Origin of the sequence: Streptomyces sp. TBY4, from assembly GCF_024213195.1 — a bacterium.
Classification (GTDB): domain Bacteria; phylum Actinomycetota; class Actinomycetes; order Streptomycetales; family Streptomycetaceae; genus Streptomyces.
On sequence record NZ_JANAVF010000007.1, the window covers coordinates 57672 to 114199 of the forward strand.

General features: G+C 72.3%; 51 protein-coding genes, 2 tRNA genes and 1 riboswitch (2 of these 54 cut by a window edge). Of the genes, 31 read left to right on the top strand and 22 right to left on the bottom strand.

The window, feature by feature from the left end:
- From NLX94_RS18365 to nudC, 4 genes are all read left to right on the top strand, one after another.
- Positions 1-901, top strand: the 3' portion of a protein-coding gene (locus NLX94_RS18365) for an ATP-dependent DNA helicase (protein WP_254384038.1). 2552 nt of this gene lie to the left of the window's left edge; the window shows 901 of its 3453 coding nt (coding positions 2553-3453); the start codon falls outside the window, past its left edge; it ends in the stop codon at positions 899-901.
- A gap of 206 nt (positions 902-1107) precedes the next feature.
- On the top strand, positions 1108-5013 hold the full coding sequence (locus NLX94_RS18370) for a UvrD-helicase domain-containing protein (RefSeq protein ID WP_254384039.1): 3906 nt from the start codon (positions 1108-1110) through the stop codon (positions 5011-5013).
- A gap of 10 nt (positions 5014-5023) precedes the next feature.
- Positions 5024-6433 (top strand): dipeptidase, encoded by a 1410-nt coding sequence (locus tag NLX94_RS18375; protein WP_254384040.1) that lies wholly within the window; start codon positions 5024-5026, stop codon positions 6431-6433.
- Between the two features lie 90 nt (positions 6434-6523).
- Positions 6524-7477, top strand: coding sequence for an NAD(+) diphosphatase (gene nudC, locus NLX94_RS18380; RefSeq protein ID WP_254384041.1), 954 nt, complete (start codon positions 6524-6526; stop codon positions 7475-7477).
- A 56-nt stretch (positions 7478-7533) separates the two neighbouring features.
- Here nudC and NLX94_RS18385 read toward each other — a convergent pair whose 3' ends face one another.
- The 3 genes from NLX94_RS18385 to NLX94_RS18395 all read right to left on the bottom strand — a co-directional run bounded on the left by NLX94_RS18385 (position 7534) and on the right by NLX94_RS18395 (position 9385).
- Positions 7534-8133 (bottom strand): DUF4328 domain-containing protein, encoded by a 600-nt coding sequence (locus NLX94_RS18385; RefSeq protein ID WP_254384042.1) that lies wholly within the window; start codon positions 8131-8133, stop codon positions 7534-7536.
- Entirely contained in the window at positions 8130-8969 is an 840-nt protein-coding gene (locus NLX94_RS18390; protein WP_254384043.1) for an aldo/keto reductase, read from the bottom strand. The genes NLX94_RS18385 and NLX94_RS18390 overlap by 4 nt, the downstream gene beginning before the upstream one ends.
- Before the next feature lie 155 nt (positions 8970-9124).
- A complete protein-coding gene (locus NLX94_RS18395) occupies positions 9125-9385 on the bottom strand; it encodes a mycoredoxin (protein WP_250741801.1) in 261 nt (86 codons plus the stop codon).
- A gap of 179 nt (positions 9386-9564) precedes the next feature.
- On the opposite strand from NLX94_RS18395, the gene NLX94_RS18400 reads away from it, so the two are divergent.
- The 5 genes from NLX94_RS18400 to NLX94_RS18420 all read left to right on the top strand — a co-directional run bounded on the left by NLX94_RS18400 (position 9565) and on the right by NLX94_RS18420 (position 13433).
- A complete protein-coding gene (locus NLX94_RS18400; protein WP_254384044.1) occupies positions 9565-11730 on the top strand; it encodes an ATP-dependent DNA helicase UvrD2 in 2166 nt (721 codons plus the stop codon).
- A 169-nt stretch (positions 11731-11899) separates the two neighbouring features.
- Positions 11900-12247, top strand: coding sequence for a hypothetical protein (locus NLX94_RS18405; RefSeq protein WP_254384045.1), 348 nt, complete (start codon positions 11900-11902; stop codon positions 12245-12247).
- A 168-nt stretch (positions 12248-12415) separates the two neighbouring features.
- On the top strand, positions 12416-12787 hold the full coding sequence (locus NLX94_RS18410; protein WP_214949242.1) for a WhiB family transcriptional regulator: 372 nt from the start codon (positions 12416-12418) through the stop codon (positions 12785-12787).
- Positions 12784-13116: a hypothetical protein gene (locus tag NLX94_RS18415; RefSeq protein ID WP_254384046.1), complete on the top strand. Its 333-nt coding sequence runs from the start codon at positions 12784-12786 to the stop codon at positions 13114-13116. The genes NLX94_RS18410 and NLX94_RS18415 overlap by 4 nt, the downstream gene beginning before the upstream one ends.
- 110 nt (positions 13117-13226) lie before the next feature.
- Complete coding sequence (locus NLX94_RS18420; protein ID WP_254384047.1) at positions 13227-13433, top strand: hypothetical protein; 207 nt, start codon at positions 13227-13229, stop codon at positions 13431-13433.
- Positions 13434-13466: 33 nt separating this feature from the next.
- Here NLX94_RS18420 and NLX94_RS18425 read toward each other — a convergent pair whose 3' ends face one another.
- Both NLX94_RS18425 and NLX94_RS18430 read right to left on the bottom strand, forming a co-directional pair.
- Positions 13467-14798, bottom strand: a complete 1332-nt coding sequence (locus NLX94_RS18425) for an AarF/ABC1/UbiB kinase family protein (RefSeq protein WP_254384048.1) — start codon at positions 14796-14798, stop codon at positions 13467-13469.
- A 275-nt stretch (positions 14799-15073) separates the two neighbouring features.
- On the bottom strand, positions 15074-16180 hold the full coding sequence (locus NLX94_RS18430; protein WP_254384049.1) for a ThiF family adenylyltransferase: 1107 nt from the start codon (positions 16178-16180) through the stop codon (positions 15074-15076).
- Between the two features lie 134 nt (positions 16181-16314).
- On the opposite strand from NLX94_RS18430, the gene NLX94_RS18435 reads away from it, so the two are divergent.
- From NLX94_RS18435 to NLX94_RS18450, 4 genes are all read left to right on the top strand, one after another.
- Positions 16315-16944: a M48 family metallopeptidase gene (locus NLX94_RS18435; protein WP_374683981.1), complete on the top strand. Its 630-nt coding sequence runs from the start codon at positions 16315-16317 to the stop codon at positions 16942-16944.
- 139 nt (positions 16945-17083) lie between these two features.
- A complete protein-coding gene (locus tag NLX94_RS18440; RefSeq protein ID WP_254384051.1) occupies positions 17084-18724 on the top strand; it encodes a TerD family protein in 1641 nt (546 codons plus the stop codon).
- Positions 18725-18753: 29 nt separating this feature from the next.
- Positions 18754-19434, top strand: coding sequence for an AIM24 family protein (locus NLX94_RS18445; protein ID WP_254384365.1), 681 nt, complete (start codon positions 18754-18756; stop codon positions 19432-19434).
- 17 nt (positions 19435-19451) lie between these two features.
- Positions 19452-20207 carry an AIM24 family protein gene (locus tag NLX94_RS18450; protein ID WP_254384052.1) on the top strand — a complete coding sequence of 252 codons (756 nt, stop codon included), beginning with the start codon at positions 19452-19454 and terminating at the stop codon, positions 20205-20207.
- A 75-nt stretch (positions 20208-20282) separates the two neighbouring features.
- On the opposite strand, the gene NLX94_RS18455 is transcribed toward NLX94_RS18450, so the two are convergent.
- The gene (locus tag NLX94_RS18455) at positions 20283-20819 is read right to left on the bottom strand and encodes an NUDIX hydrolase (RefSeq protein ID WP_254384053.1); all 537 of its coding nucleotides are present in this window, start codon (positions 20817-20819) and stop codon (positions 20283-20285) included.
- Positions 20816-22219 carry a zinc-dependent metalloprotease gene (locus NLX94_RS18460; protein WP_254384054.1) on the bottom strand — a complete coding sequence of 468 codons (1404 nt, stop codon included), beginning with the start codon at positions 22217-22219 and terminating at the stop codon, positions 20816-20818. Before NLX94_RS18460 ends, NLX94_RS18455 begins: the two co-directional genes overlap by 4 nt.
- A gap of 193 nt (positions 22220-22412) precedes the next feature.
- Between NLX94_RS18460 and NLX94_RS18465 the strand changes: the two genes are divergently transcribed.
- From NLX94_RS18465 to NLX94_RS18480, 4 genes are all read left to right on the top strand, one after another.
- The gene (locus NLX94_RS18465; RefSeq protein ID WP_374683982.1) at positions 22413-23576 is read left to right on the top strand and encodes an SDR family oxidoreductase; all 1164 of its coding nucleotides are present in this window, start codon (positions 22413-22415) and stop codon (positions 23574-23576) included.
- A gap of 158 nt (positions 23577-23734) precedes the next feature.
- Positions 23735-24196, top strand: a complete 462-nt coding sequence (locus tag NLX94_RS18470; protein WP_254384055.1) for a molybdenum cofactor biosynthesis protein MoaE — start codon at positions 23735-23737, stop codon at positions 24194-24196.
- A 106-nt stretch (positions 24197-24302) separates the two neighbouring features.
- Positions 24303-24518 (top strand): hypothetical protein, encoded by a 216-nt coding sequence (locus tag NLX94_RS18475; RefSeq protein ID WP_254384056.1) that lies wholly within the window; start codon positions 24303-24305, stop codon positions 24516-24518.
- Between the two features lie 69 nt (positions 24519-24587).
- Positions 24588-25676: a PDZ domain-containing protein gene (locus NLX94_RS18480; RefSeq protein ID WP_254384057.1), complete on the top strand. Its 1089-nt coding sequence runs from the start codon at positions 24588-24590 to the stop codon at positions 25674-25676.
- 19 nt (positions 25677-25695) lie between these two features.
- On the opposite strand, the gene NLX94_RS18485 is transcribed toward NLX94_RS18480, so the two are convergent.
- On the bottom strand, positions 25696-26268 hold the full coding sequence (locus NLX94_RS18485) for a PPA1309 family protein (RefSeq protein ID WP_254384058.1): 573 nt from the start codon (positions 26266-26268) through the stop codon (positions 25696-25698).
- A gap of 147 nt (positions 26269-26415) precedes the next feature.
- On the opposite strand from NLX94_RS18485, the gene NLX94_RS18490 reads away from it, so the two are divergent.
- From NLX94_RS18490 to NLX94_RS18505, 4 genes are all read left to right on the top strand, one after another.
- Entirely contained in the window at positions 26416-29334 is a 2919-nt protein-coding gene (locus NLX94_RS18490) for a UPF0182 family protein (RefSeq protein ID WP_254384367.1), read from the top strand.
- A gap of 44 nt (positions 29335-29378) precedes the next feature.
- A tRNA-Met gene (locus NLX94_RS18495) sits at positions 29379-29452 on the top strand.
- Between the two features lie 202 nt (positions 29453-29654).
- The gene (locus tag NLX94_RS18500) at positions 29655-31583 is read left to right on the top strand and encodes a tetratricopeptide repeat protein (RefSeq protein WP_254384059.1); all 1929 of its coding nucleotides are present in this window, start codon (positions 29655-29657) and stop codon (positions 31581-31583) included.
- 57 nt (positions 31584-31640) lie between these two features.
- Positions 31641-31714, top strand: a tRNA-Met gene (locus tag NLX94_RS18505).
- Between the two features lie 124 nt (positions 31715-31838).
- Here NLX94_RS18505 and NLX94_RS18510 read toward each other — a convergent pair.
- A complete protein-coding gene (locus tag NLX94_RS18510) occupies positions 31839-32255 on the bottom strand; it encodes a Fur family transcriptional regulator (protein ID WP_254384060.1) in 417 nt (138 codons plus the stop codon).
- A gap of 149 nt (positions 32256-32404) precedes the next feature.
- On the opposite strand from NLX94_RS18510, the gene NLX94_RS18515 reads away from it, so the two are divergent.
- Positions 32405-33856, top strand: a complete 1452-nt coding sequence (locus NLX94_RS18515) for a catalase (protein ID WP_254384061.1) — start codon at positions 32405-32407, stop codon at positions 33854-33856.
- Between the two features lie 69 nt (positions 33857-33925).
- On the opposite strand, the gene NLX94_RS18520 is transcribed toward NLX94_RS18515, so the two are convergent.
- Together NLX94_RS18520 and hisN are read right to left on the bottom strand one after the other, a co-directional pair.
- Positions 33926-34333 (bottom strand): cyclic nucleotide-binding/CBS domain-containing protein, encoded by a 408-nt coding sequence (locus tag NLX94_RS18520; RefSeq protein WP_254384062.1) that lies wholly within the window; start codon positions 34331-34333, stop codon positions 33926-33928.
- A 209-nt stretch (positions 34334-34542) separates the two neighbouring features.
- Positions 34543-35346, bottom strand: a complete 804-nt coding sequence (hisN, locus tag NLX94_RS18525) for a histidinol-phosphatase (protein WP_254384063.1) — start codon at positions 35344-35346, stop codon at positions 34543-34545.
- Between the two features lie 133 nt (positions 35347-35479).
- On the opposite strand from hisN, the gene NLX94_RS18530 reads away from it, so the two are divergent.
- Positions 35480-36103 (top strand): TetR/AcrR family transcriptional regulator, encoded by a 624-nt coding sequence (locus NLX94_RS18530; RefSeq protein ID WP_254384064.1) that lies wholly within the window; start codon positions 35480-35482, stop codon positions 36101-36103.
- Here NLX94_RS18530 and NLX94_RS18535 read toward each other — a convergent pair.
- The 4 genes from NLX94_RS18535 to NLX94_RS18550 all read right to left on the bottom strand — a co-directional run bounded on the left by NLX94_RS18535 (position 36069) and on the right by NLX94_RS18550 (position 39764).
- The gene (locus tag NLX94_RS18535; protein ID WP_254384065.1) at positions 36069-36392 is read right to left on the bottom strand and encodes a multidrug efflux SMR transporter; all 324 of its coding nucleotides are present in this window, start codon (positions 36390-36392) and stop codon (positions 36069-36071) included. The two genes, NLX94_RS18530 and NLX94_RS18535, sit on opposite strands and share 35 nt — an antisense overlap.
- A 153-nt stretch (positions 36393-36545) precedes the next feature.
- Positions 36546-37556: a ribosome small subunit-dependent GTPase A gene (gene rsgA, locus NLX94_RS18540; protein ID WP_254384066.1), complete on the bottom strand. Its 1011-nt coding sequence runs from the start codon at positions 37554-37556 to the stop codon at positions 36546-36548.
- Between the two features lie 8 nt (positions 37557-37564).
- Complete coding sequence (gene aroA / locus NLX94_RS18545; RefSeq protein WP_254384067.1) at positions 37565-38929, bottom strand: 3-phosphoshikimate 1-carboxyvinyltransferase; 1365 nt, start codon at positions 38927-38929, stop codon at positions 37565-37567.
- Between the two features lie 121 nt (positions 38930-39050).
- On the bottom strand, positions 39051-39764 hold the full coding sequence (locus NLX94_RS18550; RefSeq protein ID WP_254384068.1) for a M50 family metallopeptidase: 714 nt from the start codon (positions 39762-39764) through the stop codon (positions 39051-39053).
- Between the two features lie 79 nt (positions 39765-39843).
- Between NLX94_RS18550 and NLX94_RS18555 the strand changes: the two genes are divergently transcribed.
- The 8 genes from NLX94_RS18555 to def all read left to right on the top strand — a co-directional run bounded on the left by NLX94_RS18555 (position 39844) and on the right by def (position 47680).
- The gene (locus NLX94_RS18555) at positions 39844-40659 is read left to right on the top strand and encodes an SOS response-associated peptidase (protein WP_254384069.1); all 816 of its coding nucleotides are present in this window, start codon (positions 39844-39846) and stop codon (positions 40657-40659) included.
- Between the two features lie 15 nt (positions 40660-40674).
- Complete coding sequence (locus NLX94_RS18560; RefSeq protein WP_254384070.1) at positions 40675-41346, top strand: alpha/beta family hydrolase; 672 nt, start codon at positions 40675-40677, stop codon at positions 41344-41346.
- Positions 41347-41636: 290 nt separating this feature from the next.
- Positions 41637-42281 (top strand): sigma-70 family RNA polymerase sigma factor, encoded by a 645-nt coding sequence (locus NLX94_RS18565; protein WP_008741505.1) that lies wholly within the window; start codon positions 41637-41639, stop codon positions 42279-42281.
- Complete coding sequence (gene rsrA, locus NLX94_RS18570; RefSeq protein WP_254384071.1) at positions 42278-42619, top strand: mycothiol system anti-sigma-R factor; 342 nt, start codon at positions 42278-42280, stop codon at positions 42617-42619. Before NLX94_RS18565 ends, rsrA begins: the two co-directional genes overlap by 4 nt.
- Positions 42620-42846: 227 nt before the next feature.
- Positions 42847-44592, top strand: a complete 1746-nt coding sequence (locus tag NLX94_RS18575; protein ID WP_254384072.1) for an HD-GYP domain-containing protein — start codon at positions 42847-42849, stop codon at positions 44590-44592.
- Positions 44589-45848, top strand: a complete 1260-nt coding sequence (locus tag NLX94_RS18580; RefSeq protein WP_374683983.1) for an HD-GYP domain-containing protein — start codon at positions 44589-44591, stop codon at positions 45846-45848. The genes NLX94_RS18575 and NLX94_RS18580 overlap by 4 nt, the downstream gene beginning before the upstream one ends.
- 117 nt (positions 45849-45965) lie before the next feature.
- Positions 45966-46973, top strand: a complete 1008-nt coding sequence (locus NLX94_RS18585) for a hypothetical protein (protein WP_254384073.1) — start codon at positions 45966-45968, stop codon at positions 46971-46973.
- 65 nt (positions 46974-47038) lie between these two features.
- On the top strand, positions 47039-47680 hold the full coding sequence (gene def, locus NLX94_RS18590; RefSeq protein ID WP_254384074.1) for a peptide deformylase: 642 nt from the start codon (positions 47039-47041) through the stop codon (positions 47678-47680).
- Positions 47681-47917: 237 nt separating this feature from the next.
- Here def and NLX94_RS18595 read toward each other — a convergent pair whose 3' ends face one another.
- The 7 genes from NLX94_RS18595 to NLX94_RS18625 form a co-directional block, all read right to left on the bottom strand.
- Positions 47918-48898 (bottom strand): helix-turn-helix domain-containing protein, encoded by a 981-nt coding sequence (locus tag NLX94_RS18595; RefSeq protein WP_254384075.1) that lies wholly within the window; start codon positions 48896-48898, stop codon positions 47918-47920.
- A gap of 206 nt (positions 48899-49104) precedes the next feature.
- The gene (locus tag NLX94_RS18600; RefSeq protein WP_254384076.1) at positions 49105-50553 is read right to left on the bottom strand and encodes a hypothetical protein; all 1449 of its coding nucleotides are present in this window, start codon (positions 50551-50553) and stop codon (positions 49105-49107) included.
- 31 nt (positions 50554-50584) lie between these two features.
- Positions 50585-51598, bottom strand: coding sequence for a ribonucleotide-diphosphate reductase subunit beta (locus NLX94_RS18605; protein ID WP_254384077.1), 1014 nt, complete (start codon positions 51596-51598; stop codon positions 50585-50587).
- Complete coding sequence (locus tag NLX94_RS18610; RefSeq protein WP_254384078.1) at positions 51598-53982, bottom strand: ribonucleoside-diphosphate reductase subunit alpha; 2385 nt, start codon at positions 53980-53982, stop codon at positions 51598-51600. The genes NLX94_RS18605 and NLX94_RS18610 overlap by 1 nt, the downstream gene beginning before the upstream one ends.
- Before the next feature lie 160 nt (positions 53983-54142).
- A riboswitch (cobalamin riboswitch) is annotated at positions 54143-54289 on the bottom strand.
- Positions 54290-54337: 48 nt separating this feature from the next.
- Positions 54338-54835, bottom strand: a complete 498-nt coding sequence (locus tag NLX94_RS18615; RefSeq protein ID WP_254384079.1) for a GNAT family N-acetyltransferase — start codon at positions 54833-54835, stop codon at positions 54338-54340.
- Positions 54836-54935: 100 nt separating this feature from the next.
- The gene (locus tag NLX94_RS18620; protein WP_254384080.1) at positions 54936-55133 is read right to left on the bottom strand and encodes a YbdD/YjiX family protein; all 198 of its coding nucleotides are present in this window, start codon (positions 55131-55133) and stop codon (positions 54936-54938) included.
- On the bottom strand, positions 55130-56528 hold the 3' portion of the coding sequence (locus NLX94_RS18625) for a carbon starvation CstA family protein (RefSeq protein ID WP_254384081.1). Its footprint extends 764 nt past the window's final position; 1399 of the gene's 2163 nt are visible here — the last part of the coding sequence; the start codon falls outside the window, past its right edge; its stop codon occupies positions 55130-55132. Before NLX94_RS18625 ends, NLX94_RS18620 begins: the two co-directional genes overlap by 4 nt.

A 56528-nucleotide genomic window follows, 5' to 3' on the forward strand; every position in this document is an offset into this window, starting at 1 on the left:
GCTGGTCCCCGCCGCGCACCCGCAGCGCTGGTGGGGGCTGTACGAGCCCACCCGCAGCAGCGTCCCGCTCCGCGACCGGGACCACCCCGTGGCCCTGTCGGGCTCCGCCCTGGAGCAGCTCGCGAACACCTGCTCCCTCCAGTGGTTCCTGGGCCGCGAGGTCAAGGCCGACGCTCCCTCCACCGCCGCCCAGGGCTTCGGCAACGTCGTCCACGTCCTCGCCGACGAGGTCGCCTCCGGCCGCACCCCCGCCGACCTCGCCGTCCTCATGGAACGCCTCGACTCCGTCTGGGACTCGCTCGCCTTCGACGCCCCCTGGAAGTCCCGCCAGGAGAAGGACAACGCCCGCGCCGCCCTGGAACGCTTCCTGCGCTGGCACACCACCGACCGCGGGGGCCGGGAGGCCGTGGCCACCGAGCACGGCTTCGACGTCACCCTGGAAGCGGGGGAGTACGCCGTCCGGATCCGCGGTTCCATGGACCGGGTCGAGGCGGATCCGCAGGGCCGCGCGTACGTCGTCGACTTCAAGACCGGCAAGTCCGCGCCGACCGCCAAGGAGGTCGAACGCCACCCGCAGCTCGCCGTGTACCAGCTCGCGGTGCGCGAGGGCGCCGTCGACGAGGTCTTCGACGGACTGCGCCCCGCACCGGGCGGCGCCGAACTCGTCCAGCTGCGCCAGGGCGCCGCCCAGCGCGAGGGCGGGGACGCCGTCCCCAAGATCCAGGCGCAGCAGGCCCTGGAGGGCGGCTCCTCCGGCGCATGGGTCGGCGACCTCCTCGCCACCGCCGCCGGCCGGGTCCTCGACGAGCGCTTCGCCCCCGTCCTGGGCCAGCACTGCGACCACTGCTCCTTCCGCGCCTCGTGCAGCGCCCGCCCGGAGGGCCGCCAGACGGTGGAGTAGGCCCTTCGGCATACATCGGACCGACCCCCTCCAGCCCGTCCGGCGTTTGAGGACCGGGGTCCGGGCGGAGCCCGGGGAACGGCGGAAGGGCGGGTAGGGGAATCCGCCTCGCAGGGACGGCCCGCCACGCGGGTTCCGTGCCAGGGGCCCGGTGGCCCGGGGCTCGCGCGGCGGGGAGTGTCGGTGCGGGCGGCTAGCCTTTTTACGTGTCCGCGCGTCCGTCCGTCCCACCGGCCCTCACCGATCCCGAGCAGCTCAAGGAGCTCCTGGGGATCCCCTTCACGCCCGAACAGATGGCCTGCGTCACCGCCCCGCCCGCCCCTCAGGTCATCGTGGCCGGCGCCGGCTCCGGCAAGACCACGGTCATGGCCGCCCGCGTGGTCTGGCTGGTCGGCACCGGCGCGGTCGCGCCCGAGCAGGTCCTCGGCCTGACCTTCACCAACAAGGCCGCCGGAGAGCTCGCCGAGCGGGTACGGACCGCCCTCGCCCGGGCCGGGATCAGCGATCCGGACCCCTCCCCGGCCGAGGCCGACTCCGCCGGCGGGGAGCCGCGGATCTCCACGTACCACGCCTTCGCCGGGCAGCTCCTCAAGGACCACGGCCTGCGCATCGGCCTGGAGCCCAGCGCCCGGCTGCTCGCCGACGCCACCCGCTTCCAGCTCGCCGCCCGGGTGCTCCGCGAGGCCCCCGGCCCCTACCCCTCCCTCACCAAGTCCGTTCCCGACCTGGTCAGCGACCTGCTCGCGCTCGACGGGGAGCTCTCCGAGCACCTCGTACCGCCGGAGCGGCTGCGCGCGTACGACACGGAGCTGCTCTCCGCCCTCGCGGACGTGAAGCTCAGCAACGAGGACCTCCGCAAGGTCCCGGAAACCGTCCGGGGCCGCCTCGAGCTCCTCGAGCTGGTCTCCCGCTACCGCGCCGCCAAACGCTCCCGCGACCTCCTCGACTTCGGCGACCAGATAGCCCTCTCCGCGCAGCTCGCCACCACCCGGCCCGAGGTCGGCGCCCTGCTGCGGGAGGAGTTCCGCGTCGTCCTGCTCGACGAGTACCAGGACACCTCGGTCGCCCAGCGGCTCCTGCTGTCCGGGCTGTTCGGCGGGGGCACCGGGCACGCGGTGACCGCCGTCGGCGACCCCTGCCAGGCCATCTACGGCTGGCGCGGCGCCTCCGTGGCCAACCTCGACGACTTCCCCGAGCACTTCCCGTACGCCGACGGCAGCCCCGCCACCCGCTTCTCCCTCAGCGAGAACCGGCGCAGCGGCGGCCGCCTCCTGGACCTGGCCAACGGGCTCGCCGCCCCGCTGCGCGCCCTGCACGAGGGGGTCGAGGCCCTGCGCCCCGCGCCGGGCGCGGAACGCGACGGCTCGGTCCGGTGCGCCCTGCTGGAGACCCACGCGCAGGAGCTCGACTGGATCGGAGACTCCGTCGCGCACCTGGTCCGCACGGGCACGGAGCCGCGCGAGATCGCCGTACTGTGCCGCTCGGGCGGGGACTTCGCACGGATCCAGGCGGCCCTGGTCGAGCGGGACGTCCCCGTCGAAGTGGTCGGCCTGTCCGGCCTGCTGCACCTCCCGGAGGTCGCGGACCTGGTGGCCGTCTGCGAGGTCCTCCAGGACCCGGGAGCCAATGCCGCGCTCGTCCGGCTGCTCATCGGGCCGCGCTGGCGGATCGGCGCCCGCGACCTGGCCCTGCTGGGCCGCCGCGCCCGCACCCTGATCTCCCGCTCCTCCTCCTCCTCTTCGGAGGAGGACCGCCTCGCGGCGGCGGTGGAGGGCGTGGACCCGGCGGAGATCGTCTCGCTGGCCGACGCCCTGGAAACCTTCCTGGACGGCGCGGGCCAGTCCGCCCCCGACCAGCTGCCCTTCTCGGCCGCCGCCCGGGTCCGCTTCGCGCACCTGGCCCAGGAGCTCCGCGACCTGCGCCGCTCCCTCTCCGATCCGCTGATGGACGTCCTGCACCGGGTCCTGTCGACGACCGGCCTCGATGTGGAGCTGGCCTCGTCCCCGCACGCGCTGGCGGCCCGCCGCCGCGAGACCCTGTCGAGCTTCATGGACGTGGCGGCCGGCTTCGCCTCCCTCGACGGGGAGGCCTCCCTCCTCGCCTTCCTGGCCTTCCTGCGCACGGCGGCCCAGTACGAGAAGGGCCTGGACCATGCCCTGCCCGGCGGCGAGAACACGGTCAAGGTCCTGACGGCCCACAAGTCGAAGGGCCTGGAGTGGGACGTGGTGGTCGTCCCCGACCTCTCCTCCGGCTCCTTCCCGAAGGAGAAGGCCCCGGAGGCCTGGACCTCGTACGCGAAGGTGCTGCCGTACGCCCTGCGCGGGGACGCGCCGACCCTCCCGCCCACCCCCGAATGGACCTCGGCGGGCCTGCGCGCCTTCAAATCGGCCCTCAAGTCCCACAAGGCGACCGAGGAACTCCGCCTCGGCTACGTCACCTTCACCCGCCCCCGCACGCTCCTCCTCGCCTCGGGCCACTGGTGGGGCCCGACCCAGAAGAAGCGGCGCGGCCCGTCCTCCTTCCTCTCCGCCCTGCACGACCACTGCGCCGCGGGCCACGGAGAAATCGAAGCCTGGGCGGACCCCCCCGCCCCGGACGCGGAAAACCCGTCCCTGGCCACGGACACCACCCCGGACCACTCCTGGCCCCTCCCCCTGGACCCCACCTCCCTCACCCTCCGCCGCCAGGCCGCCACCCTGGTCGAGTCCTACCTCCACCCGTCCCACGGGCCCCACCCCACGCCTGGGGCCAACCCGACCCCCGGGCCCCGCCCGGAGCACCATCCCACCCCGGAGGACCCCTACCTCTGGCCCCCGCACTGCGAAGACCCCGCTTACGACGAGGAACCCCCGTGGCCGGACCCGGCCGACGCCCCCGCGACAGCGGACGCCGCCCGGCCGCAGGCCGGGGCGGGCCGCGGCGTGCCCGCCGCCGCAGGCGGAACCCCGCAGGGGGTCCGGGGCGCAGCCCCGGTTTCGGGAAGGGGCGGGGTGGGGGAAGAGGAAGCCCCGCAGCCCGCACCCGGCGCCGCCGACCCCTGGCCGGGGGAGGAGCCCCGTCCGCACCCGTCCGCACCCACCGCCGACCTGTGGCCGGAGGACGAGCCCGGTGACGCCGACTGGGCCGCGGCCGGCCCCAGGCCCCGCCCGCGCCCCGCCGCGCCCGCCGCCGACGACCTGTGGCCGGAGGACGCCGACTGGGCTGCGGCTGGCCCCAGGCCCAGCCCGCACCCCGCCGCGCCCGCCGACGACGACCTGTGGCCGGAGGACGCCGACTGGGCCGCGGCCGGCCCCAAGCCCCGCCCGCGCCCCGCCGCGCCCGGCGGCGACGACCCGCGGTCGGAGGCCGGCCCCGACCCCCTCACCCCCGAGGACGCGAGGGCCATCGCCTCCTGGGACCGCGACCTCGACGCCCTGGAGGGCGAGCTCCGCCGCGCCCGCGAAGCCGTCCGCGACGTGGAACTCCCCTCCGCGCTCTCGGCGAGCCAACTGCTCCGCCTCGCCTCCGACGAGCAGGGCTTCGTACGCGACCTCGCCCGCCCCATGCCCAAGCCCCCGCAGCCCGCCGCCCGCCAGGGCACCCGGTTCCACGCCTGGGTGGAGTCCCGGTTCGAGGAGCTCCCGCTGCCCCACCTCGACGTCCTCGACCCCCTCACGGACCTCCCCGGAGCCCAGCCCCCGGGAGGCGACGGTTCCGACCAGGACATCGCCGACGAGGCCGACCTCGACTCCCTCAAGGCCGCCTTCGAGCGGAGCCCGTACGCGGACCGGACCCCATACCGCATGGAGGTACCGGTCCAGCTCACCCTCGCCGGCCGGGTGATCCGCGGCCGGATCGACGCCGTCTACCGCAACCCCGGAGAAGGCGGCGGCTACGAGATCGTCGACTGGAAGACGGGCCGCACCACCGAGGCCGACCCCCTCCAGCTGGCCGTCTACCGCCTGGCCTGGGCGGAGGCCACGAACACCCCCCTCGACCAGGTCACGGCAGTGTTCCTGCACGTCCGCAGCGGCCGCGTCATCCGCCCCCGCAACCTCCCCGACCGCGCTCGTCTTGAGCGGATCCTCCAAGGCAAATCGGACACGGAAAGTGACCGCCGAACGGACGGCTAGGCTCGTGGTCATGAGCGACACCCCGGCGGACAGCGTCGTCCGCACGTACATCGACACGCACCGCGCGGCCTTCCTCGACGACCTCGCCGAATGGCTCCGCATCCCCTCCGTCTCGGCCCAGCCCGAGCACGCGCAGGACGTGCGGCGCAGCGCCGACTGGCTGGCCGCGAAGCTCAAGGAGACCGGCTTCCCGGTCTCCGAGGTCTGGCCGACGGCCGGCGCCCCCGCGGTCTTCGCCGAATGGCCGAGCGAGGACCCCGCCGCCCCCACCGTCCTCGTCTACGGGCACCACGACGTGCAGCCCGCCGCCCTCGCCGACGGCTGGCACACCGAACCGTTCGAGCCGGTGATCAAGGACGGCCGGATGTACGGGCGCGGCGCGGCCGACGACAAGGGGCAGGTCTTCTTCCACACCCTCGGCGTCCGGGCCCACCTCGCCGAGACCGGCGCGTCCGCCCCCGCCGTGCACCTCAAGCTGCTGATCGAGGGCGAGGAGGAGTCCGGCTCCCCGCACTTCCGCGCCCTCGTGGAGCGCGAGGCGGCCCGCCTCGCCGCCGATGTCGTGATCGTCTCCGACACCGGCATGTGGTCCGAGACCACCCCGACCGTCTGCACCGGCATGCGCGGCGTCGCCGACTGCGAGATCGACCTGTTCGGCCCCGACCAGGACATCCACTCGGGTGCCTTCGGCGGCGCCGTGCCGAATCCGGCCACCGTCGCGGCCCGCCTCGTGGCGGCCCTGCACGACGCGGACGAGCGGGTCACGATCCCCGGCTTCTACGACAACATCGCCGAGCTCACGGACGCGGAGCGCGCGCTGATCGCCGAGCTCCCCTTCGACGAGGCCGAGTGGCTCCGTACGGCCAAGTCGTACGCGGCCTCGGGCGAGGCGGGCTACTCCACCCTGGAGCGCGTCTGGGCCCGCCCGACGGCCGAGGTCAACGGCATCGGCGGCGGCTACCAGGGGCCCGGCGGCAAGACCATCGTGCCCGCTTCGGCGCACCTGAAGCTGTCGTTCCGGCTGGTCTCCGGGCAGGACCCGTACGCGGTCGAGACGGCCGTCACGGCCTGGGTCGCGGAGCGCGTCCCGGCCGGAATCCGGCACTCCATCACCTTCGGCGCCCCGACCCGACCGTGCCTGACCCCGCTGGACCACCCGGCGCTGCAGTCGGTGGTCCGGGCCATGGGCAGGGCCTTCGGCGAGAAGGTTCGCTTCACCCGCGAGGGCGGCTCGGGGCCGGCGGCCGACCTCCAGGACGTGCTGAACGCCCCCGTCCTCTTCCTCGGCATCTCCGTGCCCTCCGACGGCTGGCACTCGCCGAACGAGAAGGTCGAGCTCGACCTGCTCACCAAGGGGGTGGAGACCGCCGCCTACCTCTGGGGCGACCTGGCCGCCCACTGGAAGCCGGCGTCCGCTTGACGAAGCCACCGCACCGGCACCCGCCGTCGCACCTGCCACCGCACACCCGTCCGTCCTGCTGAGCCTGCCTGTGTCCCACCACCGGGGGAGTTGGAAGTACCTGTGAGCACCCGTACCGAGTCCGAGCGTCCGATCTCGCTGGCCGCGCCCAGCGGCATCGACCGTGCCGCGCACCACCGCCTCGACGAGGCCTGGCTCGCCGCGGCCTGGAGCCACCCCAGCACCCGTGTCTTCGTCGTCTCGGGCGGCCAGGTCCTGATCGACGACACCCCCGACGGCGGCACCGAGATCGTGATGACCCCGGCCTTCGAGGCCCCGGTCACCGAGACCCACCGGTACTTCCTGGGGACCGACGAGGACGGCGTACGGTACTTCGCGCTGCAGAAGGACTCGCTGCCCGGCCGCATGGACCAGTCGGCCCGCCCGGCCGGCCTGCGCGAGGCCGGAATGCTGCTCTCCGCGCGGGACGCCGGGCTGATGGTGCACGCGGTGGCGCTGGAGAACTGGCAGCGGATGCACCGCTTCTGCTCCCGCTGCGGCGAGCGCACGGTGGTGGCCGCGGCCGGGCACATCCGCCGCTGCCCGGGCTGCGGGGCCGAGCACTACCCGCGCACCGACCCGGCCGTGATCATGCTGGTCACGGACGACCAGGACCGCGCGCTGCTGGGCCGCCAGGTGCACTGGCCGGAGGGCCGCTTCTCCACCCTCGCGGGGTTCGTCGAGCCCGGCGAGTCGATCGAGCAGTCGGTCATCCGCGAGGTCTGGGAGGAGGCGGGCGTCCGGGTCGGCGAGGTCGACTACGTCGCCAGCCAGCCGTGGCCGTTCCCGTACAGCCTGATGCTGGGCTTCACGGCGCGCGCCACCACCTCGGAGATCACCGTGGACGGGGACGAGATCCAGGAGGCCCGCTGGTTCTCCCGCGACGACCTGCGCACGGCGATCGAGGCCGGCGAGGTCCTCCCGCCGGCGGGCATCTCCATCGCGGCCCGCCTGGTCGAGCTCTGGTACGGCAAGCCCCTCCCGAAGCCGGTTGCGACGGCCTGACGGACTCCGCACGTACGAAGGCCCCCGCCGCGGCGGGGGCCTTCGTACGTCCGGCGTCAGGTCATGTTGAGGTACGGCAGCGGGCCGGCCGGCTGCGCGGCGGTCACCCGGCGGATGACGGCGAGCGCGAGCAGCGCGCAGAGGATGTTGAGGCTCTGGTCGACCGGGTTGCGGTAGTCCGTCTGGTCGAGGACCAGCAGGTGGAAGGCGACCGAGAGCGGGCCGTCGAGGAGCCACACGCACCACCAGGCGTTGATCAGCCAGGCGTCGCGGGGCGGGCCGCCGGCCCGGTGGATGTCGAGGGCGATGCGGCGCGGTACCCACCACATGGCGAGCGGGATGATCCACGCGCCGAGGGCGAAGCCCGGGGCGTACCGGTGGCTGCCCGGGGCGATGACCTCGGCGTTGAGGCGGACCCGGCGGAACCAGACGAGGAACGAGATCCAGCACGCCACCTGGAGCAGGCCCGGGACCGGGGCCATCTCCTCGGAGAGCCAGGGCGAGTCCTTGCCGCCGGTCGCGATGACGTAGACGTCGGTCAGGCCCGAGGCGGCGATCAGCGACTGGGCGACGAGCGCCGGCCCGGCCGGGTCGCGGAACAGGTGCCGGGGCCCGCGCAGGGCGGCTTCCCCCACGGGCACGTTGTACTGGCTCAATCCTGCTCCCCCAGCCGGTCGAGGCGGGCCCGCTGCTGCTCGGTCAGCCGGAGGGCTTCGGCGGCGAGGTTCTCCTCCAGGTGGGCGATCCGGGCCGTACCCGGGATCGGGACGATCACCGGCGAGTGGCCCAGCAGCCAGGCGAGCGCGACCTGCGTGGGCGTGGCTCCGGCCTCGGCCGCCACGGCGGCGACCTCGGCGGTGGCCCCGGACTTTCCCCAGGCGACGGTGGCCCAGGGCAGGAAGGCGATACCCGCCGCCTCACAGGCCGCGAGCACCGGCTCGTGCGCGCGGTCGAGCAGGTTGTAGCGGTTCTGCACGCTCGCGATGCCGACGATCTCCCGGGCCGCGGCGAGCTCGCCGACGGTGACCTCCGACAGCCCGATCCGGCCGATCTTGCCCTCGTCGCGCAGCTCCCGCAGTGCGCCGATCTGGTCGGCGAGGGGGACCGCCGGGTCGAGGCGGTGCAGCTGGAGCAGCTCGATCCGCTCGACGCGCAGCCGCCGCAGTGCCCGCTCGACCTGTTCGCGCAGCGCGGCGGGCCGCGCGTCCTGCGTCCACTCGCCCGCCGGGACCGTACGGCCGATCCCGACCTTGGTGGTCACGTGGACCCCGTCCGGATAGGGGTGCAGGGCCTCGGCCAGCAGCTCCTCGTTGGCGCCCCAGCCGTACATGTAGGCGGTGTCGATCAGCGTGACGCCCAGCTCGACGGCCCGCCGGGCCACCGCGAGGGAGCCCTCACGCTCCGGGCCCGGTTCCGTGGGCAGGCGCATGGCCCCGAAACCGAGCCTGCGCACTTCCAGATCCCCGCCGATGCGAAACACGGTCGCAGTCACGTGCTTTCCCTCCCCCTGGAGCAAGCTCGATCAACTCGATCAAAGAGTCACGCTAACAGCCCAGTTGGCCGGTTCCGCACAGCCGGTCGGCCGGTTCCGCAAAGGCAGAAGCCCCCGCCGGGGCGGGGGCTCATCCCTGGGTGGCGCTCAGCACATCAGACGGCGAGGGCCTGCTTGACCTGGGCCAGGCTCGGGTTCGTCATGACCGACTCGCTGCCGGCGGAGGAGGTCACGAGGACGGTGGGAACCGTCTGGTTGCCGCCGTTCGCCTTCTCCACGAACGCCGCGGACTCGGGGTCGAGCTCGATGTTGATCTCGGTGTAGGCGATGCCCTCCCGGTCCAGCTGCTTCTTCAGCCGGTTGCAGTAGCCGCACCAGGTCGTGCTGTACATCGTGACGGTGCCCGTGTCCTGCATGCTGTGCTCTCCTCTGTGATGGCTCGTTGGTCCGAGTAGTGGTCCGAGTACTCGAACGTACGGGACCCCGCTGCCATTCCCCGGCCCCGCATTGCGCGCACGTCAGGTCGGTACGACAAGCGGGGCGGGCCTGTGGACAAGTTTCCCGGCCTCCCCACGGGACCTGGCAGCATGGCGGGGTGACATCAGCAACGCACTCCTCATCCTTCACGGCCGGCGCCGACTCGGCCGACGCGGTGCTCCTGGGCCTGGACCCGGAGCAGCGCGAGGTCGCGACGACCCTGCGGGGGCCGGTGTGCGTGCTCGCGGGCGCCGGCACGGGCAAGACCCGGGCGATCACCCACCGCATCGCCTACGGGGTCCGCTCCGGCCAGCTGATGCCGGCGAGCGTGCTGGCCGTCACCTTCACCAACCGTGCCGCGGGCGAGATGCGCGGCCGCCTGCGGGAGCTGGGCGCGGGCGGGGTGCAGGCGCGGACCTTCCACTCCGCCGCCCTGCGCCAGCTCCAGTACTTCTGGCCGAAAGCGGTCGGCGGGGACGTGCCCCGGCTGCTGGAGCGCAAGATCCAGTTCGTCGCCGAGGCCGGCGCGCGATGCCGCATCCGCCTCGACCGGGGCGAGCTGCGCGACGTCACCGGCGAGATCGAATGGGCCAAGGTCATCCAGACCGTCCCCGCCGACTACCCCTCGGCGGCCCTCAAGGCCGGCCGCGAGGCCCCCCGGGACCTGGCCGAGATCGCCCAGATCTACGGGACGTACGAGCAGCTCAAGCGCGACCGCGGCATGATCGACTTCGAGGACGTGCTGCTCCTCACGGTCGGCATCCTGCAGGATCGCCGCGACATCGCCGAGCAGATCCGCACCCAGTACCAGCACTTCGTCGTCGACGAGTACCAGGACGTCAGCCCGCTCCAGCAGCGGCTGCTGGACCTCTGGCTCGGCGAGCGCGACTCCCTGTGCGTGGTCGGCGACGCCAGCCAGACGATCTACTCCTTCACCGGGGCCACCCCCGACCACCTGCTGAACTTCCGCACCAAGTACCCGCAGGCCACCCTGGTCAAGCTGGTCCGCGACTACCGCTCCACCCCCCAGGTGGTCCACCTCGCCAACGGGCTCCTCGCCCAGGCCAGGGGCCGCGCCGCCGAGCACCGCCTGGAGCTGGTCTCCCAGCGCGAGACCGGCCCCGACCCGGTCTACGCCGAGTACTCCGACGAGCCCGCCGAGGCCGAGGGCATCGCCCACCGGGTCCGGGACCTCGTCGCGGCCGGCGTCCCGGCCGGGGAGATCGCCGTGCTCTACCGCATCAACGCCCAGTCCGAGGTCTACGAGCAGGCCCTCGCCGACGCCGGAGTCCCGTACCAGCTGCGCGGAGCGGAGCGCTTCTTCGAGCGCGCCGAGGTCCAGAAGGCGATCCTCGCCCTGCGCGGAGCCGCCCGCTCCGGCGGCAACGACCGGCTGCTCGACGACGTCGTGGGGCTCGGGTCCCAGGTCCGGGCCGTGCTCAGCTCCACCGGCTGGACTAGCGAGCCGCCCGCCGGTTCCGGAGCCGTCCGCGACCAGTGGGAATCGCTGGCCGCGCTGGTCCGCCTCGCCGAGGACTTCGCCCGCGCCCGCCCGACCGCGACCCTGGCCGACCTGACGGCCGAGCTGGACGAGCGCAAGGCCGCCCAGCACGCCCCGACCGTCCAGGGCGTCACCCTCGCCTCGCTGCACGCGGCGAAGGGCCTGGAGTGGGACGCCGTGTTCCTCGTGGGCCTGACCGACGGCATGATCCCGATCACCTATGCGAAGACGGACGAGCAGATCGAGGAGGAGCGCCGGCTGCTCTACGTCGGCGTCACCCGGGCCCGGCACCACCTGACGCTCTCCTGGGCCCTCTCCCGGACTCCCGGCGGCCGGGGGTCCCGGCGCCCCAGCCGCTTCCTGAACGGCCTGAGGCCGGGCTCCCTGGCGCCGGGAAGCCGGCCCGGCGGTCCGGCCGATCCCGCGGCCCGCAAGCGGGGCCGCCGCGGCCCCGCCGTGTGCCGGGTCTGCCGCAAGACCCTGACCGACGCCGGCGAGCTGAAGCTGATGCGCTGCGAGGACTGCCCTTCGGACATGGACGAAGGGCTCTACGAGCGGCTGCGCGACTGGCGCGCCGTCCAGGCGAAGGAACAGGGCATGCCCGGCTACTGCGTCTTCACGGACAAGACGCTGATGGCCATCGCGGAGGCCTCCCCGTCGCAGGAGGGAGAGCTCTCGATGATCTCCGGCGTGGGCGCCCGCAAGCTGGAACGGTACGGAGCTGACGTGCTGGCCATCTGTGCAGGTGAGGAGCCTGGGACGAAAGATCCTGACGACGCGTAGAAACTCGTCGGAAAAATAGTTTGCACATGCCCAGCGAAGCCCCATAGGTTCTTAGCAACGGAAACGGTGGCTTCTCCGAAGCCCCGGATCCGTGCTGTACTTATCCGAATACGCATGGGATCAGGCCTCCGGGCTGAAGTCCCCGAGACGCCGAGAGGAGGCGAGACCAGTGACCAGCTTCATCACCACCACCAAAATGACCGATCGCTCGGTTGCCGCTTCCTGCACGCTCGGCTCCTCCACGCTCCTTGCCCTCACGGGTACCGGTCTGCCGGTCACCGGTCTGTCCGCCATTTGCGCTGACAGTGCCGTCCGGCCCGCCGCGCCGAGCGCGCTGGCCGTCCGTGACCGCAATGAGCGACCGACCCAGGCACCGGTGGCAGTACTGGCAGCAGAAGCGCAGGCGCATGGCGCCTATGCCTTTGCGGCCGCAGCCGGTGCCGGATCCAAGAAGACGCAGCAGCACCACCTGATGTGGGCCTTCCGCGGGCTCGAACCCTGGAGTGATCCAGCCTGATCTGACGATCAGGCCGGCGCCTTCAGGGCCGCGGAACCCCACCCGGGATCCGCGGCCCTTCTGTTTGTCCCCGGACAGGGGACGACGGACCGAAGGGGCGAGGTACCCCAGCCGCCCCCGGCCGACCGGCCGGAACGACTAGACGAACAAGACGAGGAAGAAACCACCGTGCAACTCGAAGCGCACGCCCCGTCCGTACCGAAGACCCAGACCCTCTCCCCGCCCGCAGTCCCGGAGGACTCCACCTTGACTCCCCTCACCGCGCTGACCGCGCTCGACGACGCCATCGAGAACCTCGGTGTCCCCGTCGCCTGTCGCACCTACGACCCCGAGGTCTTCTTCGCCGAGTCCCCGGCCGACGTCGAGTACGCGAAGTCCCTCTGCGGCACCTGCCCGCTGGTCGAGGCCTGCCTCGCCGGTGCGCTCGAGCGCCGCGAGCCCTGGGGTGTCTGGGGAGGCGAGCTCTTCGTCCAGGGTGTCGTCGTCGCCCGGAAGCGTCCCCGTGGCCGTCCGCGCAAGAACCCGGTTGTCGCGGCATGACCGCCAACGGAACCATCGACCGCCCCCTCACGCACGACCCCCTGAAGCAGGCCCTCATGTCCCCCCACGCCACCACGAGCGAGCAGCCGCACGGCTCCGCCACCGCAGACTTCATCACCGCCGGCGCGATCACCTCGCGTCAGAACAGGACCCGCGAAATGCAACTCATCCCAGAAGCCATGGCCCGTGCCCATATGGACGACCGCATGCGTGAGGTCGACGCCGAGCGTCGCGCCGTGCGCCTGGTCGCCGCGCGGCGCATGCAGCGTCGTGCCGAGCGCGTCTCGCTGCGCGCCCGGCGCGCGCTGGCCATGGCCGTCATGCACTGAGTGAGCCCCAGAAGGCTCTGAAGAAAGACCGGGGGGACCGGCCCGAAGGGGCCGGTCCCCCCGGTGCGTTGCGGACCTCCCGCCGGACCCCGCGGGGATATCGTCTGGAGGTGGACCAGCCGACTCCCCGCCCGGCCCCGCCGGGAACCGAGGCCCCGCCCGTCGTCTGCGCGCGCTGCGGCGCCCAGGCCCCGGCCGGCCCCCCGCCCACCTGGACCTGCTCCGTGGAGAACGGGACCAGAGAGTACTTCTGCGTCGACTGCGCGCGGGCGAACCTCCGCGCCATCGAGGGCCGCCTCGACTCCTCCTGGTGGTGAGCGCCCGCCGGGGACCGCCCGCGGCCGTCCGGCTCAGCCCTCGTCGGGCAGGAACCCCGGCAGCCAGGAGTCCAGTTCCTCGCGGAGCCGGACCGTGGCGCCGAGCTGGCACAGCACCCCGATGGTGCTCAGCGTCACCCGGTGGATCAGCAGGTAGGAGGGCGGCAGGTTGATCTGCCGGCCCAACTGGTGCGCGGGGGAGCGGGGGTCGGCGATCCGTCCGGCCTGGCCGCGCAGCCAGGTCCGGGTGAAGGTGAACTCCCCGCCCTCGGCCGGTTCGAGCATCGGCCGCAGGTAGTCGAGCACCGCGTCGGGCTCCAGCTCTATGGACTCGCGCACGAACCCCTCCGCGCGCAGGTGCCCGTAAACCCCCTCGGCATCACCGTCCAGCGCCATCCGCAGCGACCGGCCGATGGGCTTGGGCCAGCCGCCCGGCAGCCGGTCGACCGTCCCGAAGTCCAGTACGCCCAGCCGCGTCCGGCCGTCCGCCCCGGAGATCAGCCGGAAGTTGCCCGGGTGCGGGTCGGCGTGCAGCAGTCCGGTGCGGGCGGGGCCGGAGAAGAGGAAGCGGGCCAGCAGCTGTCCGGCGCGGTCGCGCTCCTCCGGCGTGCCGTCGGCTATCACCTCCGACAGCGGCGTCCCCTCGATCCACTCGGTCACCAGCACCTGGTCGCCCTGGTGCACCACGTCCGGTACGACCACGTCCTCGTCGCCGTCGAAGGCGTCCGCGTGCGTCCGCTGGGCCTCGGCCTCCAGCTCGTAGTCCAGCTCCTCCGAGACCCGGTCGCGCAGCTCCTTGATCAAGGGCTTGATGTCCATGCCCGGGATCAGCGGCCCCAGCAGCCCCGCGAAACGGCTCAGCTGCTTCAGGTCCGACAGCAGGGCCTCGCCGGCCCCCGGGTACTGGACCTTGACCGCCACCTGGCGGCCGTCGTGCCACACCGCCCGGTGCACCTGCCCGATCGAGGCCGCCGCCGCGGGCTTGTCCTCGAACTCCTCGAACAGCTCCCGCCAGTCCGGGCCGAGCCGCTCCGACAGCACCTGGTGCACGGTGGCCGCGGGCAGCGGCGGGGCCGCCTCCTGAAGCTTCGTCAGCGCGGCCCGGTAGGGCCCGGCGACCTCCTCGGGCAGCGCGGACTCGAAGACCGAGAGCGCCTGGCCGAACTTCATGGCGCCCCCCTTCAGCTCTCCCAGCACGCGGAACAGCTGCTCGGCGGTGCGCTGCTGGAGCTCGCGCGCCACCAGCTCCGCCGACTTTCCGCCGATCCGCTTCCCGAGCCCCCACGTGGCCCGGCCCGCTATGCCGAGCGGCAGCGCGGCCAGCTTGACGGTACGGGTGACCGCCTTCCGGGGAAGATCAGACATGCGCCCCTCCAATTCCCAGACAGCTGAGCCGCAAGCGGCGGTCCGGGGGAGTCCCCCGAAGGCCTTCCCGGCCACAAGCATCCTGTCATGGCCCTTCCCGCCCACCCCCTCCGAGTGCCGTGCTCTCCAGCCGGGCACCCAGTGGGAATCCACCGGCCCGTCCGGCGGCGCCCGCCCCAACTCGCGTGCCCCGCACGCCCGCACGACCATCTGAACGAGAACCTGGAGGAGCGGCCCGCCACCGCGCCCGCTCCGCAGCCCCCTCGCGCCCCACCTCATGCCCCCACCTCCTGCCCCGCCGGGACCCCCGCCGCCGCGCACGGGCAGTCGGGGTGCGGGGGGACCGGGGTGGGGTGCCAGTGGAGGGCGGGGAGGGAGGCTTCCCAGCGGGTGGCGGTGGAGGCGGGGAGCCCGCCGTCGAGGAAGGCCAGGGCGTGGGCCGCGGCCAGGCCGGCGACGGCGGTGGACAGGCCCAGGTCGCAGGCGGCGGCGGTGCGGCGGCGGTGGGCGGAACGCCACTGGACCAGCATGCGCGGCCAGGCCGGGTCCCGGTCGATCCGGTCGCGCTCCATGCAGCCGGCGCACGCCGTGGAGCCCGGGAGGACCAGCGGTCCCACCAGCCCGGTGCCCTCCAGCACCCCCGCGTACAGATGAGGGGTGCCGGTGCCGACCCAGTCGGCCGCCGTCTCCGGATCGGGGGCCCAGGACTGCAGTCCGTCCCGGGGCGCGACCACCACCAGGGCCAGCCCCGGCTCGGGCCCGCCCTCCTCCCCGGCCCGCGGCCCCCGGCCCGGGGCCGCGTCGCGGACCGCCGTCCGGGCGGCCTCGGCGCGCAGCCGCCCCACACTGCCCGGGCCCAGACCGCCCGGAGCCACGTCCGCCGGCTGCGCGCGGCCCCCGTCGAGCACCTCGACCCGGCCGATGCCGGCGCCCGCCAGGACCGAGGCGATCACCGCGCCGACCCTGCCGCTCCCGCGCACTTGAACCCGTATCACCCGGCGGGCGGCGACCCCCTGCAGGTCCCCGCCCGGCCGGGGACGGACCAGGGACAGCGACCCCAGGTCAGGGCCGAGCCGCTCCAGGGCCTCCGGCCGGCTCCGTACCGCCTGGGCGCGGGGGCCGCCGGCGGTGGCGTCGTCGAGCAGCCCGGCCGCCGCGAGCCTGCGCACCACCTCGTCGACCCGGCCGTCCGGGAGTCCCATCCCCCTGCCCTCCGACCGGAGCAGCTCCATGCCCCGCGTCCCGTCGATCAGTTCGAGGAGCGAGCCGGTCGCGGTGTCCACCGGGCCGAGCACCACCGCGTGGGCGGGCGTCACTCCGAATTGCACGGTCTGCAGATCCCGCCATGCGCGGGCCAGCGCCGGCTTCACCTTCGGATACATCGCGGTCCTCCCTCGATTCGCGGTTCGATTCAGGCGCCGCATTCCCTCTGGCCGCGTCGCTTTCCGCAAGATTGCCCGCCCCGGGAAAGGACTGCTCGAGTTTGTCCACAGGTGAGGGGTATTGGGTATATGAAATGAATGGAGGGATTCTCTGCGCGCACCGGTTCGCGTCCGACCCGGGGAGGGGCGGGACTTCCGCCGCGGCGAGCGGGTACCGTCATGGCGTGTCCGCCGATCCACCGCAGCGCGCCGTCGAAGTCCGCCGGAGCGCACGCCGCCGAAGGACCGTATCCGCCTACCGCGAGGGCGAGCGTACGGTCGTCCTCATCCCTGCCCGGATGTCCGAGGCCGAGGAGCAGCGCTGGGTGGGCGTCATGCTCGACAAGCTGGCGGCGCAGGAGAGCAAGCGCACCCTGGGGGACGCGGAACTCGCCGAGCGCGCCGAGCGCCTGTCCGAGCAGTACTTCGGCGGCCGCGCCCGCCCCCGCACCGTCCGCTGGGTCACCAATCAGAACACCCGCTGGGGCTCCTGCACCCCGGCCGAGGGCAGCATCCGGCTCTCGCACCGCATCCAGGGGATGCCGGAGTACGTCGTCGACTACGTGCTGCTGCACGAGCTGGCGCACCTCCTCGTCCCCGGCCACGGCCCCGGTTTCTGGGAGCTGCTGGAGGCGTATCCGCGTACCGAGCGGGCCCGCGGTTACCTCGAAGGAGTCGTCGCCGCGGAACGCCTTCCGAAAGTTCCGACCGCTCGCGAGGAATGATCCGCATTTGTCCGCTATACCCCCGCGCGGTCACGCCTCGTGATATGTACCGGGTCGGTACCGACTTGGCCGGATGTCCGAGGATGCCGTTAGCCTGAGCGGCACGCATTCACAGTCGGGATGGGGGACGGTCTTACGTATGGCCAGGGAATTCCAACGCGGTCACAAGGCCAAAATCAGTGATCTGACGGCGGGCACGGACCTCTACGTGGGTGTCCAGATCGCCGGGCCCGGGCTCGCCATCGACATCAGCTGCTTCGGCCTCGACGCCGACGAACAGCTCTCGGACGACCGCTACTTCGTGTTCTTCAACCAGCCGAAGTCGCCGGAGGAGTCCATCCAGCTGCTGGGCGCCCAGGCCGGTGACACGGAATCCTTCCGGGTGACCCTGGACCGCATTCCGGCCAACATCCACAAGCTCTCCTTCGCCGCCGCCATCGACGGCGCCGGGCAGATGTCGCAGATCGGCCCCGGCTACATCCGCATCGTGGCGGGCGGTGAGGAGGTCGTGCGGTACTCCTTCACGGGCTCGGAGTTCAGCACCGAGCGCGCGCTGATGATCGGCGACTTCTACCTCAAGGACGTATGGCGCTTCGCCGCCGTCGGCCAGGGCTTCGACGGCGGGCTCGCCGCGCTGCTCCAGAACTTCGGCGGCGAGGTCGCCGAGGAGGAGCAGCCCGCGCCGCAGGCCGCAGCCCCGGCCGGTGCGCCCGGCTTCGCCCCGCCCGCGCAGGCCGCCGCCCCGGCGCCGTCCTTCGGCGCCCCCGTCCAGGCGCAGCCCCCGGCCCCGGCGCCCTCCTTCGGCGCGCCGCCCCAGGCTCCCGCCCCCGCCCAGGCTCCCGCCCCGGCCCAGGTCCCGGCCCCCGCGCCGTACCAGCAGCCCGCGCACGCGGCCCCCACCATGGCCGCACCGACGGGCGCCCCCCTGGCCCCGCCCGCCCCCGCGCCCTACGGGCAGGTTCCGCCGCCCGCCCCGGCCCCCGCGCCGTACGGGCAGCAGCCGCAGCCCTCGTACGGCCAGGTCCCCGGCCAGCAGCAGCCCCCGTACGGCCAGCAGCCGGCCTTCGGCCAGCAGCCCCAGGGCTACGGCGCCCCCGCGCAGGCGGTGCCCGCCGCCGGCGCCGGACTCGCCGCCGCCCTCCAGCCGTACAAGGAAGCCCCGACCGGCGCCCGCTGGACCCCGCAGAACCAGCAGCTCATGCGGGTCGACCTCGCCATGGGCGGCCAGGCCGTCCTCGCCCGCCAGGGCAGCATGGTCCTCTACCAGGGCAAGGTCGACTTCAGCTACAAGGGCGCGGGCTTCGCCGGCCGCGTCGTCGGCAACGCCACCGGCCAGGAGATGCAGCTGATGCGCTGCTCCGGCCGCGGCCAGGTCTTCCTCGCGGAGACCGGAGCCCACCTGCACGCCATCGAGCTCCAGGGCGACGCCATCTGCGTCTCCGCGGAGAACGTCCTCGCCTTCGACGAGTCGCTCCAGCACGAGGTCCGCCGCATCGAGGGCCACGGCATCCCGGGCGGCGCCCTGTTCACCATGCAGTTCCAGGGCACCGGCACGGTGATCGTCAAGACGCACGGCGTGCCCGTCGTCCTGCCCGTCACCCCGACCACCTTCGCGGACAGCAACGCCATCGTCGCCTGGTCCGCGGCCTCCCAGGTGATCATCTCCAGCCAGGTCCGGCTGCGCCGCAACGCCTACCCCGGCCACAGCGGGGAGACCGTGAACCTCCAGTTCCGCGGCGCCCCCGGCAACTTCATCGTCGTCCAGCCGTACGAGGTCTGAGGGAGCCCCACATGAATGCCATGAACGCAATGAACCAGCAGCTCGCGGGCTACGCCCCCACCCCCGTCACGGCCCGCATGGAGAACCACGGCCGCGCGATGCTCAAGGTCGCCATGCAGAGCGGCCAGGACCTCTTCGCGCGCACCGGATCGATGGTCGCCTACGAGGGCTTCGTCCAGTACGAGCCCAACCCGCCGGCCGTCCGCCAGATGGCCTCGCAGTGGATCACCGGCGAGGGCGCCCCGCTCATGAAGTGCACGGGCGACGGCCTGCTCTACCTCGCCGACTACGGCGCGGACGTCGTCGTGATCAACCTCAACAACGACTCCCTCTCGGTCAACGGCACCAACCTGCTCGCCTTCGACGCCCACCTCCAGTGGGGCGTCGAGCGGGTCAAGGGCATGGCCAAGTTCGCCGGCCAGGGCCTGTTCAACGTGTCGGTCTCCGGCACCGGCTGGGTCGCGATCACCTCGCGCGGCACGCCGATCGTGGTCGACTGCGGCCGCGGCGAGGACGAGACCTACGTCGACCCCGACGCGCTCGTCGCCTGGTCCCCGAACCTCAAGGTCAAGGGCAAGCGCAGCTTCAAGGCCTCGTCGATGATCGGCCGGGGCAGCGGGGAGGCCTACCAGATGGCCTTCTCCGGCCAGGGCATCGTCGTCGTACAGCCCAGCGAGGACAGCACCGACCGGCTCCGGGCCCGGGGCTGAGGGGGAGAAGACACACCATGCAGAGCTCACTTTTCGCCCACGCCGAGGCGCAGACCCAGGAGCGGTACGCCGTCCAGAACCCGCAGCTGCTGCGGGTCTCGCTGAGCGGCTCCGACGACGTCCTCGCCCGCAAGGGCGCGATGGTCGCCTACCAGGGGATCATCGACTTCGACGGCGAGTACCAGAGCACCACCCAGCGCAATGCCCGCGCCCGCACCGGTGAGGGCCTCGACCTGATGCGCTGCTCCGGACAGGGCACCGTCTACCTCGCCAACCTGGCGCAGTACGTCCACGTCGTGGACGTGGACCAGGACGGCCTCACGGTCGACAGCAGCTACGTGCTGGCCCTGGACTCCACCCTGCACACCGAGGCCATCGCGGTGGACAGCCAGTACGGGATCTCCGGCTCCGGCAAGTACCAGCTCAACATCACCGGCCGCGGCAAGGTCGCGCTGATGACCTCCGGGCAGCCGCTGATGATGCAGGTCACGCCCGACAAGTACGTCAACGCCGACGCGGACGCCATCGTCGCCTGGTCCACCTCGCTGCGCGTGCAGATGCAGGCCCAGACGCACTCCGCCGGCGTCTGGCGGCGGCGCGGCAACACCGGCGAGGGCTGGGAGCTGAGCTTCCTCGGCACCGGTTTCGCCCTGGTCCAGCCCAGCGAGGCGCTCCCGCCGCAGAACGCCCAGATCGGGCAGGGCGCGGCCGCGGCCTTCGGCATGGGCCAGCACGGCTCCCACGCGCAGAACCAGAACAACGCCTGGAACTGACCGACCCGGCTGCGCACGCACGGAAGGGGCGGCCCCGCACAGGCGGGGCCGCCCCTTCCGCGTTGTCCCGCGGGCTCAGAGCCGCGCGAGCGTCGCCTCCAGCAGCCGCACCACCGAGGTGTCGGCCACCTCTGCCACCCGGTCGTACGGGAACCAGCGCAGGTCCAGCGACTCGTCGCTGATCGCTTCGAGGGCCCCGGCGGGCGCCAGGACCGCGTACTGCACGTCCAGGTGCCAGTTGCACGGAGCGGGGATCGGGTGCCGGTCCAGTCGCACCGGGCCGCCGGGCAGCAGGGTCAGCCCGGCGGTGATGCCGGACTCCTCGTGGGCCTCGCGCAGGGCCACGTCGGCGAGGGTGGCGTCACCCGGCTCGCAGTGCCCGCCCATCTGGAGCCACATGCCCAGCTTCTTGTGCAGGGTCAGCAGGACGCGCCCGTGCTCCGGGTCGATCACCAGCGCGCTGCCGGTGACGTGGCCCGCCTCGCAGGGCTTGTAGACCCCGTCGGGATGGGCCGCGAGGTGCTCCAGGTAGACCTCGCGCAGTTCGGGCTGGCCCTCGTCCCGGCCCTCGTAGCCCTTCAGGACCAGGACAGCGTCTTCGTGCAGGCTCACTTGGTGTCGTCGCCGTCCTGTTCGCGCTTCTGGGCGGCCTCGCCCAGCATCTTGTCGATCTCGGAGAAGTCCAGCTGCTCGCGGTGCACGAACCCGTCCGGGTCGTCCAGGTCGGAGGCGGTCGGCAGCATGTCCGGGTGCTCCCACAGCCCGTCGCGCCCGTCCACGCCGCGCGCGTCGGTCAGCGAGGCCCACAGCCGCGAGGCGTCCCGCAGCCGGCGCGGCCGCAGCTCCAGCCCGATCAGCGTCGCGAAGGTCTGCTCCGCCGGGCCGCCCGAGGCGCGCCGCCGGCGCATGGTCTCGCGCATGGCGTCGGCCGAGGTCAGCCGGGGCTTGGCCGCCTCGTGCACGACCGCGTCCACCCAGCCCTCGACCAGCGCGAGCGCCGTCTCCAGACGGGCCAGCGCGGCCTTCTGCTCGGGGGTGTCCTGCGGCTGGAACATGCCGCCCTGGAGGGCCTCCTGCAGCTGCTCCGGGTTCGACGGGTCGAGCTGGCCGACCACGTCCTCCAGCTTAGAGGTGTCGACCTTGATGCCCCGCGCGTACCCCTCGATCGCGCCGAAGAGGTGCGAGCGCAGCCACGGCACGTGGGCGAAGAGCCGCGCGTGGGCGGCCTCGCGCAGCGCCAGGTACAGCCGCACCTCGTCGGAGGAGACGCCCAGGTCCTTGCCGAAGCTCTCGATGTTCAGCGGCAGCAGGGCGGCCTTGCCGGCCGGGCCCAGCGGCAGCCCGATGTCGGTCGAGCCCACGACCTCGCCCGCGAGGGTGCCCACGGCCTGCCCGATCTGCTGGCCGAACATGGCCCCGCCCATGGAGCGCATCATGCCGAGCAGCGGGCCCGCCATGGCCTGCATCTCCTCGGGCAGGACGCTGCCCATGGCCGCGCCGACGCGCTCGGCGACCGGGTCCACGAGCTCCTTCCACACCGGCAGGGTCGCCTCGACCCATTCGGCACGGCTCCACGCCACGGCGGTGGCGGCGCCCGACGGCAGCGAGGTGACGTCGTCGAGCCAGTGGTCGGCGAGGCGCACGGCCTCCTGGACCGCCGACTTCTCGGCGATGCCCACGCTGGCGTCCTTGACCCCGTCCGGGGTGCCCTGGGCCACGGTCTGGCGGGCGATGTCCTTGGCCATGTCCCAGTTGACCGGGCCGCCCTCGTAGCTCAGCATCTGGCCGAGCTGCTGGAACGCGGCGCCGAGGTCGTTCGGGTTCATGGAACCGAACATCGCGGCGAAGGGGTTGTCGGCGTCCCCCGGGCCGCCGGCGCCGCCGGGCAGGCCCGTGCCGAACCCGAACGGAATCGGGCCGCCCTGACCGCCCTGGTTGCCCTTCTTCTTGCCCTCGTCGCCGTTGTCCGGCTCCTCGGGCGGAAGGCCGAATCCGAATGGGGTGTCGCTCACGGGTTTCCTCGGCTCGTAGGGCCGCCGGCGGATGCCGGCGGGCAATGGGTTCGACAACACCACCCAGCGTAGACACCAGACCCGCTTCCGGGCTCGGTGCTCCGCCGACTCCTGGGCTGCGGCAGGATGGACATCGACTGGTGGGTGCGCGCCACGGCGCGTCCCTACTGAAGACAACCGCTGGAGACGCCTGGTGAGTTCCCCAGATCCGCACGCTTTGGACGAGCAGGGCCCGGAAAACCGCCCTGAGCACGGCGAGGACGCCCAGGGCGTTCGCCGGACGCGAAACCCGGGCGGTTCCGCGCGCCGAGGCCCCGTGATCGCCGTGACCGGCGCCGCCTCGGGGGTCGGAGCGGCCCTGGTGGCCAGGCTGGCCGCGTCCGAGGAGGTCAAGCAGGTCGTCGCGATCGACGAGCGGCGAGGGGAGTGCGCCGACGCCCAGTGGCACCTGCTGGACGTACGGGACCCCGCGATCGCGGAGAAGCTGCGCGGCACGGACGTCGTGGTGCACCTGGCCCTCGACCTCGACCTGGAGACGGACCCGGCGGCCCGTACGGCCTACAACGTGCGGGGGACCCAGACCGTACTCACCGCCGCCGCCGCGGCCGGAGTGCACCGGGTCGTGCTCTGCACCTCGGCCATGGTCTACGGGGCCCTGCCGGACAACGACATCCCGCTCTCCGAGGACGCCGAGCTGCGCGCCACCGCCGAGGCCACCGGCGTCGGCGACCTGCTGGAGATCGAGCGGCTGGGCCGCCGGGCGCCGCGCGCGCACCCCGGCCTGAACGTCACCGTGGTCCGCCCGGCGGTCCTGGTCGGCGGCACGGACACCGCGCTTACCCGCTACTTCGAGTCGCCGAGGCTGCTGGTCGTGGCGGGCTCCCGCCCGACCTGGCAGTTCTGCCACGTCGAGGACCTGGTCAGCGCGCTGGAGTACGCGGCCCTGGAGAAGGTCGAAGGAGAGCTGGCGGTCGGCTGCGAGGGCTGGCTCGAACAGGAGGAGGTCGAGGAGCTGAGCGGCATCCGCCGCATGGAGCTCCCCTCGGCCGTGGCCCTGGGCGCGGCGGCCCGGCTGCACCGCATCGGCCTCACCCCGTCCCCGGCCGGGGACCTCGCGTACACGATGCACCCGTGGGTGGTCAGCGTCAGCGGGCTGCACGCGGCGGGCTGGCGGCCGCGCTGGACCAACGAGGAGGTGCTGGCGGAGCTCCTCCAGGAGGTCGCGGGCCGGCACACCGTCGCGGGGCGCCGCCTGGGCCGCAAGGACGCCACGGCCGCGGGTGCCGCGGGCGCGACGGTCGCGCTCCTCGGCGCCGCCGCCGCGATCCGCGCAGCGCGCCGCCGCCGGGGCATCTGACCCCGGCGGGCTCGGGGCGCGGCCCCCGGACCCCCGCGCCTCGAACGCCGGCGGGGCTGAATGCGGCCGGCCTTCTGTAGGAGGCTCCCAAGGGCTGCGGCGCCGCCCTGGTGAAACTGCTATTCCGCCGGGTCGGCGGCTAGGGCACGATGGAAGGTATGGCACCGCACTTCGACCACCCCGGCGAGCACGCCGCTCCGGACCCGATCCGGCTGCTCGAAATCCGTGAGACCCCGCTCTCGATCGACGAGGTCTTCCAGGCCGTCGGCGACGATGCGACGGGCGGCACGACGCTCTTCGTCGGCACGGTGCGCAACCACGACAGCGGGGCGGACGTCGACCAGCTCGGCTACTCCTGCCACCCCTCGGCGGAGGCGGAGATGCGCCGCGTCGCCGAGCGCGTCGTGGAGAAGTACCCGGTCCGCGCGCTCGCCGCCGTCCACCGCATCGGCGACCTGGCCGTCGGCGACCTCGCGGTGATCGTCGCCGTGTCCTGCCCGCACCGCGGCGAGGCCTTCGAGGCCGCCCGGATGCTGATCGACGACCTCAAGCACGAGGTCCCGATCTGGAAGCACCAGACCTTCGCGGACGGCACCGAGGAGTGGGTCGGGGCCTGCTGATTGCCCCGTTCGGACGCGCAACACGCCCTCGATTTGCGTAACCCCCTCCCGGGCAGCAGCGTTGAAGCCACCAACAACACGTACTTCGGGGTAGGGAGACACGCCCATGGCGTCTTTGGCGTGGTTGCTGATTCCGCTGTTCGCCGCGATCGGAGCGGCGATATGGGGCAGCTGGGCGGCACGCGACCGCACCGCCGGCGACATATCCGAGCTCGCGGGCTACGCGCGGTTCCGTGAGGCCATGGGCCAGAGCGGACCCGGCGGGGCGGCGAAGGCGGACGCCGGCGCGCAGCGGAAGAAGGACACCGTCGACTCCGTGTGACAAGTTGCCGGGCCCCGTACGGACCGGCCCCGGGGGCCGCTCGTCAGGGCCGTCACGTACTGTCGATTCATGCCACGCCGCACTGCGACGATGCTCGCCTCCACCCTCATGCTCTTCGCGCTGCTCTGCGTGGGTGTGTTCATGAAGGCCCCGTACTCCGAGATGAGCCCGGGCCCGACCGTGAACACGCTCGGGGACTCGCACGGCGAGCCCGTCCTGAACATCTCGGGGCACAAGACGTACCCGACCACCGGGCACCTGAACATGACGACGGTCCGCGTCACCGGCGCGGACTACGACATGAACCTGCTGGAGGCCGTGTACGGCTGGGCGGCGGGCGACAACATCGTCGTCCCGCACGAGAACCTGTACCCGGACGGCAAGACGGAGCAGGAGTCCACGCAGGAGAACGCCGAGGAGTTCAGCCAGTCGCAGGAGAGCGCCAAGGTGGCCGCCCTCAAGCAGCTCGGCATCCCGGTGACCGCCCGCGTGATCGTCGCCTCCGTGGTCAAGGGCAGCCCCTCCGAGGGCAAGCTGCACGCCGGGGACGTCATCAAGGCCGTGGACGGGACCCCGGTCAACGCTCCCGAGGACGTGGCCAAGCTGGTCACCAAGCACAAGCCCGGTGAGCCGGTCGAGTTCACCATCGTGCCCGCCGCCGAGGCGGCCGAGGCCGAGAAGGCGCAGCGCGAGCCCACCGGCACGACGAAGGTCACGATCACCGCCGGCAAGGCGGAGGGCGACGGTCACGCCGTCGTCGGCATCCGGGCCGGCACCGACCACACCTTCCCGTTCACCATCGACATCAAGCTCGCCGACGTCGGCGGCCCCAGCGCCGGTCTGATGTTCGCGCTCGGCATCGTCGACAAGCTCACGCCCGAGAACCTGACCGGCGGCAAGTTCATCGCCGGCACCGGCACCATCGACGACACGGGCAAGGTCGGCCCGATCGGCGGCATCCAGATGAAGACCATCGGCGCCCGCCAGGCCGGCGCCCAGTACTTCCTGACGCCCGCCGAGAACTGCGCCTCGGCCGCGAGCGACGTGCCCGACGGGCTGACGCTGGTGAAGGTCTCCACCATCGACGACGCCGTGAAGGCGCTGGAGAAGATCAGCAAGGGGGACACGGCCGGGCTGACGCAGTGCGCCAAGCCCTGACCGTGTCGATACCCACGAGCTAGTCGAGGAAGGTCGCGGCCAGCGCCTCGGCGAGCCCCGGCACCAGCGTCGCGCCGGTCAGCACCTCGTTCGCCGAGTCCTTGTCCCGCAGTCGTACGGCCGACTCCCGCGATCCGTCGCGCAGGACGCCCACGGTCAGCCGCACCTCCTGGCGCTCCGGGTGGCCGGCGACCCACTTGGCGAGCTGCTTGTCGGTGAGCCCCTCCGGTACGGAGGACTCGGCGGACGGCGGCAGCATAAGCCGCTCCACGGTCAGCGCGCAGCCGAGGATCGAGTCGGGCCAGGCGATGGTGCCCAGGAACTTGTCCAGCGGGGTGCCGGCCGGCACCTCGTCCTGCTCGATCGGGGTGAGCTGGTTCTTGCCCGTGTCGTCCTGGTCGAGGCCGAGCTGGCGCGCGACGCCCGGCGCCTCCTTGCGCAGCCTGGCCGTGTCGACCAGGGCGAAGAGCCGGGCGGGCTTGTCCCAGCCGAGGGTGGAGGCGTACTCGTCGATTTCGAGGACGGCACGGGTCAGCGGGCTTGCCGCCATAGGGGTGCCGGGGGACGGCGAAAGGTTGGACATGGGCAACATCCTGCCTCCTTTCCCCCGGATACCGGGAACTGACTAAAGCCTCAGTAAGTTGCATGAGTGGGCTCTACGATCGGGGGCCCATGCTTTGAAAAATCTCAGCATCACTTACACACAGCGACTTTCGAGGTGCGCACCTTGGCTTTCCAGATGCCGGACCGCGGCGGAGGCCCCTCCGGGCCACGGATGAGAGTCGGCCGCCCGTCCCGGCGCGCCCGGACTCTTCTGATGACCTTGGGCGTGCTGGCCGTCCTGGCCATGGCGTTCATCATGTTCGCCGGCTTCTGGACCGACTGGCTCTGGTTCCGCTCCGTCGACTACTCCTCCGTCTTCACCACCACCCTGTGGACCAAGGTCGGCCTCTTCGCCGTCTTCGGTCTCCTGATGGCCGGTGCCGTCGGGCTGAACATCTGGCTGGCCCACCGGCTGCGCCCGCCGCTCAGCGCGATGTCGATGGAGCAGCAGAGCCTCGACCGCTACCGGATGACCGTCGCGCCGTACCGGAAGTGGCTGCTGCTCGGCATCTCCGCCCTGGTCGGCCTGATCGCGGGCGCCTCGGCGGCCGGCCAGTGGAAGACCTGGCTGATGTACGTGAACGGGGTGCCCTTCGGCCAGAAGGACCCCCAGTTCAACCTGGACGTGTCGTTCTACACCTTCGACCTGCCCTGGTACCGCTTCCTGCTCGGCTTCGGCTTCGCCGCCGTCGTGCTCTCGGTGATCGCCGCCGCCGTCGTGCACTACCTCTACGGGGGACTGCGCGTCACCAGCCCCGGTGCGCGGGCCACCGCCGCGGCGACCGGCCACCTGTCGGTGCTGCTCGGCCTCTTCGTCACGCTCAAGGCGGTCGCGTACTGGCTCGACCGGTACGGCCTCGCCGTGAAGTCCAGCGACTTCAAGGCCGCGGACAACTGGACCGGCCTGCGCTACGTCGACGCGAACGCGTACCTGCCGGCCAAGACCATCCTCGTCGCCATCGCGGCGATCTGCGCGGTGCTGTTCTTCGCGACGCTGTGGCGCCGCACCTGGCAGCTCCCGGTCATCGGCTTCGGCCTGATGGTGCTCTCGGCGATCCTGATCGGCGGGCTGTACCCGGCGATCGTGCAGAAGTTCCAGGTCCAGCCGAACGAGCAGGCCAAGGAATCCCCGTACGTCCAGAAGAACATCAAGGCGACGCGCGACGCCTACGGGGTCGCCGACGCCTCGGTCACGGACTACCCGGGCCTGCCGGACCCCAAGGCGGACAAGAAGAAGCTCCGCCAGGACGCCAACTCCACGGCGAGCATCCGCCTGCTCGACCCGAACATCGTGTCCCCGGCCTTCCAGCAGCTCCAGCAGAACAAGGGCTACTACGGTTTCCCGGCCACGCTGGCGGTCGACCGGTACAAGGGCCAGGACACGGTCATCGGGCTCCGTGAGATCAACCTCGCGGGCATCCCGAAGAACAACTGGATCAACGACCACTTCCGTTACACCCACGGATACGGCGTGGTCGCGGCCAAGGGCACCGAGGTGACCGCGAACGGGGAGCCGGTGTTCACCGAGTCCGGCCTGCCGGCCACGGGCGACCTCGGAAAGTACGAGCAGCGGATCTACTACGGCGAGCAGACGAAGCAGTACTCGATCGTCGGCGGACCGCAGAAGGAGCTCGACTACGCCAACGACTCGGGCGAGAAGGAGACCACCTACCAGGGCGACAGCGGGGTGAGCCTGGGCAACCCGGTCAACCGCGCCGCGTACGCCCTGGCCTTCAGCGAGCCGCAGATCCTCTACTCCGGGGCCATCGACGACAAGTCGAAGATCCTCTACAACCGCACGCCCAAGGCCCGGGTCGAGGCGGTCGCCCCGTGGCTGACGATCGACGGAGCCGTGTACCCGGCGGTGATCGACGGCCGGGTCCAGTGGATCGTGGACGCCTACACCACCACCAACGGCTACCCCTACGCGTCGCGCACCCAGCTCGGGGACACGACGGCGGACTCGCTGACCAACTCCCAGCGCGCCGTGGTCGCGCAGGAGAACCAGGTCAACTACATCCGCAACTCCGTGAAGGCCACCGTCGACGCCTACGACGGCACGGTGAAGCTGTACCAGTGGGACACCAAGGACCCGGTCCTCAAGACGTGGATGAAGGCCTTCCCCGGCACGGTGAAGGACAAGAAGGAGATCTCGCCGACCCTGATGGAGCACCTGCGCTACCCGCAGGACCTCTTCAAGGTCCAGCGTGAGCTGCTGACCCGCTACCACGTCACGGACCCGCAGACCTTCCTCAGCGGCAGCGAGGTCTGGGCGGTGCCGGACGACCCGACCACCAAGGCGGGGACGGCGGTCCCGCCGTACTACCTCTCCATGAAGATGCCGGGCCAGAAGGACCCCAACCAGGCCTTCTCCCTCACCACGACGCTCACGCCGAACGGCAGGGACAACCTGAGCGCCTTCATGGCGGTCAACGCCGATCCCACCACCGCGGACTACGGCAAGATCCAGTTGCTGAAGCTGCCCACCCAGAACCCGGTGGACGGCCCGAAGCTCGTCCAGGCGAGATTCAACTCCAAGCCGGAGATCGCCCAGGAGATCAACATCCTGAGCCGTGGCGATTCCCAGGTGGAGTACGGCAACCTGCTCACGGTCCCGCTCGACAAGGGAATGCTCTACGTCGAGCCGGTGTACGTGCGCGGCGGCGGCCTCAAGTACCCGCTGCTGAAGAAGGTCCTGGTGACCTACGGGGACCAGACGGCCTTCGAGGACACGCTCGAGAAGGCGCTGAACGTGGTGTTCGGGGCCGAATCGGCGACCACGCCCCCGGGCGACGGGACCACCCCGCCGGGCGACGGGACGACCCCGCCGCCGACCAGCCAGGACCCGACGGTCAAGGCGGCCCTGGCCGATGCGCAGAAGGCGGTCGAGGACGCCGACAAGGCGCTCAAGGCCGGCGACTGGGCGGCGTACGGAAAGGCGCAGAGCGATCTGCAGGCCGCGCTGAAGCGGGCGATCGACGCCGAGGCGAAGGCGCCGGCGCCCGCGTCCACACCGGCGTCCACGCCCGCACCCACGTCCACGCCCACCGGATAGCGGTAATGGTTCCACCCCGCGTCGTGCTACTGTTGGTTTACCGACGCGGGGTGGAGCAGCTCGGTAGCTCGCTGGGCTCATAACCCAGAGGTCGCAGGTTCAAATCCTGTCCCCGCTACTGAAGACGAAGGCCCGGATCCGATGGATCCGGGCCTTCGTCATGCCCGATCGAACTTTTCGCCGACGCGGGGTCACTGGGGTGGGTGAGTTGGGGTGTGAGCGTGTTTGACTTGTCTCTCTGTGGGCATGTCGACAAAACGCTGTAGTGACCTCACTGGCTGCGACATACCAGGTGTACGCGGGTAGCAGGTGATGCGACGATGGGATTTATGGGGGACAGGTCAACTCTGCTGGAGACAGGGCGGTTTGTGAGGGCGGACTCCGAAGCGGATGCGGAGGCCGATGGGGCGGCTCAGGCCGTTGACGTGCGGACCGCGATGACCACGCGGGGCGTACGGACCACGGCCGCGGCGCCGACCACGCCGGACGTGTCGGGCGTGTCAGACGTGTCGGTTGACGAGCTGTTCGACGACGCGGTCTTCGCGCTGACCGGCGCGGCCGACGACGTCGCCCTGGAGGCCCGCCACCGGGTCGCCGCCGACAAGGGGGACCCGGGCGCGATGAGCGTGCTCGGAGCCCTCCTGCTGCGCCGCGGCGACCTCGCGGGAGCCGAGCCGTACCTGCGCGGGGCGACCGGGGCGGGCGACCGCGCGGCCGCGAACAACCTGGGCGTCCTGCTGCACCAGCGCGGCTACCCCGAGGAGGCCGCGGGCTGGTGGCGCGTGGCCGCCGTGGCCGGATCCGCCCCCGCCGCGCACGCCCTGGGCCGCCACTACCGCGAGCGGGGCGACGAGCCCGCCGCCGAGTACTGGATGCGCCAGGCGGCGGAATCCGGCCACGCCCTGGGCGCCTACGGCCTCGCCGACCTGCTGGAGCACCGCGGGGACAAGGGTGTCGAGCGCTGGTTCCGCGCCGCCGCGGAGCAGGGGCACCGCGAGGCCGCGTACCGGCTGGCCCGGCACCTGAGGAAGGGCGACCCGGCCGAGGCCGAGCAGTGGTACCGGCAGGCCGCCGCGCGCGGCCACCGGCGCGCCGGGCTGCACCTGGGCGCGCTGCTGGAGGCCCGCGGGGAGCTGAAGGAGGCCGGCCGCTGGTACCTGACCTCCGCCAAGCAGGGCGAGGCGCGGGCGGCCTGCGCCCTCGGCTTCCTGCTGCGCGACGCCGGTGACGAGGAGAACGCGGCCACCTGGTGGCTGCGGGCCGCGCAGGACGGCGACGGCAACGCGGCGAACGCGCTCGGCGCCCTGCACGCCGCGCGCGGCGAGACCCAGACGGCGGAGAAGTGGTACCGGGCCGCCATGGACGCGGGCGACCAGAACGGGGCCTACAACCTCGCGCTGCTCTGCGCCGCCCAGGAGCGGACCGGCCCGGCCGAGCAGTGGTACCGGCGCGCCGCGTACGCGGGACACCGCGAGGCGGCCAACGCGCTGGCCATCCTGCTGCTGCAGGGCGGTGACGCGGAGGGCGCCGAGCCGTGGTTCTCGAAGGCTGCGGAGGCGGGGAGCGTGGACGCCGCCTTCAACCTCGGGATCCTGTTCGCCAGCCGGGACGAGGACCGCACGGCCCTGAAGTGGTACGAGCGGGCCGCCTCGGCGGGGCACACCGACGCGGCGCTCCAGGTCGGCATCGCGCTGGTCCGCGACGGCGAGGAGCGGGCGGCGGAACGGCACCTGCGCTGCGCGGCCGGCGGCGGCAGCGCCGAGGCCGCCTTCCGGCTGGCCGCGCTGCTGGAGTCGCTGGCCCCGCCGCCGGAGCCGGTGGCCCTGGGCGAGCCGGTGGGCGGAGCCGCGCGCACCGAGAGCGAGGAGTGGTACGAGCGGGCCGCGGAGCTGGGACACCGGCGTGCGCAGGTCCGGGTCGGCATGCTGGCCGCCGCTCGGGGCGAGCTGGGGGCCGCGGCGCGGTGGTACCGGGAGGCGGCGGAGGCCGGCTCCCGCAACGGCGCCTTCAACCTGGGGCTGCTGCTGGCGCGCGAGGGCAACGAGCCCGAGGCGGCGCTGTGGTGGACCCGCGCGGCGGTGGCCGGGCACGGGCGGGCGGCGCTGCGGCTGGGGCTGCTCGCCGCCCGGCAGGGAGACCTGACGGAGGGGCAGAAGTGGTGCGTGCGCGCCATGGAACTGGGCCCGGCCGAGGTCTCCGAGCGGGCGGCCCGGCTGCGCGACGCCCTGGCGGAGGAGCTCTCCGCGTAGCGTCCGTTAACCGATTTGCATCTGCTCGCCGTGCTCGCGTAGAGTCAGGTTTACCGACGCGGGGTGGAGCAGCTCGGTAGCTCGCTGGGCTCATAACCCAGAGGTCGCAGGTTCAAATCCTGTCCCCGCTACTGAAGGCTCGAAGGCCCGGATCCCCTGGATCCGGGCCTTCGGTCATTTCTGAGATATCACAGTCGTATGCGACACGCAGAAGAGGCCTGGGACTCGATGAGTGCCAGGCCTCTTCTGCGTTTGTCAGGCCCCGGCGCAGTTCGGGCAGACACCGCGGTACGTGACCTCGACCGCCGACACCGTGAAGCCGAAGCGCTCCGTGTCCGGCAGGTCGGCCAGCGGGTTGCCCGAGGGGTGCACGTCCCGGATCGCCCCGCACTGGGCGCACACCAGGTGCTGGTGGGGGCGGTGGGCGTTCGGGTCGTACCGCTTGGCGCGCCGGTCCGTGGACACTTCCAGGACCTCGCCCAGGGTGACGAGCTCGCCCAGGGTGTTGTAGACGGTCGCGCGGGAGATCTCCGGCAGCCTGTCCACAGCGCGCGCGTGCACCTCGTCGGCCGTCAGGTGAACGTGGTCACCGTCGAGCACCTCGGCCACGACGCGCCGCTGTGCGGTCATGCGCCATCCGCGTCCGCGAAGTCGTTCCAGCAGGTCACTCATACACGCCAGCCTAACAGCGAGGGGATTCGGTGTAACTCCCGAACGTGTGTTGAGTTGGATGCTTACTTGACTTAGACAAAGTCCATCGTAGGATCGGTTACGTTAGGGCGTAGGACAGGTTTGCAGCAAATTTACGCAGGAGGCGCAAAGTGACGCAGGGACCGCTCACCACGGAGGCCGGAGCTCCGGTCGCTGACAACCAGAACAGCGAGACGGCCGGCATCGGCGGACCCGTTCTGGTCCAGGACCAGCTGCTGCTGGAGAAGCTTGCGCACTTCAACCGCGAGCGCATCCCGGAGCGCGTGGTGCACGCCCGTGGCGCCGGTGCGTACGGCACCTTCACGCTGACCCGTGACGTCTCGCAGTGGACCCGTGCGAAGTTCCTGTCCGAGGTCGGCAAGGAGACCGAGACCTTCCTGCGGTTCTCCACCGTCGCGGGCAACCTCGGCAGCGCCGACGCCGTGCGCGACCCCCGCGGCTGGGCCCTGAAGTTCTACACCGAAGAGGGCAACTACGACCTCGTCGGCAACAACACCCCGGTGTTCTTCATCAAGGACGCCATCAAGTTCCCCGACTTCATCCACACCCAGAAGCGCGACCCGTACACGGGCTCGCAGGAGGCGGACAACGTCTGGGACTTCTGGGGTCTGTCGCCCGAGTCCACCCACCAGGTGACCTGGCTGTTCGGTGACCGCGGCATCCCGGCGACCTACCGCCACATGAACGGCTACGGCTCGCACACGTTCCAGTGGAACAACGAGGCCGGCGAGGTCTTCTGGGTCAAGTACCACTTCAAGACCGACCAGGGCATCAAGAACCTCACCCAGGCCGAGGCCAACCAGCTCGCAGGTGAGGACCCCGACTCGCACCAGCGCGACCTGCGCGAGTCCATCGAGCGCGGCGAGTTCCCGTCCTGGACCGTGCAGGTCCAGATCATGCCGGCGGCCGAGGCGGCCGAGTACCGCTTCAACCCGTTCGACCTCACCAAGGTGTGGCCGCACGAGGACTACCCGCCGATCGAGATCGGCAAGCTGGAGCTCAACCGCAACCCGGAGAACGTCTTCGCCGAGGTCGAGCAGTCGATCTTCAGCCCGGCGCACTTCGTCCCCGGCATCGGTCCGTCCCCGGACAAGATGCTCCAGGGCCGTCTCTTCGGCTACGGCGACGCCCACCGCTACCGCGTCGGCATCAACGCCGACCACCTGCCGGTGAACCGTCCGCACGCCACCGAGGCGCGCACCAACTCCCGTGACGGCTACCTGTACGACGGCCGCCACAAGGGTGCGAAGAACTACGAGCCGAACAGCTTCGGCGGCCCGCACCAGATCGACCGCCCGCTGTGGGTCTCCTCCGCGGTCACCGGCGGCACGGGCAACCACGCCGCGCCCTCGCACTCCGAGGACAACGACTTCGTCCAGGCGGGCAACCTCTACCGCCTGTACTCGGAGGACGAGAAGACCCGTCTGATCGAGAACCTGTCCGGCTTCATCGCCAAGGTCTCCCGCGACGACATCGTCGAGCGTGCGATCAACAACTTCCGCCAGGCGGACGGTGACTTCGGCAAGCGTCTGGAGGCCGCGGTCCAGGCCCTCCGCGCCTGATCGACGCCTTGCCGTAGCAGGCCGACGGGCCGGTTCCCCCGCGAGGGGGTGCCGGCCCGTCGGCCGTTCCTACGCGGACACGGAGGCGGGCACGGTGGTGCGCCGCGCCGGCACCCAGCAGCGGATGACGTCGCGCACCGACACGATGCCCACCGGTCCGCCGTGCTCCAGGACGATCAGATGGCGGAAGCCGCCGTGGGCCATCGCCTCGGCGGCTTCCTGCACGGTGGCGTCGGGGGTGCAGAAGACCACGTTGTTGGTGGTGTGCGCGCCCACGGACTCCCGGTCCGGATCGTGGCCCGCGCCGATCGAGTTGAGGATGTCGCGCTCGGTCAGGATGCCGATCCCGCTGTGCTCGGGATCGAGGACGACGGCCGCGCCGACGCGCCGGCCGGACATCAGGCAGGCCGCCTGCCGCAGGGTGTGAGTGGGTCCGAGGGTGAGGATCACGGTGCTCATGGCGTCGCGGACGAGCATGAAGAGAGCCACCTCCTGGTGAGTCCCCCCGCTTGGGTGGGTGCGCCCGAAGGGCCGCACTTAGAGAAGCCCTTCACAAGCGCACAAGCGGGGGGAGTCTCAGATTCCCACGCACACGGGATGCCAGCAAGGAGGCGCGTGAGGGGCGCTTTCGGCGCCCGCGGGCGCAGGCCGCGCCGCCACGGCGGCGCGCGCCCGTCCCGTACGCGTCAGCCGCGCGGGCGCAGCAGGTCCAGCATCTGCGCGTGCAGCAGCCCGTTCGAGGCCGCGGCGTTGCCGCCGTGCACGCCGTCGACCCCGTCGAGGCCGGTGAAGCGGCCGCCGGCCTCCTCCACCACGACCGCCAGGGCCGCCATGTCCCACAGGTTCAGCTCCGGCTCGGCGCACAGGTCGAGCGAGCCCTCGGCGACCATCATGTACGGCCAGAAGTCGCCGTAGCCCCGCGTACGCCAGCACGCGCGGGTCAGGTCCAGGAAGCCGGGCAGCCGTCCCTGCTCCTCCCAGCCGCTCAGCGAGGAGTAGGCGAAGGAGGCGTCGCCCAGGGTGGCGACCTTGGAGACGCCGAGCGGGGTGGTCTCGCCGAGCGCGCCGCCCGCGTACGCCCCCCGGCCGCGCGCCGCCCACCAGCGGCGGCCCAGCGCCGGTGCGGACACCACGCCGACGACGGGACGGAACTCGCCGTCGGCCTGCTCCTCCATGAGCGAGATCAGCGTCGCCCACACCGGAACGCCGCGCACGTAGTTCTTCGTACCGTCGATCGGGTCCACGACCCAGCGGCGCGGGCCGTCGCCCTTGAGGCCGTACTCCTCGCCCAGGATCGCGTCGCCGGGCCGCGCGGCGGCGATCCCGGCGCGGATGACCTCCTCGGTGGCGGTGTCGGCCTCGCTCACCGGGGTCATGTCGGGCTTGGTCTCGACCTTCAGGTCGAGGGCGCGGAACCGCTCCATCGTGGCGGCGTCCGCCGCGTCGGCGAGTTCGAGGGCAAGGCGCAGGTCATCGTCATACTCGGGCATGCCAGAACCCTACCGAGGCCCCCGGGGCGCCGGGACAAGTGTCCACGGTGCGGCACGGGCACCCTTGACAGGACCTGGCGGTCCGTCAACTCTGGCCAAGACGCCGACCGGAGGCGTCACAGGGGAGGCGACGGTGCCGACGGCCCGGGAGTCCTTGCTCGAAGCGGCGGGAGCCGCGCTCGCGGCGCGCCCGTGGCCGGCCGTGCGGATGGTCGAGGTCGCGGCCGCCGCCGGGGTCTCGCGGCAGACCCTCTACAACGAGTTCGCGGGCAAGACGGGGCTGGGCCACGCCCTGGTCCGGCGCGACGCGGCCTGGTACCTCGACGGGGTGGACCGGGCCCTGGCCTCCCCGGGCGCCCCGGCCGAGCGGCTGGCGGCGCTCGCCGAGTGGACCGTGCGCGCGGGAGGGGAGCGGCCCCTCGTACGGGCCCTGCTGACGGGGTGCTGGAACGGCAACTTACCCGTCCCGGCCGGCCGCGGGGTTCGGCCGGGGCTGCCCGCGCTGGGGCCCGAGGAGCTGATCCGCGGGGTCCGCGAGCGGGCCCGTACCGCGTTCGAGGCGCAGGGAGCCCTGCGGGGAGGGGTGCGGGAGGGGGCGCAGGAAGGGGCCCAGCGGTGCGAGCTCGCCGTACGGCTCGCGCTGTCCTACCTGATCGCCCCGGCCGAGCCCCCGGGGCCGGGCCGGGCGGGGCTGCTCCGGCTGCTCAGTGGGATCAGCGGGATCAGTGGGACGAGCCCGAGAGCTGGAGCCCGATGACGCCGAGGATCACCAGCGTGATCGAGACGAGTTTGAGGGTGGAGACCAGATCGCCGAGGAAGACCATCCCGTAGATCGCGGTACCGGCCGCCCCGATGCCGGTCCACACCGCGTAGGCCGGGCCCACGTCCAGCTTCTTCAGGGCCAGCGTCAGCAGGCCGAAGCTGCCGAGCGCGAAGCACGCGAAGGCGATGGTCGGCCACAGCCGGGTGAAGCCGTGCGACAGCTTGAGGCAGACCGCGAACCCCGTTTCCAGGATCCCGGCGACCACGACCAGCAGCCACGCCATGGCGTATGCCTCCCCGCGTCACGTGACGCGTCCACGGGGCGGGCCCGAGCGTCACTTGGTGCGATTATGCATTTACCAGACATCGGGGACGGCAAACCCCGCCGGTCGTTCACCCTTCGATCAGTCGCCCGACCGGTCAGCAGCCCCGACCGGTCAGTCGCCCTCGCGGCGCTCCCGGGTCTGCAGCAGCCGGCGCAGCGAGTAGAGCCGCGCCGGATCGGCGTGGCCGTCCTCCACCCACTTGTCGAGCGCGCAGTCCGGCTCGTCGTGGCTGCACGCGCGCGGGCACTCCTCCGTCCCCGGCACCAGCTCCGGGAAGGCCAGGATGACCCGGGACGGGTCCACGTGGTGCAGGCCGAAGGAGCGTACGCCCGGGGTGTCGATGACCCAGCCGTCCCCGTCCGGCAGCGGCAGCGCGAGCGCCGAGGTGGTGGTGTGCCGGCCGCGGCCGGTCACCGCGTTGACCACGCCGGTCGCGCGCTGGCGGCCCTCGGCGACCAGCGAGTTCACCAGCGTGGTCTTGCCGACGCCCGAGTGGCCGACGAAGGCGGTGATCCGGCCGTTCAGGTGCTCGCGCACCCGGTCGGCCGCGTCACCCGTCGCCAGCTCCTCGCGGTTGGTGACCACGTAGTTCAGGCCGAAGGTCGAGTAGATCTCCAGGATCTTGTCCGCGGAGGTCAGGTCGGACTTCGTGAGCACCAGCAGCGGTTCCAGCCCGGCGTCGTACGCGGCCACCAGGCAGCGGTCGATCATCCGGGGGCGCGGCTCAGGATCGGCCAGCGCCGTCACGATGGCCAGCTGGTCGGCATTGGCGACGACGACGCGCTCGTACGGATCGTCGTCGTCGGCGGTGCGCCGCAGGACGGACTTGCGCTCCTCGATCCGCACGATGCGGGCGAGGGTGTCCTTCTTGCCGGACAGGTCACCGACGATCCAGACCCGGTCCCCGACCACCGCCGCCTTGCGGCCCAGCTCGCGGGCCTTCATCGCGTGCACCGGACGGTCCTCGACCAGGCAGGTGAGCCGGCCGCGGTCCACGGTCAGGACGAATCCCTCGGCCGCGTCCTCGTGCTTGGGGCGGATGCTCGTACGCGGCCGGTTGCCCTTGGGGTTGGGCCGCTGGCGGATGTCGTCCTCGTCGGTGTGCTTCCCGTACCTGCGCATGACGGGCCCTACGCTCCCACACCTGCCGGGGCCGCTTCGGCCCGCGCGAGCATGTCCGCCCACATCTTCGGGAAGTCCGGCAGGGTCTTCGCGGTCGTCGCCACGTTCTCGATGAGCACGCCCTCCACCGCCAGGCCGATCACCGCGCCGGCCGTGGCCATCCGGTGGTCGTCGTACGTGTGGAAGGTGCCGCCGTGCAGCGCGCGCGGCCGGATCCGCAGACCGTCCGCGGTCTCCGTGACATCCCCGCCGAGCCCGTTGATCTCCTTGGTGAGCGCCGCCAGCCGGTCCGTCTCGTGCAGCCGCAGGTGCGCGACCCCGCGCAGCACGGACTCCGAGTCCGCCAGCGCCGCGACCGCCGCGATGCCCGGGGTGAGCTCCCCGACCTCGCCCAGGTCCACGTCGATGCCGTGGATCTTGCCGGTGCCGGTGAAGACCAGGCCCGCGTCCGTCAGCTCGCAGGAGCCGCCCATCTCCGTGAAGATCCGGCGCAGCGCGTCACCGGGCTGCGTGGTGCGGCGCGGCCAGTCCGGGATGGTGACCGTGCCGCCGGTGATCAGGGCCGCCGCCAGGAAGGGCTGCGCGTTGGAGAGGTCCGGCTCCACGACCAGGTCGCGGCCGAGCAGGGCGCCGGGGGCGACCCGCCAGACGTTCTTCTCGCCGCCGGACTCGGGGGTGTCGACCTGGGCGCCCGCCGCGCGCAGCATCTCCACCGTCATCCGGATGTGCGGCATGGACGGCAGGTTGGTGCCCACGTGCCGGACCTCGACGCCCTGGTTGAAGCGCGGGGCGGAGAGCAGCAGTGCGGAGACGAACTGCGAGGAGTTGGTGGCGTCGATCTCCACGGTCCCGCCCTCCAGGGCCCCGCCGCCCTGGACGGTCAGCGGCAGCGCCCCGCGGCCGTCGTCGTCGATGCGGGCGCCGAGCGTGCGCAGCGCCGTGATGACCTGGCCGAGGGGGCGCTCGTAGGAGCGCGGGTCCCCGTCGAAGCGGATGTCGCCGGAGGCGAGGGTGGCGACGGGCGGCAGAAAGCGCATGACCGTGCCCGCGTTGCCGACGTCGACCGTGGCCGGGCCGTGCAGCGCGGCCGGGATGATCCGCCAGGCCTCGCCGACGGAGCCGGCCGAGCTGGAGGAGCTGGAGGAGACCGTCTCCTCGATGCCGACGCCCAGCGCGCGCAGCGCGTCGGACATCAGCTGGGAGTCGCGCGAACGCAGCGGGCGGCGCACCCAGCCCGGCTCGGAGGCGAGCGCGGCGAGGACGAGGGCGCGGTTGGTGACCGACTTGGACCCGGGCACGGTGACCGTGGCCTGGACGGCTGCGTCGGCGAGCGGGGCGGGCCAGAGGGCGGGGAGCGCGGGGGTCTCGGTCATGGCCCCCACTTTAATGGCTTCCCATGGCCCCAGATCTTGATCGCCGGGGGAGTCTCGGCGGGCGGACACCTGCCGGGACGGGGCGCGGCTCGGCGGGCGGCCGGCCGGCGGCCGCCGCCGGTCAGAGGGCCAGCAGCCAGCGGCCGCCGCCGATCAGCGAGCACAGTGCCACGACGTGGAAGAGCAGCAGCCACACCACCGGGTGCACATGGGTGAGCCGTCCGAGCTGGTCCGCGTCGGAGTCGGGCGCTCCGCCGTGCCGGCGCTTCGCCCCCAGCTCGAAGACCGGCCGGACGCCGCCGAGGAGCAGGAACCACACCACGGCGTACGCGAAGACCGCCTGCACCTCCTCCGGGGCCAGCCAGGAGACCAGCACGAAGGTGGCGCCGGTGAGCAGCACCGTCAGCAGCCCGTACGCGTTGCGGATCATCACCAGGACCGCCAGCAGCAGGGCGGTCGCCGCCCACAGCAGCAGGGTGATCCGGTGCGCCGAAAGCAGGGCCGCCCCGCCGAGACCGAGCAGGGAGGGCGCCGTGTAGCCGGCGGCGGCGGTGAGGACCATGCCGAGGCCGGTCGGCTTGCCGCGGCTGACGGTGACCCCGCTGGTGTCCGAGTGCAGCCGGATCCCGTCCAGGCTGCGGCCCGTCAGCAGCGCCAGCAGCCCGTGGCCGCCCTCGTGCGCGATGGTGATGGCGTTGCGCGACAGCCGCCACACCGGCCGCGGGCCCACCGCGACGAGCGCCGCCAGCCCGGTCGCGATCACCAGCCACTGGTCGGGCGCCGCCTGTATGCCGGTGAGCCGGTCCCACAGGCCGGCCGTGGTGCTGGTGTTCATGAGGTGGCGGACTCCTTGTCGTGGCGATCAGGGGGCACCTCCCAGCGTTAGCTGGGGGCGACATGGCAGTGTGGCAGCCATGTGCGGAAGGTATGCGGCCAGTCGTGGGCCGGAGGAGCTGGCCGAGGTCTTCGGGGTGGAGCGGTGGGAGCCGGAGGAGGTGCTGGCACCCGACTGGAACGTGGCTCCGACGAAGGAGGTCCACGTCGTCCTCGACCGTCCTCTGAAAGACGCGCCGAGCAGGCGTCCGGTTCGCCAGCTGAGGGTCCTGAAATGGGGACTGGTCCCGTCCTGGGCGCAGAACCCCGACGGCGCCGCCCGGATGATCAACGCCCGGTCCGAGACGATCGCCGAGAAGCCCTCCTTCCGCCGCCCCTTCGCGCAGCGCCGCTGCATCATCCCGGCGGACGGCTACTACGAGTGGGTCACCGCCCACGACGAGCGGCAGCTGGAGGTCGAGGGGAAGAAGAAGCGGGCGCGCAAGCAGCCCTACTTCGTCCTCCCCTCCGACGGCTCCGTCTTCGCCATGGCCGGGATATACGAGTTCTGGCGCGACCGGACCCTGCCCGACGAGCACCCGCTCGCCTGGTGGGCGACCTGCTCCGTGATCACCGCCGAGGCCGAGACCGGTCCGCTCGGCGTCGCCCCCGCCGAGGGCCCGCGCTCGCTCGCCGACATCCACCCCCGGATGCCGCTGATGCTCACCCCCGACCGGTGGGACGCCTGGCTGGACCCGGCGCGGACCGACCCCGACGAGCTGCAGGCCCTGCTGGCCCCGCCGCCCGGCGGGCTGATGCGCGCCTATCCGGTGTCCACGGCCGCCAGCAACGTCCGCAACAACGGCCCCGAACTGCTGGCGGAGCTGGAGGGTCCGGAGGAGGGCACGCTCTTCTGACGGCATGATCGGTCCATGAGCAGCACGCGCACCGAGCCCACCGAGACCATCGACACCCCGGCGGGCGAGGCCCGCATCACCTGGTACCCGGCCCCGGCGGGCAGGGCCCGCCTGGTGCTCGCCCTGGGGCACGGAGCCGGGGGCGGGATCGAGGCCCGGGACCTGCAGGCCCTGGCCGCCACCCTGCCCGCCCTGGGGATCACCGTGGCGCTGGCCGAGCAGCCCTGGCGGGTCGCCGGGAAGAAGGTCGCCGCCGCGCCCAAGGTGCTGGACGTCGGCTGGACCGGCCTGTGGCCCGCCTTCGCCGCGCCCGGTCTGCCCGTCGTCGCGGGCGGTCGCAGCGCCGGGGCCCGGGTGGCCTGCCGCACCGCCGCGGAGCTGGGCGCGGCCGGGGTGCTCGCGCTGGCCTTCCCGCTGCACCCGCCGGGCCGGCCGGAGCGGTCCCGGGCCGAGGAGCTGCTGGGCGCCGGGCTGCCGGTGCTGGTGGTCCAGGGCGGCCGCGACGCCTTCGGGCGGCCGGAGGAGTTCCCGGAGCGGGGAGCGCGCGGAGCCTCGTACGAGCTGGTGGAGGTGGAGGGCGGGGACCACGGCTTCGCGGTGCCGAAGCGGACCGGTCCCACCCAGGAGGAGGCCCTGGAGGTGATCACCGGGGCGGTGGCGGGATGGCTCGGGCGGCTTCCGGTGTGACCTTTGTCCCGGCTCCCGCGTGACTTCGGTCCGCAAACCGCGCCCGGCGGGGGAATGTGCCGCGGCGGCCTTCTGTTGTCCCGGATGTCGGTACGTAAGGGAAGACGTCGGAGGAGAGGCAACGCATGACCCAGGTCATCAGCCAGAACCGTCCGCAGGCCGCTGACCTGGACTGGACAGTGCTGCCCGCGCCCAAGCGCGGCACGGTTCGGGCGGCGGGCGACCGGGATGGTCGACTATTCTCCGATTCGAGCGGGTCCGCATTCGGAGTCGCCACGCAGTCGGAGGAGGTGGGTCCTGTCGCCGGGACCGACGAAGGCCACGCGGAGGAGACGACCCCGGAGCGCAACGCGCGCTTCGAGAGGGACGCCCTCGGCTACCTCGACCAGATGTACTCGGCCGCCCTGCGCATGACGCGCAATCCGGCCGACGCCGAGGACCTGGTCCAGGAGACGTACGCGAAGGCGTACGCGTCCTTCCACCAGTTCCGCGAGGGCACCAACCTGAAGGCGTGGCTGTACCGCATTCTGACCAACACCTTCATCAACTCCTACCGCAAGAAGCAGCGCGAACCCCAGCGCAGCGCGGCGGAGGAGATCGAGGACTGGCAGCTGGCGCGAGCCGAGTCGCACATGTCGACGGGACTGCGTTCCGCCGAGTCGCAGGCTCTCGATCACCTGCCCGATTCGGATGTGAAGGAAGCGCTCCAGGCCATTCCGGAGGAGTTCCGCATCGCGGTCTATCTTGCCGACGTAGAGGGCTTTGCGTACAAGGAGATCGCGGACATCATGGGTACACCCATCGGTACGGTCATGTCGCGACTGCACCGTGGCCGCCGTCAACTCCGTGGAATGCTTGAGGACTACGCCCGTGAGCGCGGGCTCGTCCCGGCCGGCGCGGGAGAGTCGAACGACCTGAAAGGCTCGGGCTCATGAGCTGCGGAGATGCGCACGAGACGGAGTGCTCCGAGGTCCTGGACCACCTTTATGAGTTCCTGGACCAGGAGATGCCCGACAGCGACTGCACGAAGTTCGAGGCGCACTTCGGCGAGTGCAATCCCTGTCTGGAGAAGTACGGCCTGGAACAGGCCGTGAAGAAGCTGGTCAAGCGCTGCTGCGGATCGGACGACGTACCGACCGACCTGCGGTCGAAGGTGATGGGACGGATCGAGCTGATCCGTTCGGGGCAGGCCGTGCCCGATCATGACATTACGGCCGCGCCTCCCGAGCCGGTTGTCGCCGTCGAGCCGATCCCGGGATCAGCGACGAGCTGAAAGCTGAAAATCGGCCAAGTTCGCCGATGAAGTAGTCCCCGATTGAACAATCTCGAACAGCCGCCCCCGGAAGGGCACTTCCTTCACTCGAAGGTGGTAATCCGGGGGCGTCCGCATGGCCCAATGCAAAAATGTGGCCCACCTCGCTCCCGGCCCCACTTATTCTCCCCATTCGGTACTGGTTTGATTCGTACCTGACTTGCACGGCTCAGGGGGAGGAGAGCGCCATGCGGGTACTTCCGCCGTTGGCGCGCGCCTACGTCCTGTGCGCCGCCCTCGCCGCCCTCGCGTGCGTCGCCCCGGCCTTCGTCCCGGGCCTCACCGGTTCCGCCGTCCCGTGGCCCTCCGTCGGCCTGCTCGCCGTGCTCTACCTCGGGTGCGAACTCGTCAAGGTCTGCCCGCTCATGGGCCACCGGGTCCCCGACGGGCTCGGCTCCTTCTTCCCGGTGGTGCTGGCCGCCGTGTTCCTCCTGCCGCCGGCCGCCGCCGCCCTCGTCGCCCTGCCCGGCGCGCTCGCCGGGACCGTGACGGCCCGGCCCGCCTGGGTGCGGCGCCTCTGGCACGGGGCGCAGCAGTCCATAGCCGCCTGGACCGCCGGGCAGGTCTACGGACTGCTGGGCGGGCCCCGGGCCCTGGGCACCGGCTCCTTCGGCGGGACCGGGCCGACGGGCCCGGACGGGGCCGCGGAGGCGGTGGGCGGGGCCGTGGGGCCCGCCGCCTGGGTCGCCGACTTCCCGTACGTGATGCTCCCCGCCGCCGCCGCGGCCGTCGCCTTCTGCCTGGTGCTGACCGCCCTCGACGGCCTCATCCTGGCCGCCGCCGAAGGCAGGCCCGCCGTCACCGCCTGGCGGGGGCTCGCCACCCGGTCCCTCGCCCCGCACTGCGTGCACGGCCTCGCCGGGCTGATGATGGCCGTCATGTGGCGCAGCCCCTACGGACTCCCGGCCGCGCTGCTCGTCATGCTGCCGATGTACATCTCCTGCTGGGTCTTCGCCCAGTACCACCGCGAGCGCGCCGCCCACCAGGCCACCATCCGGGCGCTGGTCCAGGCCGTCGACATCAAGGACCGCTACACGCGCGGCCACAGCGAGCGGGTCGGGCAGGCCTCGGCGATGATCGCCCGCGAGCTCGGCATGGGCGAGGAACGCCTCGAAGTCGTCCGCATCGCCGGGATCCTGCACGACGTGGGCAAGCTCGGCGTCCCGACCCGGCTGCTGCGCAAGGACGGACCGCTGACCCCCGAAGAGCGCAGGATCATCGAACTCCACCCCGAGTACGGACACGAGATGGTGCGCGGCATCGGCTTCCTGGGAGAGGCCCGCGCGGCGATCCTGCACCACCACGAGCGGGTGGACGGCTCCGGCTACCCCTACGGGCTGACCGGGGAACAGATCCCTGTGCTCGCCCGGGTCGTGGCGGTCGCCGACGCCTTCGACGCGATGACCTCGACCCGGTCCTACAGCCGGGCCCGGCCGGTGCCCGTGGCCCTGGCCGAGCTGGAGCGGTGCGCCGGGGCGCAGTTCGACCCGGACATGGTGCGGGCCCTGGTCGACGCGATCGGGCGGCAGGGCTGGCATCCGAAGGTGACCTCGGACGACGACCTCCAGGTGATCCCGTCCGGCGCGGCCGGTGCGCCCGCCGCCGATGGGTCCGCGGCCGGTCTGCCTGCCGCCGGTGTGCCCGTCGCCGGTCCGTCTGCCGCCGGTGTGCCCGCAGCCGGGGCTCAGGAGGCTGTACGGGAGCCCGTGCCCGCCGGTGCCGCGCTGACCGGGCTGCCCGCGCAGGCCGCGCCGCCGGGAGCCGCGCCCCAGGCCCGCGGGGCCGGGAGCCGGCTGCCCGCCGCCGCGGACCCGGCGGGGGACCCCTGCCACTGCGTACCCGGGCCCGCCCCCGCCGAGTCCGCGGCGGCGGGCGGGGAGGCGCCGGGAGTCCCGGGGCCCCCGTCCGCGCCCTCGGCGGGAGCCACGGCGTGAGGGGCTGGGCCGTCGGCGTCGTGCGCGGGGCCGCCTTCGCGCTGACCGCGGCCGCCCTCGGGCACACCGTGTGGAACGGCCTCATGGAGCCCGGCATCGCCCTCGCCTTCGGCACCCTGATCACCATCGGCGAGCTCGCCCGCCGGGACAGCGGCGACGCCGCCCGTCAGCAGCCCGCGCCGCTCGGATCCGCGGGGGCGCTCGCGTACGCCCTGCTCGGGCAGAACGCCGGAGCCCCCACCCACCACGGGGTCCTGCAGATCGTCGCCGTGGTGGTCACCGCCGCGCTCCTCGGGATCGTCCCGCACATCGCCCGGGGCCGCGGCCCCGCCCTCGACCACCTGGCCCGCCGGGTCCTCACCGTCACCTTCGCCGCCGTCTGCTTCCAGCCGCTCTACAACTCCGGGCAGCTGGAGCACTGGGTCGGCCAGGGCCCGTACCTCGTGGTCTTCCTGGTCCTCCTCCTCGGGCTCACGGCCCTGTGCGACGCCGTCCTCGGCGCCGCCCTCGCCGGGGCCCGGACCGGCTGGCCGTTCGCCCCGCTGCTCCGCGACGAGCTCCGCGCCCAGCTGGGCATCGGCTCCGCGATCTGCGCCACGGGCGTGGTGATGGCCCTCGGGGTCGCCGTCGCCGGACTGTGGGCGGTGCCCGTCTTCAGCGTGCCGCTGCTCCTGACCCAGATGTCCTTCCACCGGATCACCGCCATCCGCACCACCTACCGCCAGACCATCACCTCCCTCGCCCGCGCCACCGAGATCGCCGGCTACACCCGGCCCGGCCACTCCCGCCGGGTCGCCGCGCTCAGCGTCGCCGTGGGCCGGGAGCTGGGCCTCTCGGAGCGGGAGCTCACGGTGCTGGAGTACGCCGCCCTCATGCACGACATCGGGCAGCTCTCCCTCGTCGACCCGGTCCCGGCCGGGGCCACCGCCGAGCTGCCCGAGGCCGAGGCCCGCCGGATCGCCGGGCTCGGCGGGGAGGTGGCCCGCCAGACGGGGGTCCCGGCCGAGGTCGCGGTGGTGGTGGAGCTGCAGGCGGACCCGTACCGCGACCAGCCCGTCGCCGCCCGGATCGTGCGCGCGGTCAACGCGTACGACGATCTCGCCGGCGGTGCCCGTCACCCGGGCGGCTCATTGGAGGCCCTGGAACGGCTGCGGCTGGGGACCGGGCGCGACTACCAGCCGGAAGTCGTGGAGTGTCTCGCCAGGGTGCTCGCCCGGGGCGGACGTGCCAGAGTCGTACCCGTCCCGCCTGGGTAACCCATGGGTAATGAGCGGCCGTCCGAGTGGGCATGGTTGGATGCCAGTGAGAGTGTTCGCAGCAGGATTGTTCGCAGCAGGCGTGTCCCGAGCAAGAGTGTCCGGCAGGCGGGAATCGTGAGGATCTTCGGGAAGGTACGGCATCGGCCCTCCGCCTCGTGGCGGCAGGCCACCGACCGCGCGTTCACGCTGATCGGCGACGGTCGGTACGAGGACGCGGGCGCGCTCCTGACCAGAGCCGCGGACCTCGAACCCTGGCTGTCCGAGTCCTGGTTCAACCTGGCGCTGCTCCACAAGTTCCGCCACGACTGGGAGCAGGCGCGGGCCGCCGGGCTGCGCGCCGTGGCCCTGCTCGACCGGGAGACCGGCGCCCCGGACTGGTGGAACGTCGGCATCGCCGCGACCGCGCTCCAGGACTGGCCGCTGGCCCGCCGGGCCTGGCAGGCGTACGGGCTCAAGGTGCCCGGAGACCCGCACGCCGCGAGCGGGAGCGGCCAGGCTCACGGCGAGCCCGTCGGCATGGAGCTCGGGAGCGCGGCCGTGCGGCTGTCGCCCGAGGGCGAGGCCGAGGTGGTCTGGGGACGCCGGCTGGACCCGGCCCGCATGGAGGTCCTGTCGATCCCGCTGCCCTCCTCGGGGCGCCGCTGGGGCGAGGTGGTCCTGCACGACGGGGTCCCGCACGGCGAGCGCGTCACCGCGGCCGGGCCCTCGTACCCCGTCTTCGACGAGATCGAGCTGTGGGCGCCCTCCCCGGTGCCGACCTGGGTGGTGCTCCTGGAGGCGGCCACCGAGGCGGACCGCAACGCCCTGGAGCAGCTGGCCTCCGACGCGGGCTTCGCCGCCGAGGACTGGTCCTCCTCGGTGCGGCTGCTGTGCCGGACCTGTTCGGAGAGCGCGATGCCGAGCGGCGAGGGGGATGGGGAGCACCTGGACCCGCACGACCACAGCGAACCGGGCCATCCCGGCCCGCTGGGCCACCGTACGGCCGGGTCCGGATCCCTGTGGGTGCCGGAGCGGGAGTGCGGGATCGCGGCGCCGGCGGGGCTGGTGCGCGGGCTGCTCGACGGGTGGGTCGCGGACAGTCCGGACACCCGGGAGTGGCGGGATCTCGAAGAGGTCTGCTGAGCCGGGGCCGTAGGCTGTACCGGCACATCGGTGACTGGTGGACTTACGGAAGGCGTACGGCGGACATGGCGCAGCAGGAGAACGACGTTGTCGAGGTCGAGGTTGTGAACGACGGGTACGTCGTCGACACCGAGGACTGTGAGGCGCGCGAGCTCGCCCACCGCGAGCGCGGTACGGCCCGCCCCATCACGGTGGTCGGCAACCCGGTCCTGCACCGGGAGTGCAAGGACGTCACCGAGTTCGGCGACGAGCTGGCGCAGCTGATCGACGACATGTTCGCCAGCCAGAAGGCCGCCGAGGGCGTGGGTCTCGCCGCGAACCAGATCGGCGTCGACGCCAAGGTCTTCGTCTACGACTGCCCGGACGACGACGGGAACCGCCACACGGGCGTGGTGATCAACCCGAAGCTCGTCGAGCTGCCGGCCGCCTCCCGGATCCTGGACGACTCGAACGAGGGCTGCCTGTCGGTCCCGACCGCCTACGCCTCGCTGGCCCGCCCGGACTACGCCGAGGTGACCGGCCAGGACGCGCAGGGCAACCCGATCAAGGTCCGCGGCACCGGTTACTTCGCGCGCTGCCTGCAGCACGAGACCGACCACCTGTACGGCTCGCTGTACATCGACCGGCTCTCGAAGCGGGACCGCAAGGACGCCCTGCGGCAGATGGAAGAGGGCACCCCGCGCTACGCGACGGTCCCGAACGCGTAGCCGTCCGTTCCCGTACGCGAAATACGAGAAGTACGCGGAAGGCGCCCCGCTCCGGGTCAGGAGCGGGGCGCCTTCCGTATGGAGCGGCGGGGCACTAGTCCCAGCCGAGGTCGCTCCGGTTCGTCATGGGATCCCCCTGTCGTGTGTGCGAACGGGCAAATCCTATCGAGAATGATCAAGGTCGGGGAGCCCGGGCCCACATGCCGGTCAACTCGCCGTCCGCCTGAGGGCCGGTCGTCAGGCGGCGGAGGGGCCCCGGAAGGTGCGCCGGAAGGCGTTCGGGGTGGTGTTCAGGGTCCGCAGGAAGTGGTGGCGCAGGGCGGCCGCGGTACCGAAGCCGCAGCGGCCCGCGATCGCGTCCACCGTCTCGTCGGTGGCCTCCAGCAGCTCCTGCGCCAGCAGGACCCGCTGGCGCAGCACCCACTGGTACGGGGTGGTCCCGGTCTCCTGGAGGAAGCGGCGGGCGAAGGTCCGCGCCGACATGTGGGCCCGCTCCGCGAGCTGCTCGACCGTGATCTCCTCCTCCAGGTGGCGGGCCATCCAGCCGATCACCCCGCCCACCGTGTCGCAGGAGGTGCGGGGCAGCGGGCGCTGGATGTACTGCGCCTGCCCGCCGTCGCGGTGCGGCGGTACGACCATCCGCCGGGCGATGGTGTTGGCCACTTCGGCGCCCTGCGCCTGCCGGACCACGTGCAGGCACGCGTCGATCCCGGAGGCGGTGCCGGCCGAGGTGATCACCTGGCCCTCGTCCACGTAGAGCACGTCCGGGTCGACCCGGGCCCGCGGGAAGCGCCGGGCCAGCGTCGGGGCGTGCATCCAGTGCGTGGTGCAGCGCCGGTCGTCCAGCAGCCCGGCCGCGCCCAGCATGAAGGCACCGCTGCACACGCTCAGCACCCGCGCGCCCCGCTCCACGCCCCGGCGCAGGGCCTCCAGCATCGGCTCCGGGTAGTCGCGGACGGGGGCCTGGCGGTCGGCGGGCAGGCAGATCAGGTCCGCCTCCTCCAGCCGCTCGGGGCCGTGGGGGAGGGTGAGGCTGTAGTGGCCGTCCCCGACGGTGATCGGGTTCTCCTCCATCGCGCAGACGGCGAAATCGTAGGTCGGCAGGCCCATGGCACTGCGGTCGACCCCGAACACCTCGCAGAAGATGCCCATCTCGAAGGGGGTGACCCCGTTCACGACGGCCACGGCCACGTTGGTGAGGGAGGAAGGCGTCAGCATGCCCCCAGTGTGGCAGTAATTCGTTCTTTCATGTCAGTCCTGCCACTGTCCGGTTTCGGCCGACCTGGCGAGAGTGGACCCATGAGCACATTCCTCGATTACCTCGTCGTCCTGGCCGTAGCCGCCCTCCTCCTGGGCCCCGCGCTCTACGGGGCCGCGCGCGAGCGCCGCCTCGACCGGCAGATCCGCGCGGCCCGGCAGCGCGGTCAGCCGAGGGCCGGATCCCGGTCCGAGGTCACGGTCCACCCGGTCGCCCTGGCCCTGGCACGGTGGCGGCCCGTGAACAGCAGCCCCACCGCCGCCACGAGGGAGCACGCCGACAGCGAGCACAGCACCCAGGACAGCGGATGGGTGGACGGGGTCAGCAGGGGCGGCAGCAGCAGGGCGAACGCCGCGAACAGGGCGGCGAGCCACGGCACGTGGGAGCCGGCCGCCACGGGGGTGCGCGGCGGTACGGGCCGTACCCGGCGGGTGGGATCCGGCTGCACCGCACGGTCCGCGAGCGCGGCCTCGAAGGTGTCGCGGTCGAGCGAGAGCCAGAGCGCCTCGCCGTCGTCGGCGACGAACACGACGGGCTGAGCGGCGCCGAGCAGCCGCCAGCGCGCGGCGCCGCACAGCCAGCCGGGCCGCCCGGCGAACTCGGCGGCGAGTGCGGGCAAGGAGTCGTCCACATCGGCGTGGCCGGTGCGGGCCTCGATCCGGGTGCCGTCCGCGAGCGTGAGGCCCAGCCAGGACTTCGACCTCGTGCCCAGGGTCCCCGCGCGCCGGCCGAGGACGGTGGTGTCCGTGCGCAGGGCGGCGGTGACCTCGGCGCGGACGGCGGGCAGGGCGCCGCCGGCGCGCGCGTCCTCGCGCAGCACCCGCAGGGGGCCGGTCAGGGCGAACACCCGCACCAGGCCGAGGCCCAGGAGGGGCAGCAGGGCGAGGACCGGGAGCATGAGGAGGAAAGCGCCGCTCTCCGGGGTGCGGGGACCCCACAGGGAGGATCCGTCGGTGCCGAGCCGTGCGGTGTCCGACTCCTCGTCGATGTACCCGCCCAGCCCCGGCCTGCCGGGGACGTGGAGGACCCGGACGTGGTCGCCCTTCTCCGAGGCGAAGGGGCCGAGCCGGGCTCCGTCGACGCGCAGCGGCTCGGTGCCGTGGATCCCCGGCACCTCGACCGTGATGTCACCGGTGTGCCGCGGGTAGGTGGAGCCACTGCGGCGGCCCGTCCACTCGCCCGTCTTCCGCAGGGCGTGCACGTCCGTGATGCGTACCTCGTCGACGACGGCCCCCGCGTCCTGCAGGGCCGCGATCCGGCGGGCGTCGGCCGCATCGGGCTGCAGGGCCAGATCGGCGAGGACCACCGGGGCGGAGAAGAGGAACCAGACGAGGACGAACGGCCGGAGCAGCCCGATCCGCCGCCACCGCAGCCGCCCGGGCGGCGCCGGAACCGGTCCCGCGGCGGCCGCCTGCGCGGTCGGCGCGGACCGGGCCGGCCGGAGCCGGCCCGCCAGCCAGGCGGTGGCGCACAGGAACGCCGCCGCCCCCGGTATGACGACGTCCCAGCGGGGCACGAGCATCCCCGGTCTGACGACGAAGGCGTAGATCGCCACCTGCGCCAGAAGCAGTGCGGCCCCGCCCGAGAACCTGGTGAACCAGGTGGATCTTCCCATGGGCGGGGACGCTAGCAAGCCGGACGGAGGCCTAGAAGTCCTCGTCCAGGTCGACCGTGCCCTCGACCGCGACCTGGTAGGCCGACGGGCGGCGCTCGAAGAAGTTCGTCAGCTCCTGGACGCCCTGGAGCTCCATGAAGGTGAACGGGTTCTGCGAGCCGTACACGGGCGGGAAGCCCAGGCGGACCAGGCGCTGGTCCGCGACGCACTCCAGGTACTCGCGCATCGACTCGGTGTTCATGCCGGGCAGGCCGTCACCGCACAGGTCGCGGCCGAACTGCAGCTCCGCCTCCACGGCCTCCTTCAGCATGTCGGTGACCTGCTGCTGGAGGGCGTCGTCGAAGAGCTCCGGCTCCTCCTTGCGGACCGTGTCCACGACCTCGAACGCGAAGTTCATGTGCATGGTCTCGTCGCGGAACACCCAGTTGGTTCCCGTCGCCAGGCCGTGCAGCAGGCCGCGCGAGCGGAACCAGTAGACGTAGGCGAAGGCGCCGTAGAAGAACAGGCCCTCGATGCACGCCGCGAAGCAGATCAGGTTCAGCAGGAAGCGGCGGCGGTCGGCGGCCGTCTCCAGGCGGTCGATCTTCTCGACCGAGTCCATCCAGCGGAAGCAGAACTGCGCCTTCTCGCGGATCGACGGGATCTCCTCGACCGCGTCGAAGGCGGCCGCGCGGTCGTCCGGGTCGGGCAGGTAGGTGTCGAGCAGCGTCAGGTAGAACTGGACGTGCACGGCCTCCTCGAAGAGCTGGCGCGACAGGTACAGGCGCGCCTCCGGGGAGTTGATGTGCTTGTACAGGGTCAGCACGAGGTTGTTCGAGACGATCGAGTCGCCCGTCGCGAAGAAGGCGACCAGCCGGCCGACCATGTGCTGCTCGGCGGGGGTCAGCTTCGCGAGGTCGGCGACGTCCGAGTGGAGGTCGACCTCCTCCACGGTCCAGGTGTTCTTGATCGCGTCCCGGTAGCGCTCGTAGAAGTCCGGGTAGCGCATGGGGCGGAGGGTGAGTTCGAAGCCCGGGTCGAGCAGGTTCTTGTTCGTGGAGCTCATTACTGGCAGGCCTCGCAGGACTCGGGGTTTTCAAGGGAGCAGGCCAGCGCGTCGGCGTCGACGGCCTGCGGGAGCGGGGTGGCGGCCGCCGGGACCGTGCTGCCGGAGGCGGCGCGGGCGATCTTCGTCGCGGGGCGGGAGCGCAGGTAGTACGTGGTCTTCAGGCCCTGCTTCCAGGCGTACGCGTACATCGAGCTGAGCTTGCCGATGGTGGGCGTCTCCAGGAACAGGTTCAGCGACTGCGACTGGTCGAGGAAGGGGGTGCGCGCCGCCGCCATGTCGATCAGTCCGCGCTGCGGGATCTCCCACGCCGTGCGGTACAGCTCGCGCACCTCCGCCGGGATCCAGCCGAAGCCCTGGACCGAGCCGGAGGACTCGCGCAGCGCCTCGCGGGTCTGGGCGTCCCAGACGCCGAGCCGCTTGAGCTCCTGCACCAGGTAGCCGTTGACCTGGAGGAACTCACCGCTCAGGGTCTCGCGCTTGAACAGGTTGGAGACCTGCGGCTCGATGCACTCGTACACGCCCGCGATGGAGGCGATCGTGGCGGTGGGGGCGATGGCGAGGAGCAGCGAGTTGCGCATGCCGGACTTCGCGACCCGGGCGCGCAGCGCGTCCCAGCGCTCGGGCCAGTTCAGCTCGACCTCGTAGTGGTCGGGGTGCAGGACCCCGCGGGCGGTGCGGGTCTGCTCCCACGCGGGCAGCGGGCCGCTGCGCTCGGCCAGGTCGCAGGAGGCCTCGTACGCCGCGAGCATGATGCGCTCGGACAGCTTCGTGGACAGGGCCTTCGCCTCGGCGGAGTCGAAGGGCAGCTTCAGCTGGAAGAAGACGTCCTGGAGGCCCATCGCGCCCAGGCCCACCGGGCGCCAGCGGGCGTTGGAGCGGCCGGCCTGCTCGGTCGGGTAGAAGTTGATGTCCACGACGCGGTCGAGGAAGGTGACCGCGGTGCGGACGGTCTCGTCCAGGCGCTCCCAGTCGATCTCACCGTTCACGACGAAGGCGCCGAGGTTGACCGAGCCGAGGTTGCAGACTGCGGTCTCGCCGTCGTTGGTGACCTCGATGATCTCGGTGCAGAGGTTCGAGGAGTGGACGACCGTGCCCGGTTCGGCGGTCTGGTTCGCCGTGCGGTTGGAGGCGTCCTTGAAGGTCATCCAGCCCTGGCCGGTCTGAGCGAGGGTGCGCATCATCCGGCCGTACAGGTCGCGGGCGGGCATGGTCTTGCGGGCCAGGCCAGACTCCTCGGCCTTGCGGTAGGCGGCGTCGAAGTCGTCGCCCCACAGGTCGACCAGCTCGGGGACGTCGGCCGGGGAGAACAGCGACCAGTCGGCGTCGGAGTTCACGCGGCGCATGAACTCGTCCGGCACCCAGTGCGCCAGGTTCAGGTTGTGCGTGCGGCGCTGGTCCTCGCCGGTGTTGTCGCGGAGCTCCAGGAACTCCTCGATGTCCGCGTGCCAGGTCTCCAGGTAGACCGCGGCGGCGCCCTTGCGGCGGCCGCCCTGGTTCACGGCGGCCACGGAGGCGTCCAGCGTCTTCAGGAACGGCACGATGCCGTTGGAGTGGCCGTTGGTGCCGCGGATCAGCGAACCGCGGGCGCGGACCCGGGAGTACGAGAGGCCGATGCCGCCGGCGTGCTTGGAGAGGCGCGCGACCTGGTGGTAACGGTCGTAGATCGAGTCCAGCTCGTCCAGCGGGGAGTCCAGCAGGTAGCAGGAGGACATCTGCGGGTGCCGGGTGCCGGAGTTGAAGAGGGTGGGGGAGGAGGGCAGGTAGTCGAGGCGGCTCATCAGCCGGTACAGCGAGGCCACTTCCTCGACGGCCTGGGCGGACTCGTTCTCGGCGAGGCCGCAGGCCACGCGCAGCATGAAGAACTGCGGGGTCTCGATGACCTGCCGGGTGATCGGGTGCCGCAGCAGGTAGCGGCTGTGCAGGGTGCGCAGGCCGAAGAAGCCGAAGCGGTCGTCGGCGCCCTCGGCGAGCGCGTGCCCGACCAGCGCGTCGAGCCGGCTCGCGTGCAGGCGGACGAAGTCGGCGGTGCGGTCGGCGATCAGGCCCTCGCGGTGGCCGACGGCGACGGACTCGGAGAAGGAGGCGGAGCCCTGGCCGGCGGCCTCGTCGCGGACGGCCAGCGTCAGCAGACGGGCGGCGAGCCGGGAGTACGCCGGGTCCTCGGAGATCAGCCCGGCGGCCGCCTCGGTGGCGAGCGTACGCAGCTCCGCCTCGTCGGCGGCGGCGCTGCGGCCGCGCAGCGCGGCGGCGGCCACCCGGCCGGGGTCGGTGTCGGGCAGGTCGGCGGTCAGCTCGGTGAGCGTGCGCAGCAGCGCGGCCCCCGGACCCTCATAGGCGGACGGGTCGGACTCGGCGCGCGGTGCGGAAGGCGCGATGGTCACGGGGGGAGCTCTCCCTCGCTCGGCTCCGGGAACACCGTTGGTGCGGGGCGCGAGGGGGCGCACGTGGGGGGCGCGCGGGCCTGGCAGGGCCGTACGCATGCGCCACGTGGCGTCCACCGGCCCAACCGCGAGGCCCGGACGTGTCTGCACCCGGTTCGGTCGAGCCGGGCGCACTGTCGGCAGGTCCTCGGACTTGCGGATGCACCGAGCGAGTCGGTGCATTTCATACCGTTGCGGGACAGTTCCGGATTCTCACCGGATTCCCCTGCGACGACAGCGAGCACGAGCATACATGTGGGGGCCGGTGCTTGCGTTAGCCCCCACATGTTGTGTCGCTCCCCGGGACGGTCCGTGACTACAGCTCCAGGCGGTACGTGAGCAGCGGCAGCCCCGGAACCGGGTACCAGTCCCGCTCCGGCGTCCGTACGAAGCCCAGCCGGTCGTAGATCCGGTGCGCCCCGAGCATCTTCTCCGTGGTCGACAGCACCAGGTGGCTCACGCCCTCCAGCTCCCGGGCGCGGCTCACGCAGGCCCGTACGAGCGCCTCGCCCGCGCCGCGTCCGCGCGCCGCCTGGGAGACGGCCAGCATCCGGAACTCCGCCTCGCCGGGGCCCGCGATATCGCAGAGCGGGCTGCCGGGAGGGGCGAAGGTCACACCGCCGAGCAGCGTGCCCTCGTACTCCGCGACGAGCACCTCGCCGTCGGGGGCCCGGCCGGCGACATCGCGCAGCCGGCCGAGGTAGGGGTCGTCCTCGGCGAAGTCGAGCAGTCCGTCGTCGAGGTAGGCCCGCGCGGTGATCTCGCCCAGCTCTTCGTATTCGGCGGCGGTCGCCGTCCTGATGATGATGTCCATGGGACCGAGTGTGCGACAGGGCGGGAGCGGAGCGGGAAAAAGGGGCCGCCGCGTCCCGTCGGGTGGACGGAGACGCGGCGGCCCCTTGCGGCGCAGCGGTTCAGCAGCAGCGGAACCCTTCGCGCGGGTCGCCCTCGCGGGCGTCCGTACGGGCCCGTTCGAAGGCCCGGCGCGACTGGACCACGGCGTCCGGGTCGTGCGTACGGGCGTGGGCGACGTAGCGGTCGTAGGCCGCCTCGCCCGAGAACTCCCGTACGAAGAACCGGGCCCGGCCCAGCACGTGGCGCAGCCGCGTCACGCCGGTTCCTTCACGGAGTCCTTCACGAGACCCCCGCCCGAGTCGAGGCCGGCGGCGGCGAGTTCCGCCCGCTCCTCGGCGGTGGCGATCAGCCCGGCCGGGGCGACGAGCTTGGACTCGGTCCACGGGACCTCGACGAGCTTGACGGTCTCCGGCTTGCGGATGGCCTTGAAGCAGGTCCGGGCCGCGTCCACCAGCACGATGATGATCAGCAGGGCGAAGAACACCGACAGGACCCCGTCCACCGTGGCGTTGGTGACCACGGTGTGCATCTCGTCCATGTTCTTGGCGGGCTTGAGGACCTTGCCCGCGTCGATGCCGTCCTGGTAGAGGTCCCGCTGCGCGAAGAAGCCGATCTTCGGGTTGTCGGAGAAGATCTTCTGGTAGCTGGCGGTGAGCGTGACGGCCAGGTCCCAGGCGAGCGGAACGCCCGTCACCCAGGCCCACTTGAGCCGGCCGGACTTGATCAGCAGGGTGGTGCAGACGGACAGGGCGACCGCCGCGAGCAGCTGGTTCGCGATGCCGAACAGCGGGAAGAGCTGGTTGATGCCGCCCAGCGGGTCCTTGACGCCGACCCACAGGAAGTAGCCCCAGCCGCCGACGACGACCGCGCTGGCGAACCAGACGCCCGGCTTCCAGCTGACGTCCTTGAAGGACTTGTGCACGTTGCCGAGGGTGTCCTGCAGCATGAAGCGGCCCACGCGGGTGCCCGCGTCCACCGTCGTCAGGATGAACAGGGCCTCGAACATGATCGCGAAGTGGTACCAGAACGCCTTCATCGAGGCGCCGCCGATCACGGCCGAGAAGATCTCCGACATTCCGAGTGCGAAGGTCGGCGCGCCACCCGTACGGGAGAGCAGGCTGGTCTCCTCCACCTCGGCCGCTGCCCGGGCGAGGGCGTCGGGGGAGATGGCGAAGCCGAAGTTCGTCACGGCCTGCGAGGCCGTCTCGACGGTGGCCCCGACGACGCCGCCGGGGGAGTTGATGGCGAAGTACAGGCCCGGGTCGATGATGCAGGCCGTGATGATCGCCATGACGGCGACGAAGGACTCGGTCAGCATCGCGCCGTAGCCGATGACCCTGACCTGCGTCTCCTTCTGGATCATCTTCGGGGTGGTGCCCGAGGAGACCAGGGAGTGGAAGCCGGACAGGGCTCCGCAGGCGATGGTGATGAAGACGAACGGGAACATCGAGCCGGCGAAGACCGGGCCGTCACCGCGCGAGGCGAAGTCGGTGATCGCGGGCATCTTCAGCGTCGGCATGGCGATGACCACGCCCAGGGCCAGCAGCCCGATGGTGCCCACCTTCATGAAGGTGGAGAGGTAGTCGCGCGGGGCGAGCAGCATCCACACCGGCAGGACGGACGCCACGAAGCCGTAGGCGATCATCCAGAGG

Bases quoted from the DNA above. Each gene is read 5' to 3' on its own strand.
- NLX94_RS18375 (WP_254384040.1), top strand. From the start codon at position 5,024: ATGAGCGACACCCCGGCGGACAGCGTCGTCCGCACGTACATCGACACG.
- NLX94_RS18395 (WP_250741801.1), bottom strand. From the start codon at position 9,385: ATGCAGGACACGGGCACCGTCACGATGTACAGCACGACCTGGTGCGGC.
- NLX94_RS18415 (WP_254384046.1), top strand. From the start codon at position 12,784: ATGACCGCCAACGGAACCATCGACCGCCCCCTCACGCACGACCCCCTG.
- NLX94_RS18425 (WP_254384048.1), bottom strand. From the start codon at position 14,798: ATGTCTGATCTTCCCCGGAAGGCGGTCACCCGTACCGTCAAGCTGGCC.
- NLX94_RS18430 (WP_254384049.1), bottom strand. From the start codon at position 16,180: ATGTATCCGAAGGTGAAGCCGGCGCTGGCCCGCGCATGGCGGGATCTG.
- NLX94_RS18435 (WP_374683981.1), top strand. From the start codon at position 16,315: ATGAATGGAGGGATTCTCTGCGCGCACCGGTTCGCGTCCGACCCGGGG.
- NLX94_RS18440 (WP_254384051.1), top strand. From the start codon at position 17,084: ATGGCCAGGGAATTCCAACGCGGTCACAAGGCCAAAATCAGTGATCTG.
- NLX94_RS18445 (WP_254384365.1), top strand. From the start codon at position 18,754: ATGAACCAGCAGCTCGCGGGCTACGCCCCCACCCCCGTCACGGCCCGC.
- NLX94_RS18450 (WP_254384052.1), top strand. From the start codon at position 19,452: ATGCAGAGCTCACTTTTCGCCCACGCCGAGGCGCAGACCCAGGAGCGG.
- NLX94_RS18470 (WP_254384055.1), top strand. From the start codon at position 23,735: ATGGCACCGCACTTCGACCACCCCGGCGAGCACGCCGCTCCGGACCCG.
- NLX94_RS18475 (WP_254384056.1), top strand. From the start codon at position 24,303: ATGGCGTCTTTGGCGTGGTTGCTGATTCCGCTGTTCGCCGCGATCGGA.
- NLX94_RS18480 (WP_254384057.1), top strand. From the start codon at position 24,588: ATGCCACGCCGCACTGCGACGATGCTCGCCTCCACCCTCATGCTCTTC.
- NLX94_RS18485 (WP_254384058.1), bottom strand. From the start codon at position 26,268: ATGTTGCCCATGTCCAACCTTTCGCCGTCCCCCGGCACCCCTATGGCG.
- NLX94_RS18490 (WP_254384367.1), top strand. From the start codon at position 26,416: ATGCCGGACCGCGGCGGAGGCCCCTCCGGGCCACGGATGAGAGTCGGC.
- NLX94_RS18500 (WP_254384059.1), top strand. From the start codon at position 29,655: ATGGGATTTATGGGGGACAGGTCAACTCTGCTGGAGACAGGGCGGTTT.
- NLX94_RS18510 (WP_254384060.1), bottom strand. From the start codon at position 32,255: ATGAGTGACCTGCTGGAACGACTTCGCGGACGCGGATGGCGCATGACC.
- NLX94_RS18520 (WP_254384062.1), bottom strand. From the start codon at position 34,333: ATGCTCGTCCGCGACGCCATGAGCACCGTGATCCTCACCCTCGGACCC.
- hisN (WP_254384063.1), bottom strand. From the start codon at position 35,346: ATGCCCGAGTATGACGATGACCTGCGCCTTGCCCTCGAACTCGCCGAC.
- NLX94_RS18535 (WP_254384065.1), bottom strand. From the start codon at position 36,392: ATGGCGTGGCTGCTGGTCGTGGTCGCCGGGATCCTGGAAACGGGGTTC.
- rsgA (WP_254384066.1), bottom strand. From the start codon at position 37,556: ATGCGCAGGTACGGGAAGCACACCGACGAGGACGACATCCGCCAGCGG.
- aroA (WP_254384067.1), bottom strand. From the start codon at position 38,929: ATGACCGAGACCCCCGCGCTCCCCGCCCTCTGGCCCGCCCCGCTCGCC.
- NLX94_RS18550 (WP_254384068.1), bottom strand. From the start codon at position 39,764: ATGAACACCAGCACCACGGCCGGCCTGTGGGACCGGCTCACCGGCATA.
- NLX94_RS18555 (WP_254384069.1), top strand. From the start codon at position 39,844: ATGTGCGGAAGGTATGCGGCCAGTCGTGGGCCGGAGGAGCTGGCCGAG.
- NLX94_RS18560 (WP_254384070.1), top strand. From the start codon at position 40,675: ATGAGCAGCACGCGCACCGAGCCCACCGAGACCATCGACACCCCGGCG.
- rsrA (WP_254384071.1), top strand. From the start codon at position 42,278: ATGAGCTGCGGAGATGCGCACGAGACGGAGTGCTCCGAGGTCCTGGAC.
- NLX94_RS18575 (WP_254384072.1), top strand. From the start codon at position 42,847: ATGCGGGTACTTCCGCCGTTGGCGCGCGCCTACGTCCTGTGCGCCGCC.
- def (WP_254384074.1), top strand. From the start codon at position 47,039: ATGGCGCAGCAGGAGAACGACGTTGTCGAGGTCGAGGTTGTGAACGAC.
- NLX94_RS18595 (WP_254384075.1), bottom strand. From the start codon at position 48,898: ATGCTGACGCCTTCCTCCCTCACCAACGTGGCCGTGGCCGTCGTGAAC.
- NLX94_RS18600 (WP_254384076.1), bottom strand. From the start codon at position 50,553: ATGGGAAGATCCACCTGGTTCACCAGGTTCTCGGGCGGGGCCGCACTG.
- NLX94_RS18605 (WP_254384077.1), bottom strand. From the start codon at position 51,598: ATGAGCTCCACGAACAAGAACCTGCTCGACCCGGGCTTCGAACTCACC.
- NLX94_RS18615 (WP_254384079.1), bottom strand. From the start codon at position 54,835: ATGGACATCATCATCAGGACGGCGACCGCCGCCGAATACGAAGAGCTG.